Genomic DNA, 56,997 nt, shown 5'->3' with positions numbered 1-56,997 from the left:
GCCAGGTCGGGGGCGGTGACGTCACCGATGGCGACGACGATGGCCCGCAGCGGGGCGCCCGCGGGCAGCGCGGCCAGGGCCTCGCGGACGGCGTCGGCGGCGCGGGTGCGGGGCGTGTCCGCCTCGGCGAGCAGCGTGCCGTCCAGGGCGCAGCCGCGCACCCGGGTGTGGGCCGGGCCGAGGTCGACGGCGAGGACCGAGCCGGAGGCGGGCCCGAGGCCGTAGACGGCGGCGGAGCGGCCGGTGCCGCTGGACGCGGTGCCGGAGTGGGCGGCCAGCCGGGCCCCCTCCAGCTCCGCGACGGCGGCGGAGACCGTCGGCTTGGACAGGCCGGCGAGGCTCGCGAGCTGCGGCCGGGTGGCGCTGCCGGCCTGAGCCAGTACGGCGAAGACCGCACCGGCGCTCTCGGTGAGCCGGGGGGCCTCAGTCACGACGTGTTCCACAGTTCCCCCATGGGTCAGGGGCCGCGCTCCCCCGGGTGTCGCGGGATGCGGCGATGCGGTGCCCTTGTGCCGCGCGGTTCTGGCCTCGACAGCGTCCCGTTGATCGAGTCCGCGGCAACTCTTGACGCACTGTACTTCGTTAGTTAACTTCCTAACGAAGTACACGGTACTCGCCTGCCGTGCTCCGCAAGAAGCCCGTCCCGGGGCTTCCCGACTTCTTCAACTCCTGTCCGGCCAGGCACGGTTCGCCCGCCGTCGCAGCTAGGGCCTGGCCGGCGGATCAAGACGCAGGAAATCAGCGGCGGCTGTCAGCGCCGATGAGTGGGGCGTGGTGCGTGCAGCTGCAAGGCGGAGGAGGGAGTCGACGCGGTGGGGGCACCTCCCGGCCGAAGGCTGGGGGACGTCGACGACCGACGACAACGCCGCAGATGTGCGTGCCACGCCCCACGCCCGCGTCTGGATCCGCCGGCCAGGCCCTGAGCGCCAGGCTCTTCGGCGCTGTTCGCCCAGACGACGAAAGAGGATCCGTGCAGGACACACCTTCTCCTCCACTCGTGGTCGGCATCGACGTGGGCGGCACCAAGACCCAGCTCCGCGCCATCGCGGGCGCGGAGCGGGTCGCCGACCACGTCCGCCCGAGCAGCGGCTGGCGGCCGCACGACCCGGTCGCCGCGGCCCGCTGGCTGACCGCGCTCGTCCACGACGCCCTGCCTCCCGGCACCCGCCCGGCCGCCCTGGCCGTCGGCGGGCACGCCTGCGAGACCCCCCGCCAGTGCGCCGGCATCGCCGCCGCGCTGCGGGACCTCCTCGACGTGCCCGTCCAGGTGGTGGGCGACGCCGAGCTCCTCGTCCCCGCCGCCGGCCTGGACAAGGGTGTCGGCCTGGTCGCCGGCACCGGCTCGGTGGCCGTCGGCCGGCAGCCCGACGGCAGCCCCGTACAGGTGGGCGGCTGGGGCGCGGTCCTCGGTGACGAGGGCGGTGCCGCCGGACTGGTCCGGGAGGCCGCCCGCGCCGTCTGGGCCGCACACGACCGCGGCGAGGCCCCCGACGCCCTCGCGACCGGACTCGTCGCCGCCTTCGAGGTGGCCGAAGTACCCGCACTCGGCGCCGCGCTGGAGGGTGCCTGCGACGTCTCCGCCGAGTGGGGCCGACATGCCCCGGCGCTCTTCGCCGCGGCCGACGCGGGCTCCCGGCTCGCCGCCGACGTGATAGCCGACGGCGGCCGCGCCCTCGCCGGCCTCGTGGTCCGGCTCGCCGCCCGCGGTCTCGCCGTGGACGACGTGGTGGTCGCGGGCGGCACGATCCTCTCCCAGCCACGCCTGTACGACGCCTTCGCGGCCGCGCTCGCCGAGGCCGTACCCGGGGCGCGGCCGCAGCCGTTGCGACTCCCGCCGGTCGAGGGCGCGGTGGCGCTGGCACGTTCGATCCTGTGAGAAACCCGTCCGCGGCCCGTCCGGTTCCGTCTGCCGTGGACCACGGGCTGTTCGACGCTGCGAACGCGCAGGTCCCGGGCGCTTCTTCCGGTGAACCACAGGGCTGCCGTTCAACTCCGGGTCACGTGGCGGTCGTCGGGCGATGACCGACGGGACACGAACTCGCCCTAGAACTACGCTCGTTCAACACTTTCCCACGCGAACCCACACGCTCACGCGCATCTGGAGCCCCAGCCGTCCGCGTGAACTCCCGCAGAACTCAAGAGAGGCACACCCATGCCGTCACCTGCCGGGCACCGCACCTCCTCACCGGCCCGTGGACTCCCCGTCGGCCGACGGGGATTCCTCAAGACCTCGCTCGGCGCGTCGGCGGGTGTGCTGGCGGCCCCGACGTTCGCCGGTTGGCTCGCCGCCGCGGACGCCAAGGCCGCGACCGCTCTCGCGTTCGTCGACGACTACAAGACGAACATCAGCACCAACCAGACCGCCGACACCAACGCGGTGGTCCGCATCCTCGGCGGCTTCGCGCTGATATGGAAGACGGGTTCCGCCTGGAACACCGGTGCCGTGCTGCGCGCCGACATCCTGCGCGACAACATGCGTTACTGCGCCAAGATCACCGCCAAGCGCTCCGCGGCCGAGGCGAAGAAGGCGTTCCTCTACGACCGCCAGCACCAGAGCTACGCGATGATCGCCGGCCTCGGCCCACTGGCGGACCTGTACAAGGCCGGTTCCCTCGCGGTCACCTCGATCACCAGCGCACCCGACGGGACGCCCGCGACCACCGTCAACGACGCCGTCCCGGCCGACGCCCCGGCGGGCTCCGCGCTCGGCGCCGGCTCGCACGACTCGGCGCTGGGCAAGGTCGCCGAGCTGGTCGACACCCTGCGCGGCAACTACGCCTCCGGCAACCCCTCCAAGTACGCCTACCAGTACCCGCGTCCGTGGCGCATGAACGAGGACAGCGAGGTCGTCGACACCGGCAGGACCGACGCCTACGGCTTCCCGGTCTACGACTCCGAGGTGGTCGTCGCCCCGCAGCTGCTGCGTCAGCGCAGCACCTCCCCGGTCGACGACGGAGGCTTCCCGTCGGGCCACACCAACGCCTTCCACCTGGCGGGCCTCGCCTACGCCTACGCGGTGCCGGAGCGCTTCCAGGAGCTGGTGGCCCGCGCCCTGGAGCTGAGCGACACCCGCATCATCGCCGGTATGCACAACACGGTCGACGTGATCGGCGGCCGCGTCATGGCCACCGCCCTGGCCGCCGCCACCCTCGCCGACCCGGACAACGCCGCCCTCAAGGCGGCCGCCCGCGCCCAGGCCCTCGCCTACTTCGAGGCGCGGACCGGCGCCACCGCCGACACCCTGTACGCCTACGCCCACTCGGCCGGCACCGCCGCCGACCCGTACGCCGACCGCGCGGCCAACGAGCGCGCGGCCACTCCCCGGCTGACGTACATCCTGCGGCGGCAGGGCGCCGACCTGCCGCTCACCGTGCCCAAGGGCGCCGAGGTGCTCCTGGAGACCCGCCAGCCCTACCTCACCGCCGACCAGCGCCGCGAGGTGCTGCGCAGCACCGCCCTGCCCGCCGGCTATGTGCTGCTGGACGGCGCCGAGCAGTGGGGCCGCCTCAACCTGTTCGCCGCGGCGGACGGCTACGGCGCCTTCGACACGGACGTCACGGTCACCCTGGACGCGGCGGCCGGCGGTTTCTCGGCGGCCGACAGCTGGCGCAACGACATCGACGGCCACGGCGGCCTGACCAAGAAGGGCACCGGCACGCTGACCCTGACCGGCGGCAACGGCTACCGCGGCGGCACCGTGGTGGCCGGGGGCACCCTGGTCGCCGCCTCGGACGAGGCGCTGGGCCGCGGCGACGTCCGCGTCGAGGCCGGCACCCTGCGGGTGGCCGGGGACCTGTTCGTGCGGGGGAGCTACGCCCAGGACGCGGGCACCCTGGAGGTGACGCTCGGCAAGGGCAGCAAGGCGCCGCTCCAGGTCAAGCACCTGGCCGTGCTCGGCAAGGGCAGCACGCTGTCCCTGAAGCTCGACACCGAGCACCCGCCGGCCGCGGGCCACACCCTCCCGGTGATGGACGCGCCGCGGCTGCGCGGACAGTTCGACCACATCGAGCTGAACTCCGACAAGCTGCGGGCCGTACCCGTGTACACGGCAGACGGACTGTCGGTACGACTCGTGAAGCGGTGACGCGCCCGGTGGTGGGAGCGATGCGAGAGTGGGGCCCATGACCCTGCTCCTGATCGCTCCCGCCACCGCGGGCCCGGCGTCCCCGCGGGGCGGATGATGGCAAGCGAACAGCAGTCGGTCCTCGATCCCGGCCACCTCGACGATCCCGCACCCGCCCCACGGCCCGCCCCCGCGGCCCGGCTGACCGCCGCCCTGCGCGCCCGCCGGCGGTGGCTGGTGCCGGTCCTCGTGGCGGTGCTGCTCGCCCAGATGGCGGTCGCGATGGTGACCACCGCCGTCCAGCAGACGCCCACCATCGACGAGCCGGTCTACGTGGCCGCGGCCACCGACTACCTCCACGAGCACCGGCTGCGCTACAACCCCGAGCACCCGCCGCTCGGCAAGCTCATCGTCATGGCCGGGATCGCGGTCGCCGACCCGCACTACGACCCGTCGTACCGGGGCGACCAGGGGCAGGTGGGCCGGCATCTGCTGTACGCGTCGGGCAACGACCCCTGGCGGCTGATGCTGTGGGCCCGGCTGCCGGTGATCGCGCTGACGCTGCTGTTCGCCCTGGTGGTCCTCGCCTTCGCCCGCGAGGTCCTCGGTACGGCCGCCGGGCTCCTCGCGCTCGCCCTGTACTGCTTCTCCCCCGACCTGATCGCGCACGGTTCGCTGGCCACCCTGGACGTGCCGTCGGCCGGGTTCGTGCTGACGTCGGCCTGGCTGCTGTGGCGGGCGCGCGACCGCCCCCGGCTGTATCTGCCCCTCGCCGGGGCCGCTCTGGGCGCGGCGGTGGCGACGAAGATGAGCGTGCTGCCCGCGCTCCCGGTGCTGCCGGCACTGGCGGTGCTGTCGGTGTGGGGGGTGCGCCCGGGCCGGGTGCGGCGCGCGCTCACGGCCGCGGCGGTGGTGACGGCGACGGCGGTCGCCGTCGTGTGGCTCTCCTATCTGGCCGTCGATCCCCGGCTGCGCTCCGTGGCCGCGGTGCCGATCCCGGCGATCCACGGTCCACGCGGTCTGCTGGTGGATCTGATGCCCTTCCCGCACGCCTACCGGGACGGCATGCGCCTGCAGTTCGGGCTGGAGGACTATCCCTGGCAGGGCTATCTGTTCGGGCACCTCTACACCGGCTCCCGCTGGTACTACCTGCCGGCCGCCCTGCTGGTGAAGACGCCGCTGGGCATGCTGGCGCTGTGGGCGGCCGGCGCGGTCGCGGCGGTGGCGGTACGGCGGCTGCGGCCGGCCGCGCCGTACGTGCTGCTGCCGCCGGCCGTGCTGCTGGCCTCGGCGATGACCGGGTCGCGGGACTTCGGGACGCGGTACGCGCTGTTCATGCCGATGTTCCTGGCGGTGGGCGGCGCTTCGGTGCTGGCGGTGCGGTGGCGGTGGTCGCGGCCGGTGGGCGGGGCGCTGCTGCTGTTCGTGGCGGTGAGTTCGCTGCGGACGTTCCCGTTCTATCTGCCGTACTCCAACGAGGCGTTCGGCGGTCCGGCGAAGACGTATCTGCGGCTGCACGACTCCAACGTGGACTGGGGCCAGGACCTGGGCCGGCTCGCCGACCGGCTGCGGGAGCGCTACCCGGGCGAGCGGATCTGGCTGGTCTACAAGGGCAGTGGCGTCCCGTCGTACTACGGCATCCACGCCACCGACCCCCGCACGGTGCCGCCCCGCGAGGTGCACGGGCTGCTGGTCGTCTCGGACTCGTCGGTCGCCAAGGCGCGGGGCCGGCTGGCCGCGCTGATCGACAGCAGCCGTGCCGTCGACGACGTCGGGCATTCCATCACCGTCTACCGGCGGTGACCACCGGAACCCCGGCGCCCGCCTCGCGCGTTGTGCGTTCGGCCGCCGGGCGGTCAGGCTGTCGGCACAACCCCTGGTCACCACGGTCCGTGAGCTATGTTGAGTCCTCGTGGGAGACAAAGGAGGCGCTTCGGTGCCATCGCCGCAGCAGGCTCGCGCACAGGCATCAGCGATCACCTCGGGCAAGACGGTGCCGGAGGCGGAGGCCGCGCCCACCTCCCAGCTCCGCGAGCTCTTCGACGGCCCCCGGCTCTCCCCCGGCCAGCGGCGCATCGCCCAGTACCTGATCGACCACATCACCGAGGCGGCGTTTCTGTCGATCACCGACCTCGCCGAGCGGGTCGGGGTCAGCCAGCCGTCGGTGACCCGGTTCGCGGGCGCGGTCGGCTTCAACGGCTACCCGGCGCTGCGCGAGCGGCTCCAGTCGATCGCGCTGCGCACCCTGGCGGGCGGCACCGGGGCCGCCACCGAGCACCGCAGCAACGAACTCCAGGCGGCCGTCGACGCCGAGATCGAGAACCTGGAGAACCTGCGCCGGGACTTCGCCGACCCGGACCGGGTGATCTGGATCGGCCGCGAACTGTCCCAGTCCTCCCCGCTGACCGTGCTCGGCCTGCGCATCTCCGTCTCGCTTGCCGAGTACTTCGCCTACGCCGCCCGCCGTATCCACCCCGACGTCCGGCTGGTGACCCGGGGCGGCAGCGTGGCCTACGACGCGTTGCTGCAGTCGCGGGAGGCGGGCGGCACCTGGGTGCTGGCGTTCGGGATGCCGCGGCACGCGCAGGAGACGCTCACCGCGATCCAGGTGGCGCGCACCGCGGGTCTGCGGGTCGCGCTGGTGACCGACCTGGCGCTCGGCGCGCTGGCCGACGAGGCCGATGTCACCTTCAGCACCGGCATCGGGTCCCGCCTGGTCTTCGACACCTATGCGGCGCCCGGCCTGATGGCCGCCGCCCTGCTCCAGGCCATGACCGATGCCGATCCGGAGCGCACCCAGGCACGCCTGGAGGAGTACGAGCACGTCGCCGAGCAGCACCAGTTCTTCCTCAAGGACTGACCCGGGGCCCTGCGGCCATCTTTCCTGCGCGCAGCAGCAACCCGTAGAGGGATCATTCACCGCAATTCACGCATGAATGTTTTCATACGTCTTGCAAACCGGATGGCATATATAAATACTGCTCACGGATCACCCCGGCACACTCCGGGCACGTTCCGCACCCAGGACGCACCGCTCGCACCCGCCCCGAGAAAGCCGACGGACCGCCCATGCGCACGCAGCACCACCCGCAGCGCCGGCGGCCGACACCCGGGGCCCCTGCACGGACGCCCCCAGCCGCCGTCTCCTACCCGCGTCGGCGCCCGGGGTGTTCGAACGGGCATCGCCTGCGCGATTCGCCCGCGGCGGCTCCGGCCATCCCCTAGGCCGGAGCCGCCCAGACAACCATCGACCACCCTTCCCGAGCCGCACCCCGGAAGCGATGATCATGACCGTGACGACGACCACCCGCATCAGTCCCGACTGGCCCTGCCAGGTCAAGACGCCGGGCAGTTACGACTGGGAGCGCTCCGCCACCAAGTGGCTGCGCGAGCTGGTGCCGGCCCGCTACGCCAGCTACCCGGCGCTGATCCGGCACCCCGTGCTGCTCGCCCGGCACGCGCAGATCCAGGTCCAGCACGAGATCCGGGTGGCCCGCACGGCGCTGCAGACCGCGCGGGCCGAACTGCCCCTGCTGGGGCTGCCGGAGTCGGTCATCGAGCACACGATCAAGCTGTACGCGGCGGAGGTGCTGCAACTCCAGCACATCGCGCGCAGCGTCCGCGCCGTCACCGAGGCGCTCGTGGGGCACAGTACCGGCCGCTGACCGGCCGGTTCCGGCCCGAGGATGCCCAGATCCTTCACTGATCCGGTACGGGTGTGATCGAAGACGCCTTCCTGTGCCATGCTCGATCCGTGACGAGCGAGCAAGCGCCGCCTGTCGGCACCGGCGCCGTCGCCGAGCCGGCGGCTCTGGCCAAGGTGGTGTCCCGGCAGCGCGCCGAGCTGGACCGGCTGCGGGACCAGGTGGCCGCCTCCGCCGTGGTGGAGCGGGCCAAAGGCGCCCTGATGGCCACCACGGGCTGCTCCCCCGACGCCGCGCAGGAGGCGCTCGTGCGGCAGGCCCGGGCCGGCAGCCGCACGCTCCTGGAGGAGTGCTGGCTCACCCTCGGCGCCCTGATGCCCACCGTGCCCCCGGCCGTCGATCCCGTCACCGAACTGCCCGCCCCGGCGGAACCCCGCACGTCACCCGCCCCGCCCGGCACCGCCGAGACGCTCGGCCGCCTCGGCACGGCCCTGGTGCACGTCGGTTCCGCGCAGGAGCTGGCCGGTGCGCTGCTCGACCACCTGGCCCCCGGGGTCGGCGCCGACGCGGTGCTGATGTACCGGCGCCGGCCCGGCCACGGGCTCGAACTCATCGGGTACGCCGGTGTCGACGCGACGCTCGCCGCCCAGTGGCACCGGGTACCGCCGCTGAGCGGGTTCGCCCCGCTGGAGACCCTCAAGACCGGTGAGCCCCGCTGGCTGGAGGACTTCGCCCGGGACCGGCAGGATTACCGGCTCATCGACGAGCCGCCCGGGCGCTGGCTGTCCCGGGCCTGGCTGCCGGTCGCGACCGGGGACGCCACCGGGGAGACGACCGGTGTGGCCCTCGGTGTGCTGCGCGGGCAGGACGCGGTCTTCGGGCCGGCCGAACGCGAGCTGCTGCGGGCCGTCGCCCGGCTGTGCGCGGGCCGGCTGACCGCCCTCGGCGCCCCGGCCGAACCGCCGCCCTCGGGCTTCTCGCGAACAGTGCAGACGGTGCTGGACGCGCTGCCGGGAGCGGCGGTCCTGCTGACCCCGCTGCGCACCGCCATCGGGGAGGTGGAGGACTACCGCATCGAGGCGGCCAGCCCGAACGCCGTCGACATCCTCGGCCGCACCGGCCGCGAGCTGGTCGGCTCCCACATCCTGGAGAGCTATCCCTCCGTCGCCGGGGAGTCGCTGTGGCAGGGGTACCTCAAGGCGCTCGACGGAGAGCCGTACGAGGGTGAGCCGTACGTCCACGAGGAGGTCGTCGCGGGGGCGACCGTGCGTGCCGCCTACTCGGTGCGGGCCACCCGGCTCGGCGACGGGCTGCTGGTGACCTGGCTGCGGCACGACCTGCAGGAGCGGCAGGAACAGCGGCTGGCGGACATGCAGCGGCTGGGCAACCTCGGCTGGGCGAACTGGAACCTGATCACCCGTCAGGTCACCTGGTCGTCCCAGGTGTACACCATCCTGGGCCGCGACCCGGGCCGCGGTGCGGTCGCGCTGGACCTGCTGCCGGACCTGGTGCTGCCCGAGGACGCCCACGCGCTGGCCCGCGCGGTCTCCGAACTCGCCCGCACCGGCGGGTCGTTCGACGTCCCGTTCCGGATCAGGACCGGGAACACGGTGCGGCATCTGCGGGCAGTCGCGGAGGGGGTGACCGCCGCGGACGGCATGGTCGTCGAGGTGCACGGCTTCGTCCAGGACCTCACCGCGCAGCGCAGCGCCGAACTCGCCCTGGTGGACAGCGAGCGGGCGATCCTGATGCAGCGCGGCATCCTGGAGGCCGAGCGCGCGCTGGCCACCCGGCTCCAGCACGCGCTGCTCCCGCTGCCCAGCGGGCCGGTGCGGCTGTGCGGGCTGCGCGTCGAGGTCGCCTATCTGCCCGCGCAGGTGGAGGTGCACGTCGGCGGCGACTGGTTCAGCGCCATCGAACTTCCCGACGACTCGGCGCTGTTCGTCGTCGGCGACGTGGCGGGCCACGGGGTCGACGCCGTCGCGACGATGGCCCAGCTCCGGTTCACCGCCAAGGGCATGGTGACCACCGGCTCCTCGCTGACCGGCGCGCTCGCCCGGCTGAACTTCCTGCTTCTGCACTCGCGTGACAGCCAGTCCACCGCGACCCTCGTGCTCGCCCGGTACCTGCCCGCCGAACGCCGTCTCGTCTGGGCCCAGGCGGGTCACCTGCCGCCGCTGCTGGTGCGCGCGGGCGAGGTCCGGCGGCTCGACCGCCCCGACGGCATGCTGCTCGGCGCCTCGGCGGACCCGGTCTACGAGTCCGCCGAGTTCCGGCTGGAGCCCGGCGACCGGTTGCTGCTGTACACCGACGGCCTGGTGGAGCGGCCCGGCGAGGACATCGACATGGGCCTGGCCCGCCTGGCCGAGGCCGTCCGTACCGCCGAGCCCGGGACCCTGGACGCGCTGCTCGCCGCCATGCTGGAGGGCGAACGACGGGACGACGTGTGCGTGCTGGACATCCGGGTGCCGGTGACGGACACGGAGTAGCCCCAGCGCTCAGTCGTCGTCGCGGTGCCGCCAGTACCAGAACAGGCCCACCACCAGGGCCAGCAGGAACACGGCGGGCAGCAGCAGGCCCGGGATGCGGGAGCCGTTCATCGGCATGGCCTTCGGGGTCGTACGGTGGGAACACGGCGGCACGGGGCTGCCGGGTGGCTGCCCATGGTGACGCCCGTTCCTCGCACAGTCCCGCCGTTTTCCTGCTCCATTGCCCGGCGTTCGAAGGCGCTCGCCGGACCGGCCGAGGGGACCGGCCACCGGGCCGTTCGTCCCCGCTCAGCCGTCCGTCGTGGTGGTGCGCGCCTCCAGGGCGCGCCGGGTGTCGTCGCCGTAGACGCCGCGCTCGTCGCCGCTGATGCCGTACCAGATCTGGAAGCGCTCCACCGCCGCGGTGAGGGCGGTGTCGTACGTTCCGCCGGTGGAGCCGTCACGGTAGACGTCCGGGATGCGCAGGAGGCGCTGCTCCAGGTCGACGACCTCGGGGCCGGTGTCGCCCTCGCGAAGGGTGCCGGCGCCGTCGGGGTCGGTGGAGGTGTCCGAGGCCGGTGGCGTGGTGGCCGCCGCCGTGGTGGCGGACGGGGAGGGCTGGGCGGCCGCGGCGGTGCCCTCGCGGCCGGGCAGCAGCAGGGCGCAGCCGAAGCCGACCAGGGCGGCCGCGCCGACGGCCACCACGGCCGCGGCCCTGCGCAGTCCCGGGCCGAAGCCGAAGGCGCGCGACGAACGGGCGCCATGGCCGTGACCGTGGCCACGCGGGCCGTCGACGACCGGCGGCAGCTCCTGGGTCTCGTCCTCCGTGCCGGCACCGGGCCGGCGGTGCCCGTCGACGGCCTCGAAGTCCGCCGGACCCGGCCGTTTCCCGGCCTGTTTCCCCGTCTGCCTGCCGGTCTGTTTCCCGGCCTCTCTCGCCTTCTCGTCGGCCTCCGCCTCCTCCCGGATCTCGCGCATCAACTCCGCGAGAGCGTCGAGTCGGCGGGGGCGCAGGACCCGGACCGGTTCCAGGACCGGTCCTCGGTGCGGCTGCTCAGGGTCGGGCGGTGTCGACACACTGCTCTCCTTCTACGTCCCGTGCGCACGGGTGTCCGCGATCCCCGAGAACACATACGGCAGGACCGGTCCTCCGGTTCAGCCCGAGCCGGAGCAGCGGAAGGGGAGTGCACTCAGTTCCCCACCCGTTGTGCACTGAGTGCCATAAGCGCGGCGGAATGCTACGTTCGCGTCCATGAGCTCCAGCAGCACGGCGCCGTCCACGAAGCCGCCCATGCGGGACGCCCTGGTCGCGGCGGCCTTCCGGCTCTTCCTGGAGCGCGGCTACGAGCAGACGACCGTCGACGACATCGTTGCCCTGGCCGGGGTCGGGCGGCGCTCGTTCTTCCGTTACTTCCCGTCCAAGGAGGACGTGGTCTTCCCCGACCACGAGGGCTGCCTCGCCGACATGACCGCCTTCCTGGCGGCGAGCGAGCCCGCGTGCGAGCCGGTGCGGCGGGTGTGCGACGCGGCGCGGCTGGTGCTGCGGATGTACGCGGAGAACCCCACGTTCTCGGTGCAGCGCTACCGGCTCACCAAGAAGGTCCCGGGGCTGCGCGCGTACGAGCTGTCGGTGGTGTGGCGCTATGAGCGCGCGCTGGCCGAGTATCTGCGCGGCCGGTACGCCGGCCGCCCGGACGGGACGCTGCGGGCGGACGTGATCGCGGCGGCCGTGGTCGCGGCGCACAACAACGCCCTGCGTTCCTGGCTGCGTTCGGACGGCGAGGGCGACGCGGCGGCGACGGTCGACCACGCCCTCGGGTACGTACAGGGCGCGTTCGGCACCGAGGACGCCGGGCCCGCGCCGGACGGGGCGTCGGCCGCGCTGTTCGGCGGGCCGGTGGAACACCCGGACGACGTGGTCGTCCTGGTCTCCCGGCGGGACGCCCCGCTGTGGCGGGTGGTTCAGGAGATCGAGACCGCGTTCGGCCGCGCCTGACGGGCCTGGAATCCGGTGACCCTCCGCAGGATCCTCGCAATTTAGGGGTACCCAGTGCCTTTACGGCTGACACTCAGTGCCATACGCTGACGGCGTGCACGGTGGCACGGCGAACCGGGCACATGCGTGCGCGGCCGGGTCCGGGCACGCGGGATTCGGGTTTCCGGGCGAGCGCAGGGAGTTGACCAGCGTGTACCACCACTCAGCGGGCGCCGCGCAGTCGGCGGTCGGATTCGCGACGAGCGTTCTCGACCCCGTGCCCGCGGACCACCGCCAAGCGGACCACCACAAGGACGCCATCGTCTTCCAGCGCTGCACCTGGTGCGGTACCGCCACGTACCACCGGCTGCTGTGTCCGGTCTGCCAGGGCAGCGAACTGCGCACGGAGCGCAGCGAGGGCACCGGCACGGTCCGCCATTCCACGGTGGTGCACCGCAACACGCCCGCCGCGCGCAACGTGTCCCTGATCGAGATGGCCGAGGGATTCGTCGTACGGGGCCGGGTCATGGGTCCGCCGATCGGCATCCACAGCGGCGACCGGGTCAGGCTCTCCACGGCCAAGGACCCGGTGCGGGGCGAGCCGGTCTTCCAACTGCTCGACGAGCCGTACCGGGCCTGGAGCTGACGGACCGACCCCCCGGCGTCGAGTAGCGCGGCGGCACCTTCGCCGGGTGCCGTCCCTCCCGTACGTAACCAATCCCTCTTCCCGCACAGGCAACCCACAGAGTTTGCTCCCCGTCCTCCGGGGGGCGAGGGGCTCCTCGGAACGTCCGGGGCGCCCGTACTCGCCTTCCGAGGAGGGGACATTGGTCCGTACCCGGCACATATGGGTCACCGCGGCCGCGGTGCTCGCGCTCGTGGGAGGTGTGTCCGGCACCGCCGCGCACGCCCGGCCGGCCCCGGCGGCCGCCGAGTCCGGCGGGAAGCTGCCGCCGGGCTGGCGCATCGACGACGGGCGCTCGGCGCCCCAACTGGTGTGGCGGTCCGGCAGACAGGTGCCGATCGGCGACGCGCGGGTGGAATTCCGTTCCGAGGGACGGCTGTTGGGGGTGCCGAAGCCGGAGCGGGACGGGCACACCTTCGGGCTCGGCCTCGACGGAGCCCGCACCGGTGATCTGACAGACCTTCAGGTCTGGTCGGGCGGGCGGCGGTTGGACAGCCGGTCCGCGGCCACCAGGGCGCCCGCGTCGTCCGCCCGGCCGCCGGCCCCGCTGCCCGCAGGCCCGGTGGACCCGGGCAAGGCCGGCCGCTACCGCACGACCACCGGCGAGTACCACCTCAAGTCGGTGCGCCTGCCCGGGTTCTCCGTCCCGGTCGAGATGAGCGCCGTGGTGGTCGCGCCCACCGGGATCTCCGGCCCGCGCCCGCTCGCGCTGTTCCTGCACGGCCGCCACGCCACCTGTTATGCCCCGCACGGCGACGACGGGGAGGCCTCCGGCGCCTGGCCCTGTCCGGCCGGGACGCTCCCGATACCGAGTCACCGGGGCTACCTCCGCGACCAGCGACTGCTGGCGTCGCAGGGCTATGTGACCGTGTCGATCTCGGCGAACGGGATCAACGGCCAGGACTGGCAGGCCGAGGACGGCGGCGCCCAGGCCCGTTCCTCGCTGATCCGGCTGCACCTGGCGCACTGGGCCGACTGGGTGCACAACCCGCGGCAGGCACCCCGAATCGTCCGCGAGGCACCGCGCGCCGACCTGTCGCGGGTGCTGCTGATCGGCCACTCGCGGGGCGGCGAGGGCGTGAACCGGGCCGCGCTGGACAGCCTCTACCCGCCGTCGGCCGACCAGGACGGCTACCACGGCAGGGTCCGCTGGCACATCAACGGCACCGTGCTGATCGGCCCCACCGTCTTCGGACAGAACCCGGTGCCGGACGTGCCGTCGCTGACCGTCCTGCCCGGCTGTGACGGCGATGTCTCCGACCTCCAGGGCGAGGTGTACGTCGACGGCACCCGCGCGGTAGGCGCCGGCCAGGCCCTGCACAGCGCGGTCTATGTGATCGGCGCCAACCACAACTTCTTCAACACCGAGTGGACGCCGGGACGGGCCCAGGCCCCGGCGGAGGACGACTTCTACGACGACCCGGACCAGCGGGACCCGGTCTGCTCCAAGGGGACCGCGACCCGGCTGACCGCCGACCAGCAGCACCGGGCGGGCTCGACGTACATCGCCGCGGCGGCCCGGCTGTTCGTCGCGGGGGACGACAAGGTGCGGCCGCTGCTGGACGGTTCGGGGCGGCGGGCGCCCTCGGCGGATCCGGCGCGCGTGCTCAGCCACGCGGTCGGCGCGAACCGTGGCGCCGGGTTCCTGCCGGACGGCAAGGTGACCGTGACCGGTGGCCGGCTGTGCGCCGCGGCCGATCCCGACCCGGCGGTGGCCTGCCTGGGCGAGGGTACCGAGGGCGGCTCGCCGCACTTCGCGCGGTGGGAGACGGCACGGGAGACAGGGCGGAACGCCGTCGCGTTGCGCTGGACGTCCGCGGGAGCGGCGACCCGCGTCAAGGTGGCACGGCCGGTCTCCCTCCGGGGCGCCGACGCACTCGCGCTCCGGGTCTTCGTGCCCCCGAACACCAAGGGCACCCGACTCGACGTGGCCGTCACCGACACCCACGGACGTACGGCGACGCTGGGCCGGGTCCGGGTCGACGGGCTCCCCGGCAGCGAGCGCACCGCGTCCTACTGGGCGCGCGAACTGCGCGTACCGCTGACCGCCGCCCGCCGGGCCGGGGTCGACCTGCGCTCGGTCAAGTCCCTCGCACTGACCGGGCGTTCGGCTTCCGGCAAGGCCTGGCTGATGGACGCCTGGGGCTGGCGGCCGGGCACCCCGGCGGTCCGGGCGGCGGCGCTGCCGCGCGTCGACGTCGGCCGTCTCACGGTCGACGAGGGCGACTCGGGCGTACGTACCTACCACGTTCCGGTGCGGGTGTCCGGACGGGGCAGCGGCCAGGTCCGGATGTACGTCGTGGACCCGGCGACCGGTACCGCGAAGGACCGCCTGGTCACCGTGCGGCCCGGCGGCCACGCGGTCGACGTGCCGGTCGAGGTGCGGGGCAACACCCGCTACGGCGCCGACCTGCCGTACGACGTACTGGTCAAGGCCGTCCACGGGGCGGTCGTCGGCTCCTACCGGGGCGGGCTGACCGTGCACGACGACGACCCGGCGCCCACGGTCACCGTGACCCCGCTCGCGGACCGGGTGACGGAGGGCTCGGCGCTGAAGTGGCGGATCTCGCTGTCGGAGGCCGCGGACACGGACATCGGTTCGCTGTTCGTCCCGGTCCGGCCCGACGGCGGCGCTCCGGAGCTGTCCACCAAGGACGTCGACCCGCACTGGCTGGCCGACGCCTCCGGCGCCGAACCGGACCCGGAGCGGCCGCTGTCCACGGTGGAAGGCCTCTATCTGTGGCTGGACATCCCGGCCGGGCAGACCAGCCTCGACGTGGCCGTGCCCACCGTCGCGGACCGCGTCGGTGAGCCGGCCGAGTCGGTCAGCTTCCGGCAGACCGGCGACGACGGCGAGCCGGTGCCGGGTGGTCTGACGCTGAACGGCACGGTGCTGGACGCCTCGTAGCGCCCCGCACGCCGCCGGACGCCTCGTAGCGCTCGCTCCTCACGCTGCCGGACGCGTCTCTCGCTCCTCGCGCCCTGGGGAGATACGGCCTCCTCAGGGCGCGAGGGTCACCCGGATGCCGACGCTGCCCTCGCGGCCGCGCCGCAGCCTGCTGCCGAGCAGGGTGAGGCGGCCGGTGATGCCGTACTTGCGGGCGATGAGGTCGCGGTAGCGGGCGGTGGTGGCCTCGTCGGCGATCTCTGCGGTGGCCGGGACCGGGTCGCCGGTCGGGCGGCCGCGCAGGTCGCAGGGGGCGACCCGGACATCGGCGCGGCGGCGGATCCGCTTGACCTTCCAGGTGTCGGCGGCCGTCCAGACGCCGAGCGTGTCTCCGTCCCTCACCACCCAGACCGGGGTGGGGACAGGGCTGCCGTCCTTGCGGTAGCTGGTGACGAGCAGGTACTTGCCGGCGCCGAGCCGGTCGATGTCGGTGCCGGTGGTGTCGTCCATGCGGGAAGTGTAGGGGTCGCCGCCCGCCGCGCCGCGCCTCAGACCAGGGCCGTCGCCATCCGCCGTACCGCCTCCGCGAGCACCTCCGGCGAGGTGGCCAGGTTGAGCCGTACGTGCCCGGCGCCGCCCGTGCCGAAGGGGATCCCGGAGTTGACGGCGACCCGGCCGCGGGCCAGGAAGGCCTCGGCCGGGTCGTCGCCGAGTCCGAGGGCGCGGCAGTCGAGCCAGGCGAGGTAGGTGGCCTCGGCGGGCCGGTACCGGATCGCGGGCAGGTGGCGGTCGAGGAGGCCGGCGAGCAGGCGCCGGTTCTCGTCGAGGCCGGCCAGCAGGGCGTCCAGCCAGGCGGTGCCGTCGGTGAAGGCGGCCGTGTGCGCGATGACGCCGACATGACTGGGGCCGTGGCTCACCTCCTCCGGCATCCGGGCGAGGTCGGCGGCGGCCCCGGCTCCGGCGACGGCGAGCGCGGCCTTGAGACCCGCCAGGTTCCAGGCCTTCGAGGCCGACATCAGGGACAGGCCGCGCTCGGCGCCCGGCACACTCAGATACGGGACGAAGTCGACGCCGGGGGCGGTGAGCGGGGCGTGGATCTCGTCGGCGACGACCCGGACGCCGTACCGCTCGGCGAGTTCCGTCACGGCGGTGAGTTCCCCGGCGGTGTGGACGGTGCCGGTCGGGTTGTGCGGGCTGCACAGCAGGTGGGCGGCCCGCCCGCCGCCGAGCCCGCGGAACGCCTCCTCCAGGACGTCGGGGTCGATACGCCCGTCGGCACCGAGCGGCGCCTCCACCACCCGTCGGTCCATGTGCTCGATGAACTGGTAGAACGGCGGATACACCGGCGAGTTGACGACCACCGGATCGCCGGGCCCGGTGACCAGTCTCAGCATTTCGACCACGCCGAGCATCACGTCGGGGACGATCGCGGTGCGGGCCACGTCCAGCCCGTGCCAGCCCCAGCGTTTGGCGGCGAACGCCGCGAGCGCCTCGGCGTAGCCGGTGCCCGCCGGGTAGCCGGTGTCCCCGAGTTCCATCGCGTCCGTGACCGCACGGACGACCGGCCCGGCGAGCGGCACGTCCATCTCCGCCACCCACAGCGGGAGCACGTCCTGCGGATAGGTGCGCCATTTCATGCTGGTCCGGCGTCGCAGTCGGTCGAGGGTGAGAGCGCGCAGCGGGTTCGGTTCGTCCGGGTTCTCCTGCTGGATGCTGGCCATGGGGTCAAGATAGGCGGCCCCCGGGTGCCCGGAAACGCGCTCGGACGGCCATGTCGTGCCGCCATGGGATCGCAAAGATCACCGTCGTGGTGAACGCCCCCGCGCCCGGCCCCGTATGAAGAGCAGGGCGCTCGACGACCGGAGGGCCCCGCGGTGTTCCGCACCGCGCGTTCGGGGTTTCGGGAGCCATGGATGAGGCACGCACGACGACGGGTCGTCCGGCGAGGGACACAGCTGGCGGCGGTCGGCGGACTCCTTCTGGGAGGCGCGATGGTCACCACGGCCATGGCGAGCGAGACTCCCGGTACGTCCGCCGTTCCGTTCAGCTCCGCGACTCAGGCCGGTGGCACCGGCGCCGCACTGGTGGCCAAGCTCGGTACGGCCCGTACGGCGGGCAGTTGGATCGGCGCCGACGGCAAGCCGGTGGTCGCGGTCACCGATGAGCAGGCCGCGGCGATGGTGAAGCAGGCGGGTGCCGAGCCCAAGATGGTGTCGCACAGCATGAACGAGCTGAAGGCGGCCACCGCCACGCTCCGCGGGGCGCCGCGGGTGGCCGGCACCGCGTGGGCGGTGGACTACCGGACCAACCGGGTGATGGTGGAGGCCGACAGCACGGTCTCCGCCTCCGACTGGTCGGACCTGAGCCGGGTCGCCGCGGGCATCGGCAGTTTCGTGCAGATGCAGCGCTCTCAGGGCACGTTCACCACCCGGCTGGGCGGTGCGCAGCCGATCCTGTCGACGGGCGGCCGCTGTTCGGCGGGGTTCAACGTCACCAACGGGCAGACCGACTTCATTCTCACCGCCGGTCACTGCGGTCCCGCCAACACCATCTGGTTCGACGACAGCCAGGGCAACCAGCAGCTGGGCACCACGATCAACACGCAGTTCCCGGGCAACGACTTCTCGCTGATCCAGTACGCCGGCGGGAAGGCCGGTGACAACGCCGACGTGGTCGCCATCGGCAACGGCCAGGGCGTGCGGATCACGGGGTCGGCCGATCCGACGGTCGGCCAGAAGGTGTTCCGCAGCGGCTCCACCAGCGGGCTGCACGACGGCACGGTGACCGCCCTCAACGCCACCGTCAACTATCCGGAGGGCACGGTCACCGGGCTCATCCAGACGAACGTGTGCGCCGAACCGGGCGACAGCGGCGGTCCGTTGTTCTCGGAGGGCATCGCGCTGGGCGTGACCTCGGGCGGCAGCGGTGACTGCACCGCGGGCGGGGTGACGTTCTTCCAGCCGGTGACCCGGGCGATGGCGGCGCTGAACGTGCAGTTGATCGGGTCGACGCAGAACGCGGCCGGGGGTCAGGGTGCCTCGCCGGCGCCGTCGGCGGCCGCCACCCACAGTGCGATCGCGCCGAGCGCGGCCTCACCGGGCTCGGCGGCGCCGGTCGGCACCTCGGACGACACCAGCCTGGTCGCCCGGCTCACGGACACCCGCAATGTCGGCCCGGGTCTGCTGGTGATCGGCGGCAGCCTGGTCGCCCTGGTCGCGACCCGCTACTTCCGGGCGGAGCAGGACCGCAAGGCGTACCAGCGCTACTACTCGGCTACTTGGGGCTGACGGCGGGGACCCGGGGGGCTACGGAAGGACCCGCGGTGCTACGGAAGGGCCCACGGATCTACGAGAAGGGCGCCCGTCCCGACGGGTGCCCGGGACGGGCGGTCAGGCCGCCTGGTCCGGCTGGTGCGGGGAGGCGGCCGCCCATTCGAGGACGAGCCGCTGGTATTCCTCGCGCTGCTCGGTGCTCAGTGTCCCGCCCGACCGGAGCCACAGGGCCCGGATCTCCTCGTTGACCTCGTCGGCCGATCGCTCGGTGACGGCTTCAACACTGGTGGACATGGTGTGAAGCATATGCCGGTCGACGTGAAGGCGCCGTGAGTAAGTACGGCCGATAAGGACATATCGGACCGTGTTCATCATCACGTCAATGAGTCGGGGAGAAGCGGGAGTTCGCCACGGCTCGGCGGCGGACGTCCGGGCGGAAACGGCAGTTCAACGCCCGTCCCCGCCGAGCACCAGCACCTGGATCGCCAGCACGGCCGCCCCGCGCGCCCAGTCGTGGAAGTCGGAGACCTTGGTCTCCAGGCCGATCGGCGCCGCGAGCGGATGCCGGTGGGCGGTGACGGTGTCCCGCACCGTGTCCCCGGCCACCTCCATCAGGCCGACCCCTTCCCCGGCGAGCAGGATCTTCTGCGGCATGGCGAAGTTGGCGATGTGCGCGAGCAGGGTGCCCAGCGCCCGGCCTGCCTCGCCGATCACCCGCGCGGCCATCGGCTCGCCCTTCGCGGCGCGGGCGAGGATCTCCTCGTAGGACGCGTCGTGGCCGGTGGCGGCCCGGATCTGGTAGCGGATGCTGGGGATGGTGAGCAGCGACACGGCGCTGCCGCGCTCGCCCTGCGGGGTCAGCGGGCCCTGCGGGTCGATGATCCAGTGCCGGCCGAAGCCCCGGTCCTCCTCGGCGTACGGCACCCGCCGGCCGCCGAGCACCAGCCCGTAGCCGATACCGGCGCCGATGGTCAGGACCACGAACCGGTCGAGTCCCCGGCCGGCGCCGAACCAGGTCTCGGCCTCGACCAGGGCGGCCACGTCGTTCTCCACCACGACCGGCAGCCCGGTGCGCCGCCGCACCAGCTCGGCCAGCGGGACGTCACGCCAGCGCAGGTACGGCGACTCGCCGACCACCGCGTGCTCGCGCACGAACCCGCCGACGCCGATGCCGATGCCCGCGACGGCGGGGTGCCGGGCGGTCAGCTCCGCGGCCATCCGGGCCAGCAGATCGGCGACCTCCTCGGGGTCGTGGCTGGTGAGCGGCCGGTCGAGGCGGGCGACGATGTCGCTGCGCAGGGTGGTGACCACGCCGTAGACGGTCTCGTCGGTGACCTTGAAGCCGAGGAAGAAGCGGGACTCGGCGACCACGTCCAGCGGCTGCGAGGGGCGGCCCTGGCGCGCCTCGGCGGGGGCGCCCGCCCAGGGGGCCTCGACGAGCAGCCCGGCCTCGATGAGCGGCTTGCTGAGGCGGGTGAGGCTGCCCTGGGAGAGTTTCAGCCGACGGGCCAGCTCGGTGCGCGACAGCGGGCCGTGGACGAGCACCTCGATCGCCACGGAGCGCTCCGCGGGGCTCAGCGGCCGCCAGTCGGACACGGCATCCCTTTTCTTCCGGAACTAAAGTAACCCGGCCACCCTATCGTGCGCCGGGTGCGCCGCAGAAGCGCCCTCCTGACGTCCCTCCTACTTCCTTCCGCCCCTTGACGGCGAGATTCTTCCGAAGCAAAAGTAACCACCATGACTTTCTCACTCGGCATCGTCGGCGCCGGCCAGTTCTCCGGCCAGTTCGCCACGCTGTTCCAGGCCCATCCCGGCGTCGGCGACGTGTACGTCACCGATCTGCTGCCCGAGCGGGCGGAGCGGCTCGCCGCCGCCCAGAAGCTGGCGGGGACCTTCCCGTCGTACGAGGCGATGCTGGAGTCGGCGGACGTCGACGCGGTGGCGATCTTCACCCAGCGCTGGACGCACGGCCCGCTGGTCCTGGCGGGCCTGAACGCCGGCAAGCACGTGTACTCGGCGGTCCCCATGGCGATCACCACCGAGGAGATCGCGGCGATCATCGACGCGGTCAAGGCGACCGGCCTGACGTACATGATGGGCGAGACCAGCCAGTACAACCCGGCGACCGTGCACGCCCGCAACCAGATCGCCGAGGGCGCCTTCGGGCGGCTGTTCTACGCCGAGGGCGACTACGTCCACGACATGGACCTGGGCTTCTACGACGCGTACCGCTACAGCGGCGGCGAGAACTGGAAGGCGACCGCCAGCTATCCCCCGCTGCTCTACCCGACCCACGCGGTGGGCGGGGTGCTCGGCGCCTGGCAGACGCACGCGGTGAGCGTGTCGGCGATCGGGGTGGTGGACGACCGCGGCGACGGCGTCTTCGACAAGGACGTCAGTCAGTTCGGCAACGACGTGTCCAACGCCACCGCGCTGTTCGAGGTCGCGGGCGGCGGGTCGTTCCGTACGAACGAGTTCCGGCGGGTGGGCTATCCCTCGCACATCCGCGAATCGCGCTTCCGGTTCTTCGGGACCGAGGCCAGCATGGAACAGCTGGCGACGGTGGCGCTGTGGCAGGACAAGAAGGGCGTGAAGGACATCAGCGAGTTCCTCGAGCCCAAGCCCACCATGTCGCCCGACGACCCCTCGCTCCAGCACATCGCGCCGGAGCTGCGGGCCGCCTTCACCTCCGGGTCGGCGCCGGTGCACGACCGGGAGCGGCTGCCGCGGGAGTTCGACACGCTGCACAACGGGCACGAGGGCAGCCACCACTTCCTGGTCGACGACTTCGTGACGGCCGTCAACACGCGCGGCCTGCCGACGGTCAACGCATGGGTCGCCGCCCGCTACACCCTGCCGGGCATCATCGCGCACGAGTCGGCGCGGCAGGGCGGGGCCAGGCTGGAGATCCCGGACTTCGGGGACGCCCCGCAGAGCTGAGTGGGACGCCGGCCGCGGCCGGGTGCCGTCAGGTGCCCGGCTTGCGGCCGTACACGTAGACGTCGTCGCCGTTCTTCAGCAGGGACCAGTACTTCTTGGCGTCCTTCGTGGTCATGTTGACGCAGCCGTGCGAGCCCGGCGGGTTCCACATGCTGAGACCCACCGAGTGGAAGGCCTGGCCGCCGTCGAAGAACTGGCTGTAGGGCATCGGCACGTTGTAGACGGACGAGACGTGGTCGATGTCACGCCAGTAGATCTTCTTCAGACCGGTCCGGGTCTCGTACCCGTTGCGGCCGGTCCGGACCGGCACCGGGCCGTAGACCAGCTTGTTGCCGTCCTGGACCCAGCTCAGCTGGAGCGTGAGGTTCACGCAGGCGATGCGCCCCTTGTTGGTGGGGCACTTGCCGTCCTTGTTCGGCTTGTCGCCGACGGCCTTCTGCTTGTTCATCAGGTCCATCACGCCCCAGGTGACGGGACCGGCGTAGCCGATGTCGGGCGTGATGCCGTGCTTGTCCTGGAAGGCCTTGATCGCCTTGCAGTCGGCGGCGGACTGCTTGCCGTCCACCGGCCGGCCCAGGAACTTCTCCACCTGCTTCTGGTACGGCCCCGCCTGCGTGGTGCAGCCGGCGGCCTGTGCCGGGGCGGAGGTGAGGGCGAGCGTGAGCGGTGCCACGAGCCCGGTGACGCCGAGTACGACGGCACCTCGTCTGCGTATGTCCCCCATGTGAAGTCTGTCTCCTTCCTGTGTCCTGCGATCTCGTCGCCTTAGACCGGCCGATCGAGGGCATTGGTTGTAGCACCGGCCAGGCTGTGACGAAACGGTTAACTTCGGCGTCGGGGGCGCGGGCGGCCTAGGCTGCCGTCCATGCACCGCATGCTTGCCGACGATCTCGCCCGGTTCCCCGAACTCCTGCGGTCGGCCCGTGACGTGGCCGCGCGGGCGCTGGCCGGGCTGGACGAGCGGCCGGTGGCCGCGCTCGGCCCCGTACCCGCGCGGGCGGCGCTGCCCGAGCGGGGGGAGGGCGGGGAGGGCGCGCTGGCCCGGTTCACCGAGCGGTGGGCGCCGGGTCTGTCCGCCTCGGCCGGGCCACGCTACCTCGGTTTCGTCACCGGCGGTGTGACGCCCGCCTCCCTCACCGGCGACTGGCTGACCTCGGCCTACGACCAGAACGCGGCCGGGGCCGTGGGTTCCTGGGGTACCGCCATGGAGCGCGAGACGGTGGCCTGGCTGGCCGAGCTGTTCGGGCTCGGCGAGGCGCACAGCGGGGCGTTCGTGACCGGGGCGACGATGTCCAACACGGTCGGTCTGGCGATCGCCCGGGAGTGGCTCGGGGAGCGGCTGGGGGTGGACGTCTCCCGGGCGGGTTCGGCCGCCCTCGGCCCGGTCGACGTGCTCTCCGGCAGCCCGCACTCCAGCGTCGGCAAGGCGCTGTCGGTGCTCGGCATCGGGCGGGACCGGCTGCGGCCGGTGCCGCTGCTGCCCGGCAACCGGGAGGCGGTGGACGTGACCGCGCTCGACGCGGCGCTGGCCGCGCTGGACGGGCGGCCGGCGATCGTCGTCGCCAACGCCGGCACGGTGAACACCGTCGACTTCGACGACCTGCGGGCGATCGCCGCGCTGAAGGACCGGTACGACTTCTGGCTGCACGTCGACGCCGCGTTCGGCGCGTTCGCCGCCCTCTCCCCCGCCCACGCCCCGCTGGTCGCCGGTCTCGACGCGGCCGACTCGGTCTGCGTGGACCTGCACAAGTGGCTGAACGTCCCCTACGACGCGGCCGTGCAGTTCACCCGCCGCCGTGACCTCCAGGTGGCCGTCTTCCACAACGAGTCCCCCTATCTGGGCCCGCCCACCGGCGAACCGGACTTCCTGCACCTCACCCCGGAGACCTCCCGCCGGCTGCGGGCGCTGCCGGCCTGGTTCTCCCTGACGGCGTACGGCCGTGCCGGGTACCGCGAGATCGTCGAGCGCAACGTCGCCGAGGCCCGGCGCCTCGGCTCGGGCATCGACGCCCTCCCGGGCCTGTGCCTGCTGGCCCCGGTCCGGCTCAACGTGGTCTGTTTCACCCTCGCCGAGAACCCGACGCAGGAGCGGGTGGACGCCCTGGCCCGGGCCCTCTCCGCGTCCGGGGAGACGTTCCTCACCCCGACGGTGTACGGCGGGGTGCCCGCGCTGCGGGCCGCGTTCAGCAACTGGCGGACCACCGAGGACGACACCCGGCGGGTGCTGGCCGCGGTCGCGACTGCGTCAACGGCCCTGTGACGGCGCATGCCGGGCCTCCCGGTGCGGCCGCAGTGCCGCGTGGAAGCCGCTGTGGACGGCGGTGAGGCCGCCGTCGACGCGCAGGGTGGTGCCGGTGATCCAGGCGGCGTCACGGGAGGCGAGGAAGGCGACGGCCGCGGCGACGTCCTCCGGCTCCCCGACCCGGCCGAGGGGGTAGAGCGGCCGGAGGGCGTCGAGTTCGTCCTCGCGTCCCGCCCACGCCGAGGTGCGGACCGTGCCCGGCTCCACCAGGTTCACCCGGACCCCGCGCGCGGCCGCGTGCCCGGCCAGGGTGCGGGTCAGCGAGCCGAGGCCGGCCTTGGCCGCGCTGTAGGCGTGGTTGCCGAAGTCTGCCCCGGCGTTGACGGAGCCGATGCTGACGACGGCGCCCCGGCCGGAGTCCGCCAGGTGCGGCAGGGCGGCCCGGCAGCAGCGGTGCACGCCGGTGAGGGTGATGTCCAGGTCGAGGTCCCAGCCGTCGTCCGGCTGGTCCTCGAAGAGCGGGACGTCCGGGGTGCAGTGCGCCGCGCAGTTCACCAGCACGTCGAGTCCGCCGAAGGAGCCGACGGCACGGTCGACGGCGGCCGCCACGGAGTCCCCGTCGGCCACGTCGCAGCCGAACGCCTCGACGGCCAGCCCCTGTTCGCGCAGCGCGGCCGCCGTCCGCTCGGCCTCGGACAGGTCCCGGTCGGTCGCCAGCACCCGTGCGCCCTCCTCGGCCAGCCGCCGGGCGACGGCCGCGCCGATGCCGCGGGCCGCGCCCGTGACGAGAACCCCGTGTCCCGCAAAGCGATTGAGTCCGGTCATGGCACGACCGTACGGGCGGAAGGATCAACAGGACAGATAGCGTGCGGCCATGTCCGCGTTCTTGCAGCAACTCCCCGCTCTCATAGGCGTCGTGATCGGCGCGCTCGGCTCGTATCTCGCCGTGGTGCGGGGTGATCGGGCGCGGTTCCGGCGGGAGCAGGAGGCGCGCTGGGAGGAGCGGCGGCTGGCGGTGTACACCGACTACGCGCGGGCGCTGAAGAAATCGGTGAACCTCGCCTACCGCGTCGCCGCCCATCTCGGCAACGACCCGCATCCGCACCCGATCTCGCCGGCCGAGGCCGAGTCGCAGCTGGCGGCGGCCACCGACGGCCGCGACCCGGCCGGGGAGGCGCTGATCATGCTGGGCAGCCGGGAGGTGGTCGAGCGGGCACGGGAGTGGGTGACCACGGTGATGGCCATGGAGCGGTTCATGCGCGCGGGGACGGTCGACCCGGACGCCTGGCAGGACCTGCTGGCTCGGCAGCGGGCCTGCCGCGAGCGCTACTACACCGCCGTACGCGAGGATCTCGCGCTGCCTCCGGGGCACCCGGCGCTCTGGCCGACGCGGGCGGTGTCCGACGGGTGAGGGGCGTGCCGGTTCCGCGGTGGCCGGTGGCGGGATTTCCGCGGAAGCCTGACATCCCCTGTGGTCTTTTCCTGGCGGCTGCCGTCCGCCCGGACGGGTCAGTGCCCTCGGGTGATCCACTCCTCCAGATGGGGGGCCTCGGCGCCGATGGTGGTCGACTCGCCGTGTCCGGTCAGGACCTTCGTCTCCGGCGGGAGGGTGAGCAGCCTGTCCCGGACGGAGTCGATGATCGTCGGGAAGTGGGAGTACGACCGTCCGGTGGCGCCGGGGCCACCCTGGAAGAGGGTGTCACCGGTGAAGACGACGGCCAGGCCGGGCTCGTGGAGGCAGACGGCGCCGGGCGCGTGGCCGGGTGTGTGCAGCACGGTCAGGTCGGCGCCGGCCGCCTCGATGACGAGCCCGTCGGTCAGATGGTTGTCGGGGTCGCGGTCGGGGTGGGTGAGCTTCCACAGCGGCAGGTCGTCGGGGTGCAGCCAGATCTTGGCGCCGGTCAGGTCCGCGAGGGCGGGGGCGGCGTCGATGTGGTCGTTGTGGGCGTGGGTGCACACGATCGCCTTCAGTACGCGGTCGTCGACCGCCTCGGCGATGGCCTCGGCATCGTGGGCGGCGTCGATGACGATCACTTCGCGCTCGTCGCCGATGATCCATACGTTGTTCTCGACGTCCCAGGTGCCGCCGTCGAGGGTGAACTGTCCGGAGGTGACGAGGCGTTCGATGCGCGTGGTCATCAGAGCAGCACCACCGAACGCAGCACGTCGCCCTGGTGCATCCGGTCGAAGGCCTTCTCCACCTCGTCGAGCTGGATGGTCTCGGTGACGAAGGCGTCCAGCGGCAGCCGGCCCTGGAGGTGCAGGTCGATCAGCACGGGGAAGTCCCGGGAGGGCAGGCAGTCGCCGTACCAGCTGGACTTGAGCGCCCCACCGCGGCCGAAGACGTCGAGGAGCGGCAGTTCGAGTTTCATCTCGGGGGTCGGTACGCCGACGAGCACCACCGTGCCGGCGAGGTCGCGGGCGTAGAAGGCCTGCCGGTAGGTCTCCGGGCGGCCGACCGCCTCGATGACGACGTCGGCGCCGAAGCCGCCGGTCAGCTCGCGGATCGCCTCGACGGGGTCGCCTCCGCGCGAGTTGACCGTGTGGGTGGCGCCGAGAGTACGTGCCGTCTCCAGCTTCCGGTCGTCGATGTCGACGGCGATGATCTTCGCGGCGCCCGCCAGCCGGGCCCCGGCGATCGCCGCGTCGCCGACCCCGCCGCAGCCGATCACGGCGACCGAGTCACCCCGGCCGACGTTGCCCGTGTTGATCGCGGCGCCGATGCCGGCCATCACCCCGCAGCCGAGCAGTCCGGCGACGGCCGGGGAGACGGCCGGGTCGACCTTGGTGCACTGTCCGGCGGCGACCAGCGTCTTCTCCGCGAAGGCGCCGATACCCAGCGCCGGGGACAGCTCCTGTCCGGTCGAGGCGAGGGTCATCTTCTGCTCGGCGTTGTGGGTGTTGAAGCAGTACCAGGGGCGGCCGCGCAGACAGGCCCGGCAGTTCCCGCACACGGCACGCCAGTTGAGGATCACGAAGTCCCCGGGCGCCACCTCCGTGACACCCTCGCCGACCGACTCCACCACTCCGGCGGCCTCGTGACCGAGCAGGAACGGGAACTCGTCGTTGATTCCACCCTGTTTGTAGTGCAGGTCGGTGTGACAGACCCCGCAGGCCTGTACCTGTACGACGGCTTCGCCGGGCCCGGGGTCCGGCACCACGATCGTCTCGACCCGCACCGGCTCGTCCTTGCCCGGTGCGATCACGCCGCGTACTTCCTGCGCCATGGACCTGACCCTTTCGTCGCTCTGCTGACGTGCCTGTCTTCCGACCCTACGCGTGACCGATCGGTAACGGCACGGAGCACGTCGATCGTTGCGGATCTTTCCGATGCGGATACCCCCCGGGGGTGATGCGACCGGGATCGAGGACAGAGTGCCGGCGTATGGCCGACGCGGCCGGCCCTTCAGCTGCCCGGTGGCCCCGCCGTCCGCCCCGCCGGGCGCGCCCCGCGGGTGGTGGGCCGGGAAGGCCTGGTCCGCTGCACCGCCGGTGTGCCGGTCCTCGCCGGGCCGGGGCTCGGGCGGCGCACCCGGGCCGGCCGCTGCCGGCGGCCGGCCCGGCGGACCTGGCCGCGGCCCTGGCGAAGATCGGTTCCGCCCGTGGGTGACCGGGCCCGGGGCCGGGGTCGCCCGACGTAGCCTTGGTGCGCCGCCCACCGCCCGGACGAGGAGCACCGTGACCACCGCAGACGCAGTTCCGCCGCGACGGACGGGAGACCGGACCGGTCCGTCTGCGTTCCGGCTGCTCCTCTCCTATGTACGGCCGCACCGCTGGGCCCTGTTGACCGGTGCGGTGCTCTCGCTGCTGACCGGGGGGACCGGGCTGCTGCTGCCGCTGGTGGCACGGGGGTTGATCGACGACCTGTCCCACGACCGTTCCATCACCGGGAAGCTGCTCGCGATGGCGGGTCTGGTGGTCACCAACACCGTGGTCGGCGCCCTGGGTTCGTATGTGCTGCGGCGCACCGCCGAGTCGGTGGTGCTCGGGGCACGGCGCACCCTGTCGTCGTACCTGCTGCGGCTGCGGATCACCGCCGTGGACCGGACCGAACCCGGTGACCTGATGGCGCGGATCACCTCGGACACCACCCTGCTGCGCGAGGTCACCACCGACTCCCTGGTCGCGCTCGGCACCGGCGGGCTCACCCTGGTCGCCACCGTGGTGATGATGGGCGTGGTCGACCCAGTGCTCCTGGGCGTCACGCTCGCGGTGATCGCCGCGACCGGCATGGTGCTGGGCGCGATCGTGCCGCGCATCAACCGGGCGAGCCGGCGGGCGCAGGACGCGGTCGGGGTGATGGGGGCCTCGCTGGAGCGGGTGCTGGGCGCGCTGCGCACCGTGAAGGCGTCGGGCGCCGAGCACCGCGAGGAGCGGGCGCTGCACGAGGCCGCCGAGGAGTCCTGGCGGCAGAGCGTGCGGGCCGCCAAATGGTCGGCCGCGGCGGGCAACACGGCGGGGCTCGCGATGCAGCTGGCGTTCATCACGGTCCTCGCGGTGGGCGGAGCAAGGGTGGCGACGGGCGCGATCGGCGTCGGCACCCTGGTCGCCTTCCTCCTGTACGTCTTCTATCTGATGTCGCCGATCCAGCAGGTCGTCGGCGCGATCACGCAGTACCAGACCGGTGCCGGCGCGCTCGCCCGGATCCAGGAGGCGCTCCGGCTGCCCGCCGAACCCCCTTCCGCGCCCGCCGAGTTGCCGTCCGCCGGCGCCGAACCGGCCACCGTCACCTTCACCGACGTCCGCTTCCGCTACGCCGACGACCTGCCGTACGTCCACCACGGAGTGAGCTTCGCGATACCCGCCCGGGGCATGACGGCGTTCGTCGGTCCGTCCGGCGCGGGCAAGACCACCGTCTTCTCGCTGATCGAGCGGTTCTACGACCCGGAGTCCGGCACGATCACCCTCGACGGCCGCCCGCTCACCGACTGGGAACTGCCCCTGCTGCGCTCGGCCATCGGATACGTCGAGCAGGACGCGCCCGTGCTGTCGGGGTCGCTCAGGGACAACCTGCTCCTCGGCAATCCGGAGGCGGACGAGGACACGGTGACGCGGGTGCTCAAGACGACCCGGCTGGACGGTCTGGTGGCGCGGCTGCCGCAGGGCCTGCAGACGCTGGTCGGGCACCGCGGGACCAAGCTGTCCGGCGGGGAGCGGCAACGGGTCGCGATCGCGCGGGCGTTGCTGCGCCGGCCCCGGCTGTTGCTCCTGGACGAGGCGACCTCGCAGCTGGACGCGGTGAACGAGGCGGCTCTCAGGGACACGGTCGCCGATGTGGCGCGGTCGACGACGGTGCTGGTGGTCGCGCACCGCTTGTCGACGGTGACGATGGCCGACCGGATCGTGGTGATGGACGCGGGCCAGGTCCGCGCGGTGGGCACGCACCGGGAGCTGGTGGCGGCGGATCCGCTGTACGCGGAGCTGGCGGCGACGCAGTTCCTGGCCGCCGAACACTGAGCACCCGGCACCTGGCCGCCGAGCCACCGGATACGGCGGAGGGCCGCCCCTTTCCGGGACGGCCCTCGGAGAACGGCCGGGGGTCAGTACTCGATGCCCGGCACCAGCCCCATGGCGGGCGCGGCCAGATCGGTGATCTGGTGCAGTTCGCCCAGCTTGTGGAGTCCGTTCAATCCCTGGACCTGCTCCGAGACCGTGGGGATCTCGTCCTTGTACTCCGCCGGGATGTCACTGCGGGCCAGCGAGTCGAGCACGCCGAGCGGGCTGAGCTTCCCGGGGTGCTGCGCGCCCGCGTCGGCCGCGTTCGCCAGCGGCGCGGCGAGGCCGGTGACCCCGACCGCGAGGCCGACGGCGGCGACGATACGTCGTGTTGAGATCATGTCTCCAGCAACGGCCCGGGCGTCCGGCCGGACACGGGCAGCCGGTCCCCCTCACCCGTCAGGCGGAGCGCCCGGCCTGCGCTTGCCGAGCCCGGCGGGTCGGAGGAGGCTCGAAGGTGGGGCTCTGGCGGCCCGCTCCGCATCGGGTCGCGGGCTCCCGCAGGAGGTCACCATGGGCACCGCGACAGGCTCCACGTTCGACACCGAGACACTGCGCCGGGCCGTGGAGGGAAACACAGGGAACACCCTGCTGGCGCTCTACGCGGACGACGCGGAGATCCGTATCGTCGACCGCACCGCCCAGCCCAGCCATCCCAAGGTCCTGCACGGCCGCAGGGACATAGCCGCGATGCTGGACGACGTCTACAGCCGGGACATGACGCACAAGCTGGACCAGTGCATCGTGCAGGGCGACCGGGCCGCCTACAGCGAGTCCTGCGAGTACGCGGACGGCGCCCGGGTGCTCGCCGAGTCGATGATCACGCTGCGCGACGGAAAGATCACCGAACAGATCATGATCCAGGCATGGGACGAGTAGCCGGAAGGACCGCGAGGGTCCAGGTCAGCGCCCGGCTGACCTGGACCTTCTCGGCAGGGGCCGGGCTCGGGCAGCGCCGCCGCACGCGTCCGCGTACGTCCGTCATGCTGCTGCGGACGGCCCTGCGGGCGGCGCACCGCCGTGGGAAACGCTGAGTGTCTCGGTTACGCTGGGCGCGGGCCGTGACTGGCGCTGAGGTGGAGCACCACCGGGGAGCGGCCCGCACTGTCGATGCCGTGCGCCTGGGCGATCAAGGTCGAACCAGCTCAGGAGTGTGCCGCATGACCCCTGCCCGTCTCATGGACGGAACCGCCGTCGCCCGCCGGATCGTCGAGCAGACCGCACAGCGGGCCGCCGAGTTCACCGCACGCACCGGCACCACGCCGTGCCTGGCGACCGTGCTGGTCGGCGAGGACCCGGCCTCCGTCACCTACGTCCGGATGAAGCAGAACCGCAGCCGCAAGGCCGGTATCGCCTCCCGGCACGTGGCGCTGCCCGCCACCACGACCACCGAGGAACTCGTCGGCACCCTGCGGGAGTTGTCGGCCGACCCGGCGGTGCACGGCATCCTGTTGCAGCACCCGGTCGGCGAACACATCGACGAGCGGGCCGCGTTCGAGGCGATCGCGCCGGAGAAGGACGTGGACGGCGTGACCTTCGCGTCGTTCGCGACGATGAGCTTCGGCCTGCCGGGCTTCGTCTCCTGCACGCCCGGCGGCATCCTGCGCCTGCTCGACGCGTACGACGTGGACCCGGCCGGGAAGCGGGCGGTGGTCGTCGGCCGCAGCGCGATCCTGGGCAAGCCGGTCGGCATGCTGCTGCTCGCCCGCGACGCCACCGTCACCTACTGCCACTCTCGCACCGCCGACCTCTCGGCCGCCGTTCGCGAGGCCGACATCGTGGTCGCCGCCGTCGGCCGTCCCCGGCTGATCCGGGGCCAGGACATCAAGCCGGGGGCGGTCGTGCTCGACGCGGGCTACAACGAGGGGAACGTCGGTGACGTCGATTTCGACACCGCGATCGAACGGGCCTCGCTGATCACGCCGGTGCCGGGCGGGGTCGGCCCGATGACCATCGCCGTGCTGCTGGAGCAGACCGTCACCGCCGCCGCCCGGCAGTTCGGGGTGTGATCAGCGCATCCAGGCGCTGTAGTCCATGACGTCACCGGCCCGCACGCCGTACTCGGGATCGTCCCGGGTGAACGTGGTCTCCAGGCCGAGTACGGCACCGGTGGCCGGGTCCAGGATCAGCATCCGCCGGGCGCCCGAGGCCTCGTCGTGGACGTACGCCTGCCCGGTGCGGCCGAGCCGGTCGGTGACCTGGCCGAGCGGGCGCAGCCCCTTGGCGTCGGCGAGGAGTTCGGCCAGGGCCGCCGACTCCCGCGCGCCGAGCGTCCAGTTGTCGAGCAACTCGTCGGTGGCCTCCAGGAGCTCCGATGTCGTGAGGGTGTGGCCGTAGATCAGCTCGGTCAGGTAGGTGCGCAGTTTCGCCGGGTCGTGCGGGGGTGTGGCGAGCGGCGGGGCGTCGCCCCACATCGGCGGGAAGGTGCGCCGGCTGAGCACATGGCCGTCCTCGACCAGCCGCGGCCGGTCGCCGTCGTCGGTGAGGACCGGGCGGCCGGGGTGGGCCGGATCGGTCGCCACGACCAGCTCGGTGTGGCTGCCGTCGGCCGCCCAGCGCACCACCCTCTCCTCGGGCAGCGTGACCGGCGGCCTGCCGTCGCTCATGCCGAGGCTCCAGGACTGCACGTGGGTGCCCTGGCGCAGCGCCGGGGACCCGTCCTGGGCCGCCACGGCGGCCAGTTTCGCGACCTCGGCGAGCGGTACGGGGGTGGAGTGGACGCGGACGGCCAGCGGCCGGGGTGCGGCGACCGCGGGAGTGCCCGCGGAACCGCCGAGCAGCAGGGTCAGGGCGGTGGCGACGACGAGGGCCGCGGCGAGCGACCACAGCAGCCGCGGCCGGGTCCGGCGCCCGGGGTGGGGGGCGCCGTGCAGCAACCGGGAGAGGTGGCGTTCGGCGATGTGGTCCAGCGGGCCGTCGCCGAAGTGCGGGCCGGCGGCGGGCACGGGGTCGGCGGCGCGCAGCAGTTCGAGTTCGTCAGCCATGGCGGTGTCCCTCGGGAAGAGCCTCGGCGGCAGGGGGGCGCAGTCGGTCTATCTCGGCTCTTAGCCGACGGCGGGCGCGGTGCAGCCGCATCGCCGCCGCCCGGCTGCCGCAGCCCAGGGCGACCGCGACCTCGTCGACGCCGAGTTCCTCCCACGCGGTCAGCCGCAGTACCTCCTGGTCGGCCGGGGAGAGCCGGCCCAGTGCCTCGTGCACCCAGGAGCCGGGCCGCTCGCTGTCCGGGCCGGCCACGGTCTGCCGTCCGTGCGCGGTCTCGTCGTTGCCCAGCCGGTCCACCAGCCGGCGCCGGCGCCCGTATCCGCGTACCGCGTTGGCGAGGCAGTTGCGCGCCACGCCGTACAGCCAGGGCAGCGGGACCGCCGGCAGGTCGGCGCGGCGGCGCCAGGCCACCGTGAACACCTCCGCCACCACTTCCTCCACCTCGCTGGTCCGCCCGTCCAGTCGCCGCGCGACATAACGGCTGACCGCCCAGTAGTGCTCGCGATAGGCAGCGGCGAAGATCTCGTCGTTGCTCATGTTCGGTTCTTGTCCGGCACCTTCCCGATCGTCACACCCTTCTCGGTGACGCTCGTCGCACCAGTGAAGTGTGACCGGCTCGCCCGGCCCGGACACAGGCGGGGCATGAGGAACCTCAAGTGGCTCACGACCACGGATCACAAGACGATCGGCACGCTGTACCTGGTCACAGCGTTCTCGTTCTTCTGCGTCGGTGGCGTGATGGCCCTGTTCATGCGCGCCGAACTGGCCCGGCCAGGTCTGCAGATCATGTCGAACGAGCAGTTCAACCAGGCGTTCACGATGCACGGAACGATCATGCTGCTGATGTTCGCGACCCCGTTGTTCGCGGGCTTCGCGAACTGGATCATGCCGCTTCAGATCGGTGCGCCCGACGTCGCCTTCCCGCGCCTGAACATGCTGGCCTACTGGCTCTATCTGCTCGGCTCGACGATCGCGGTGGGCGGTTTCCTCACCCCGCAGGGCGCGGCCGACTTCGGCTGGTTCGCCTACGCCCCGCTGTCGGACGCGGTGCGCACGCCGGGCGTCGGCGCCGACATGTGGATCATGGGTCTGGCCTTCTCCGGCTTCGGCACCATCCTCGGCGCGGTCAACTTCATCACCACGATCATCTGCATGCGCGCCCCCGGCATGACCATGTTCCGGATGCCGATCTTCGTGTGGAACGTGCTGCTGACCGCCGTCCTGGTCCTGCTCGCCTTCCCGGTCCTGGCAGCGGCCCTGTTCGCGCTGGAGGCGGATCGGAAATTCGGGGCACATGTCTTCGACGCGGCCAACGGCGGAGCCCTGCTCTGGCAACACCTCTTCTGGTTCTTCGGCCATCCAGAGGTGTACATCATCGCCCTGCCGTTCTTCGGCATCATCTCCGAGGTCATCCCGGTCTTCTCCCGCAAGCCGATGTTCGGCTACCTGGGCCTGGTGGCCGCGACCATCGCGATCGCCGGCCTGTCGGTGACCGTGTGGGCGCACCACATGTACGTCACCGGCGGGGTGCTCCTCCCCTTCTTCTCCTTCATGACCTTCCTCATCGCGGTCCCGACCGGAGTGAAGTTCTTCAACTGGATCGGCACGATGTGGCAGGGCTCGCTGTCGTTCGAGACGCCCATGTTGTGGACACTGGGATTCCTGGTGACGTTCGTCTTCGGCGGTCTGACCGGCGTGATGCTCGCGTCGCCCCCGATCGACTTCCATGTCTCCGACACGTACTTCGTGGTGGCCCACTTCCACTACGTGGTCTTCGGCACGGTCGTCTTCGCGATGTTCGCCGGCTTCCACTTCTGGTGGCCCAAGTTCACCGGCAAGATGCTCGACGAGCGACTCGGCAAGATCACCTTCTGGACGCTGTTCATCGGCTTCCACGGCACGTTCCTGGTCCAGCACTGGCTGGGCGCGGAGGGCATGCAGCGCCGGATCCCCGACTACCTGGGGGTGGAGGGCTTCGCCACACTCAACACGGTCTCGACGATCTTCTCGTTCCTGCTGGGCTCGTCACTGCTCCCGTTCTTCTACAACGTGTGGAAGACGGCGAAGTACGGCGAGAAGGTCGAGGTGGACGACCCGTGGGGGTACGGGCGTTCCCTGGAGTGGGCGACGTCGTGCCCTCCCCCGCGCCACAACTTCGTGTCACTCCCCCAGATACGGAGCGAGTCACCGGCGTTCGACCTGCATCATCCCGGGGAGCCGCTGAAGGAAAGGGAGTTGAGCACGCGATGACCGCGCGGGAGGAGGAACGGGCGCTGATCGGCCAGATCGAGGGGCACCTGCTGCTGGCGGCGACTCGCGAAGAGGGCCGGAGGGCGGCGGCACGGCTCGCAGACCGCGTCGGCTGGCTCACGGATACCCAACGGGCCGACCTTGAGCGACATTACGAGACCGAGTACCTGGAACTGACGCGATCGTCCTGGCTCCGCACGACAGAACGCGGCGAGCAGCTGAGGCGTGAGTACGAGACGAGATATCAGTCCCTGCGCCAACGCCTCCTGGCCTGCTTCCTGCTGACCTGCGCCCTGCTGACGGCGACAACTCTGCTGACGCTGTCCGCATAGCGCCCGAAGGGGCGCGGGGCTGTGTCTGACATGCGGCTACCGCCGCGTGTGCGCGACCAGCCACAGTCCACCCGCGCCCGACGAACTACCGGCTCAACTCTGGCTCCACTGCTGGTTGGTCCCCCCAGTGCAGGCCCACAGCACCAGCGACGTCCCGTTACTGGTCGCCGCGTTGTACGCGTCCAGGCACAACCCGGCGTTGACGTTCGTGATCGTCCCGTCCGAGTTGACGTTCCACTTCTGGTTGTTCTGCCCGTTGCAGTCCCAGATCACGACCTTGGTGCCGTTGGTGGTGCCCTGGTTGTACGCGTCCAGGCACTTGTTGCCGTACACCACCAGCTCCTTGCGGGAGGTGTACGTCCAGGCCTGGTTCTGGCCGCCGTTGCAGTCCCAGATCTCGGCCTGGGTGCCGTTGGTGATGGTGTTGTTGTAGACGTCGGCACAGCGGCTGGACGCCTTGCCCACGAGGAGCGTGCCGTTGGTTCCGGGGATCGGGCTCACCGCGATCGAACCGAGTGTCGGAAGCGAACTCCCGGTGAAGGTCAGCGAGTTGCTCGATCCCTTGCTCAGGTCGACCTGCACGGACACGGTGCCCTGCGAGGACCCGGTCGGCGGGAAGGAGACCGTGGTGGCGGTCTGGCCGTTGACCTGGAGGGTGCCGGTGACGGCGGTGGAGCCGGTGTTGGTGTAGGCGACGTCGGCCACGTCCAGGCCGGTGCTCGCGGCGCTGACGCCGGTGTACTTGCCGGTGGAGGACGCGCTGTAACTCGTACTCGACGCCTCGGTGCCGCCGCTCACCTTCAGCATCACCGAGCCGCCGGCCGGGACGCTGGCCGTGTAACTCGTGGCGTACGAACCGAGGTTCGACTGCGCCCACAGGTCGCGGACCGTCGCGGAGGCGCCGGTCAGGCCGAGGTCGGACCAGCGGGCGGTGATGTTCGCGGCGGACGAGGTGCGGTTGAGCAGCACGACCGCCCGGTTGCCGGTGCCGGAGAGGACCTTGCCGTAGACCTGGAGGCCGGTGGTGTCCTCGGCGACCTTGACGCCCTGCAGGCCGCGCGGGTCCTGGTCGACGGCGACGACGTCGGAGTTCTTGAGGATGGCGGCCGTCTCACTGGTCATCGTGGTGAGGTCGTTGCCGGCCAGCAGCGGGGCGCCGGAGATCGCCCAGAGGGCCATGTGGGTGCGGTTCTGGGCCGCCGTGAGGCCGGTCATGCCGACCGTCAGCATGTCGGGGTCGTTGTAGTAGCCGGTGTGCTGGGCCGCCGGGTGCAGCGTCTGGTCGAAGTTGGACAGCACGCTCGCCTGCGACGCCGTGCCGCCGTAGTAGTAGATGTCGGTGCTGGTCCGCCACATGGTGCCGACGCCCGGTGCCCAGTTCCACGGGTTCTGGTAGCCCCAGTTGCAGATCGACAGGGTGAGCGGGCGGCCGGTGGCGGCGGTGGCCTTGGTGACCGCCGAGCTCAGCGACTTGTAGGCGGTCGCCGCGTCCAGGCCCTCGGCGTCGCCACCGCACCAGTCGACCTTCACGAAGTCGAAGCCCCACTCGGAGAACTGGAGCATGTCCTGGTCGTAGTGGCCCTCGCTGCCGGTGTTCGCGGCGGCGGGGCGGCCGGTCGGGTAGTAGTAGCCGCAGCCGTTGTAGCCCGCGTCGGTGTAGATGCCGGCCTTCAGGCCCTTGCTGTGGATGTAGTCGGCGATGGCGCTCATCCCGCCGGGCCACTCACCGGTGTCGACGGTGATGTTGCCGGCGCTGTCCCGGGTGCCCTGCCACCAGCCCTCGTCGATGTTGATGTACTGGTATCCGGCGGCCGGCAGTCCGGCCGCGACGAACGCGTCGACCTGCTGCTTGATGACGTCGTAGTCGATCTTCGCGGCGAAGCTGTTCCAGGAGGCCCAGCCCATCGGGGCGGTGGGCACGGAGATCTGCCGGGTCGTCGCCGCCTGGGCCGGTCCGGGGGCGGCGAAGAGGAGCGCGGCGGCAGCCGTCAGGGCCAGGGCGAGGGCGCGTACGGCGGTGGCCCACAGGTGACGTACGAGACCGCTGCCGGTCGAACGGGGCGGGGGATACATGCGGCTCCTCACGGGGGTGCACGAGGGTCTACGACTCCGTCATGTTCGAAATCACGGACAGAGATCGACCTTCCGAACATGTCGCGCCGACCGTAGAGCCGGTGGAGGGTGAAGTCAACGGATGTGACAGGGGTGAACTCGCCGTGCGCCACGGGCCGTTCACCTCATGTCGACCGCGCGCGCACCCGCCCTCGACCGGCTACCGGGCGCCGCCGGACGTCCAGTCCTCCGGCCGCAACATCCCCACCAGCAACCGCACCAGTTCCTCCACAACGTCATCCAGCGTCGCGTCCACCCACCCGGCACTCCAGTCGTGCAGCAACCCGTTCACGCTGCCGATGAAGGCCGTCGCCGCCAGCCGGTAGTCCCGCGGCGCCGCATCACCGCGCGCCACCGCCGCGTTCGCCTCGCCGCATATCAGCTCCACCCACCGCGCCCGCCGTGCGAGGCGCTGCTCCTCCAGCCGCGGACTGACGCCGATGATCTCGACGAAGGCGACCCGGATACGGCGCGGGTCCGAGGTGACGTCACGGGCGTACGCCCGGAAGAGCACCGTCACCCGCTCCACCAGCGGCCGCGGCTTCGCCTCCGGGAACGCGTCCCGCACCGCCGCCTCGGCCCACCCGTTGACCTCCAGGTGCAGCGCGGCGAGCACGTCCTCCAGCGCGTGGAACTCCTCGTAGAACTGCCGGGTCGACAGGCCGGCCGCCTGGCTGAGCGCGGCGACGGTCGTGGCGCGGTATCCCGGTGCGTCGCCGAAGAGCTGGAGCGCCGCGTCCAGGAAGCGCCGACGCCGCTCGGCCTTGCGTTCCTCGGCGGACCGGCCGCCGTAGCGTCCCGTCGGTGCCTTGAGCCTGCCCGGCAAGATTGCCCCCTCTGTCATCCGCCCGATGACCAATTTTGTCGTGTACGCCTCTTGTTCGGCGAACCGCCCCCTTCTTGCTTTCCGGTAAGCCCTCCGTGAACGCGGCTGTGTCGCACCTGAGGCCTCCGGGCCCGCATCGCACCCGGAGGCCTGGGCATGACTCAGAACTTCGCCGCCACCCAGGCGGCCAGCTCGGACTTGGCCGCGTTCAGCAGGGTGGAACCGGGCGAGGTCGCCCCGTTCGTCACCAGCGCGAAGTGCAGTACGCCGGAGTCCGAGTCGCTGAGCAGCAGTCGGCGGCTGCCCGTGCCACCCGGTTCGGCCGCCACGCCGACCGGAGTCGAGGACGTGTACGACGGGGGTGCGTAGACGGTTCCCAGGTCGGAGACGACCGTGGTGGACGCCGTCGAGAAGGACGCCGGGAGGTGGAGTTCGGTGGGCGCGGTGGCACTGCCGGAGCGCCAGACCTGGACGGCGTACTGGCCGGAGCCGACCAGCGCGGCCACGTTCGGCAGCGAACTGGGCACCGGGTTCCAGGTCAGGGTGGTGGAGCCGTCCCGGGAGCGGTCCTCGTAGGTGAAGGCGAGGGTGGAGCCGGAGGTGGCGCCCGGGTAGATCCGGTCGAGGAGCCTGGCGTCCTGACGGAGGGTCACCGTGCCGGAGTCGGTCATGGCGACGGCCGAGAGATCCTCGTCGTTCCAGGCGTCACCGGAGGTGAGGACCTTGTCGGGGTTGTCGTTCATCACCTCGTGATGGCGGCCGTTGTAGATGTCCCACTGCCACTGGGTGCCGGAGAGCACCGGGCCGGAGGACGCCGGGGTGGACCACCAGGTGGACCCGGCCAGGCGGGAGTCGAGGGCCTGGTACATGGCCTTGTCGACGGTCGGCGCCTTGCCCGCGGTCGTACCCGACAGCGGATGCCCGAACTCGCTGACGATCGCCGTGGTTCCGGCGGCCGAGGCGCGGTCACGGACGGTGCCGAAGTCGGTCTTGTACTGCCCGTCGGAGGCGTTGCCCCACATCAGGATGCCGGAGATCGCCTTCTGATCGTAGAAGTGGGTGTTGAACACATAGCGGGAGCCGAGCGTGCCCGCGTCCAGCAGGCCGCCCTCCTGTTTCTGGGTGTCGATGTTGGCGTTCCAGAAGAGGTTGGGCTCGACCAGGGCGGGCTTGGCGCTCCAGCCGGCCGCGTCCATCCGGGCCCGGAACTTCTGGTAGAAGGGCCACAGCAGGTTCTGCTCCCAGGTGCGGGAGGTCTGGCCGGAGTCGTAGGAGCCGGCGTACGGCTCGTTGTAGGGGTCGAAACCGACGACGCCGGCGAACTGGTCGGACGTCAGATGCTGGGCCAGGTAGGTCATGGTGGTCTGGGCGGTGGCCAGGAACGCGTCCTGGAGGCCGTAGTTGTTGTGCCAGAAGTCGTACTGGCCCTCCTGGACGGCCGCGTTCTGGGTGATGTTCTGGCCCCAGAACAGGCAGATGCCACAGGACTCGGCCGGGTAGTCGCCCAGCGCCACGGCCCACTCGGGGGCGCCGTCGCCCGTGTACCAGCTGCCCGAGTTGAACAGGTAGCGGGAGTACAGGTCCTGGTGGAAGTCGGGGAAGACGCGGATGCCGGCGTCGAGGAACGCCTGCATCTGCGCGGTGACGGCGGCCAGGTAGGCAGTGTCCACCTGGCCTTTGGCGGGTTCGGCGTGCGCCCAGGAGAGCAGGAAGCGCACGGCGTTGCCGCCGCCGAGGGCACGCAGTGCGGTGGCGGACTTCTTCGCGTCGGCGACGGAGGCGAACGGCAGGCCGCTGTTCTCCTCCAGCTTGGTCTCGCCGGAGACGTTGTAGCCGCGCAGCACCACCTCACGGCCCTGGCCGTCGACGAAACGGCCGTTCTGCACGGTGAGCGAGGTGCCGTCGAACCATAGGGAGTCGGACGGGGTGGCCGCGGTGGCGGACGGGGCGCCCGCCACCGCGAGGAATCCACAGAGGACAACCAGGACAACGATCAAACGCGCCCGGATAGTAGTCATGTCCACTACAGTCTGGTGGTTTCCGGACACCGTCAATACTTCTGACTCATGAGTAAGTTGAATACCTGCCCGGCACTTGTGGCTCAACCGCTGACCCGACCCGTCACGTTCAACAGGTACTCCTTCCGGCTGAGCGGATTGTGATCGGTCCGTGCGCGTTCGGGGACCGTTCCGTGCGAGGCGGGCGCGTAGTGGTCGAACGCGCTCTCCAGCTCGCCCTCGCCCCGGGTCAGCCCCGGCAGCAGCTGCTCCAGCCGGTGCACCCGGCCGGCGGGCACCGCACCCTCCAGAAGGCAGAGCGACCCCTGCGTCCCGGTCTGCCGGGGCAGCGCGCCGAGCCGGGTGAGCACCGGCAGCAGCGCGCCCAGGGTGTCCGCCGGGGCCTCCAGCCGGAACCGGTGCATCGGCTCGTGCACCCGGGTACCGGCCCGCCGCAGCGCCTCGGTCAGCACCAGCGGGGTCAGTCCGCGGAAGTCGGCGCCGGTGCTCGACATGCTCTTGTCGAAACCCTGGTGGGCATGGCTCTGCCGGGGCGAGTAACCGGAGTGGGTCATGGTGACCGTGCAGTCGGGGATCCGCCAGCCGTGCAGCCCCTGCCCGAGGGTTTCGCGCACGGTGTCCTCGACGGCCTTGAAGAAGGCGTACGGCATCGAGCCGAGCTCCACCTCCAGTCGGAAGCCGAAGCCGGTACCGGGCGGGGCCGGCTCCACCCGCAGGCCGACCGTCGCCAGGAAGGGGTTGCCGTCCTTCTTGTTGAACTCGACGGCGGCTCCGATGCCGGTGACGCGTTCGACGCAGATGGTGGTCGTCTCCCGGAAGGTGACGTCGAGGCCGTACTCGTCGGCGAGGGTCGCCTGGACGACCTCCTTCTGCACCTCGCCGTAGAGGGAGACGGAGGTCTCCTGCCGCACCTCGTCGTGCCGGACGTCGATCAGCGGGTCCTGCTCGGCGAGCTGGGTCAGCGCGATGTGCAGGGCGCGGCGGTCGGTGGCCGGTCCGGGGGCGACGACGGTCTCCAGGGTCGGGGGCGCGAAGTGGTGCTCGTACCCCCGTCCGGGCACGCCGAGCGCATCGCCGATGCGGATGCCTCCGAGCCCCCACACCTTGACGATGCGCCCGGCACCGGCGCTGTCCTGCCGCAGCTCCACACCCCGCTCGGCAACGCTCAGCGCGGTGACCCGCCCCTCGGGCACCCCCTGGCTCTCCGTCGCCTCACGGGCGCCGTCCCCGAAGGGGATCCGGTCGCGGACCCGCAGGACGCCGGAGAAGATGCGCGCATAGGCGATCTTCTCGCCCGCCGGGCCGCGTTCGACCTTGAAGACCGAGGCCGACAGCGGTCCGGCCGGGTCGCCGTCGGCGGCGGGGAGCAGCCGTTCGACGCCCGCGATCAGGTCGGGTACCCCGGATCCCGTGACGGCGGAGCCGAAGTAGACCGGGTGGACCAGGGTCCGCCGGGTCTGGTCGGCGAGCGCGGCGAGCAGCCGGCCGTCGGGGACCTCGCCGTCCAGGTAGGCGGCGAGCAGCGCGTCGTCGTGGTCGGCGAGCACATCCGCCGCACCCGGGCCGAGGCCGGGCTCGAAGCGGGCGGCGCGGGTGCCGAGAGCGACCGGCCGCCCCATCGGGACGAGCGGGACGGCGAGCCTGCGGGCGAGCTGGGCGAGTACGGCCTCGTGCCGGGCGCCGCGCCGGTCGATCTTGTTGACGAAGATCAGCGTGGGGATGCGCAGCCGCCGCAGGGTCCGCATCAGCACGCGGGTCTGCGCCTGGACGCCCTCCACGGCCGAGACGACCAGGACTGCGCCGTCCAGCACCCCGAGGACGCGTTCCACCTCGGCGATGAAGTCCGGGTGGCCCGGTGTGTCGATGAGGTTGACGGTCACCCCGTCGAGGGGGAACGACACGACCGCGGACTTGATGGTGATACCGCGCTGCCGCTCCAGGGCGAGGGTGTCGGTCCGGGTGCTGCCGTCGTCGACACTGCCGACCTCGTCGATGACCCCGGCCGCGTGCAGCAGCCGTTCGGTCAGACTGGTCTTACCCGCGTCGACATGCGCGAGAATTCCGAGATTGAGCAGATGCACTGGGTGTGATGTCCTTCGGCATGGGTGGGATTCCTTCCTGGGCGGACATGCACGCAGTGCGCATCGGTGGTCCTCTCGGCGAGCCGTCGGGTCATCAGGTCAGAGGGAAGTGCAGCAGGGCGCCGCACCCGACGGCAATGGATTAACGCTCAACCAAATCCCCGCCGTAGCGCTCGCCGCCTCCAGGACCCGGTCATAGAGTGATCTACATCACATCCTTCTGAGGCATTTGCGCCATTTTCTCCCTCGCTCCTGACGCACGGCCTGAGCGGTCTGGAGGGCACATGACCCACATCAAGGTGAACGTGGACGGCACGCCCTACGAGGACGAGGTGGAACCCCGTCTGCTGCTCGCCCACTACCTGCGCGACCGTCTCGGCCTGACCGGCACCCCGATCGGCTGCGACACCTCGAACTGCGGCGCCTGCACGGTCGACCTGGACGGAGCCACCGTGAAGAGCTGCTCCGTCCTGGCCGTCCAGGCGGACGGCGGCACGGTGACCACCGTGCAGGGGCTGGCCAGGGACGGGGAGTGGACGACGCTTCAGCACGCGTTCCACGAGCGGCACGGGCTGCAGTGCGGCTACTGCACCCCCGGGATGATCATGGCGGCCCGCGATCTGCTGAGCGAGAACCCGCACCCCACCTCCGACGAGGTCCGCCAGGCACTGGAGGGCAATCTGTGCCGGTGCACCGGCTACCAGAACATCGTCCGCGCGGTGCTCGCCGCCGCCGGGCAACCGGTATCCGAGGAGGCCACGGCATGACCGGTCAGACCGTCGAACACGAGGTCGGCCGCGCCCGGCTGCGCAAGGAGGACGCCCGGCTGATCACCGGCCAGACCAACTGGACCGACAACATCCAGGTCGCCGGACTGCTCCACCTGGCCATCCTGCGCAGCCCGATGGCCCACGCCCGCCTCACCCGCGTCGACGTCTCTCCCGCCCGCGAACGCCCCGGTGTGATCGCCGCGTTCGCCGGCGCCGACCTCGCCGAGGGGCTGGGCTCGCTGCCCTGCGCCTGGCCGGTGACCGAGGACATCGTGCTCCCCGACCACCCGCCGATCGCCGTCGACGAGGTGCGCTACGCGGGTGACCCGGTGGCCGTGGTCGTCGCCCGCGACCGGTACGCGGCGGCCGACGCGCTGGAGGCGATCGAGGTCGACTACGACCCGCTGCCCCCGGTCCTCGACCTGGAGGCCGCGCTGGCGGAGGACGCCCCGCTGGTCCACGCCGACAAGGGCACCAACCGCTGCTACACCTGGCCGCTGGCCACCGGCGAGAGCTACGACGCCGTGCGGCAGCGTGCCGAGGTGGTCCTCAAGCGCCGCTACCACCAGCAGCGGCTGATCCCCAACGCCATGGAGCCGCGCGCGGTCGTCGTCACCCCGATCGCCGCCTCCGGCGAGTACACGGTCTACTCGGCGACCCAGATCCCGCACATCCTGCGGATCATGCTGGCCGTGGTCACCGGGATCCCCGAACAGAAGCTCCGGGTGATCGCGCCGGACGTGGGCGGCGGCTTCGGCTCCAAGCTCCAGGTGTACGGCGAGGAGGCCCTGGCGCTCGCGATCGCGCGCAAGCTCGGCCGCCCGGTCAAGTGGACCGAGTCCCGCTCCGAGGGCTACCTGGCCACCCACCACGGCCGCGGCATGATCCAGGACATCGAGGTGGCCGCCACCCGTGCGGGCAGGCTGCTCGGCCTGAAGGTGGACCTGATCGCCGACATGGGCGCCTACCTGATGCTGGTCACCCCGGGCATCCCGATCCTCGGCGCCTTCATGTACCCGGCGATCTACAAGATGGACGCCTACGAGTTCCATTGCACCGGCGTCTTCACCACCCGTACCCCCACCGACGCCTACCGCGGTGCCGGACGCCCCGAGGCGACCTACGCCATCGAGCGGATCATGACCGAGCTGGCGGCCGAACTGGGCCTGGATCCCGTGGAGTTGCGGCGCCGGAACTGGATCCGGCACGAGGAGTTCCCGTACACCTCGATCGCCGGGCTGACCTACGACAGCGGCAACTACGAGGCCGCCACCGAGAAGGCCCTCGCCCTGTTCGGATACGACGGCCTGCGCGCCGAGCAGCGTGAGCGCGCCGGGCGCGGCGACCCGGTGCGCCTCGGCATCGGGGTGTCGACGTACACCGAGATGTGCGGGCTGGCCCCGAGCCGGGTGCTGCGCGACCTCCGGTACGCGGCCGGCGGCTGGGAGGCGGCGAGCATCCGGATGCTGCCCACCGGCAAGGTCGAGGTCGTCACCGGCACCAGCCCGCACGGGCAGGGCCACGAGACCTGCTGGAGCCAGATCGCGGCCGACGTGCTCGGGGTGCCGTTCGAGGACGTCGAGGTGGTGCACGGCGACACCAGGTCGGCCCCGCAGGGCATGGACACCTACGGCTCACGGTCGCTGTCCGTGGGCGGCGAGGCGGTGCACCGGGCGGCCGCGAAGGTGGTCGACAAGGCCCGGAAGGTCGCCGCCCACCTGCTGGAGGCGAGCGAGCAGGACCTGGAGTTCACCGACGGCGTGTTCTCCGTGAAGGGCTCCCCGGAGGCGCGCAAGACCATCCAGGAGGTCGCCTTCGAGACGTTCACCTCGCACGACCTGCCCGACGGCGTCGAACCGACCATCAACGCCGAGACCGTGGTCGACCCGGAGAACTTCTCCTACCCGCACGGCACCCACCTGTGCGCGGTCGAGGTCGACACGGAGACCGGGCAGACCCGGATCAGGTCGTACGTCTGCGTCGACGACGTCGGCCGGGTCGTCAACCCGATGATCGTCGAGGGCCAGGTGCACGGCGGTCTCGCCCAGGGCATCGCGCAGGCGCTGTACGAGGAGGCCGTCTACGACGACGACGGCAACCTCGTCTCCGGGACCATGGCCGACTACCTGGTGCCGTCGGCGGCGGATCTGCCGGACTTCGTCACCGACCGGACGGAGACCCCGGCGGCCTCGAACTCCATGGGGGTCAAGGGAGTCGGCGAGGCCGGGACGATCGCGTCGACGCCCGCCGTGGTCAACGCCGTGGTGGACGCGCTGCGGCCGCTGGGCGTGACGGACGTACGGATGCCGTGCTCGCCGCACCGGGTGTGGCAGGCCCTCCGGGCCGCCCGCGCCGGCCGCAGCGGTGCGGGCGAGGAGGCCGGCGGGACCGGTCCGGCGCAGTCCGGTCAGTCCGGGCAGGCCGCCCGGTCCGGCGACCTCGGCCAGTACGAGGAGGGTTCCCCATGATTCCCCCCGCGTTCGAGTACACCCGCCCGACCAGCGTCGACGAGGCGGTACGCGCGCTCGCCGACGCGGGCGAGGAGGCGAAGGTGCTGGCCGGCGGGCAGAGCCTGCTGCCGCTGCTGCGCCTGCGGCTCGCCTTCCCGGAGCTGGTCGTGGACGTCGGCCGGATCCCCGGGCTGCGCGGGGTCCGCGAGGACGGCGACACCCTCGCCATCGGCGCGCTCACCACGCACCACGACGTCGTCCACGATCCCCTGGTGCGCCGGCACGCCGGGCTGCTGGCGGAGGCGACGGCGACCGTCGCCGACCCCGCCGTACGGCACCGCGGTACCCTCGGCGGCTCCCTGGCGCACGCCGACCCGGCCGGGGACCTGCCCGCCGTCGCCCTGGCCCTCGACGCCGCACTGGTCGTCGCCGGACCGGGCGGGCGGCGCACCGTCCCGGCCCGGGAGTTCTTCGTGGACTACCTCCAGTCGGCCCTGGCGCCCGACGAACTGCTGGTGGAGGTGCGCATCCCGAAGACGGACGGCTGGGGCTTCCACTACGAGAAGTTCCACGCGGTCGCCCAGTCCTGGGCCATCGTCGCGGTCGCCGCGCTGGTCCGGCGCGACGACGGGCACATCGCCGAGGCCCGTGTCGGACTCACCAACATGGGCTCGACGCCGCTGCGGGCCACGGCGGCCGAGGCCGCGCTGTCCGGCGCCGACGGCCCGGAGGCCGTGGCGCGGGCCGCCGCGGCCGCGGCCGAGAGCACCCGCCCGGCACAGGATCTGTCGGCCTCGCCCGAGTACCGGGAGCACCTCGCACGGGTGCTGACCCGGCGGGCGGTGCTGACCGCCGGCGGAATGGGGTGAGCGCCGATCACCGGGAAGGACGACCCGGAGCAGGTGCGGGCCTGTCTGGAGGAGACGGGGTATCTCGTCGACGAAGGGCTGGCCGTCACCTGCTTCCTGGCACTGAGGCTGCACCGGCCGCTGTTCTGCGAGGGCGACGCGGGCGTGGGCAAGACCGCGCTCGCGTCCGCCCTGGCCGAGGGGCTCGGCGCGCCGCTGATCCGGCTGCAGTGCCATGAGGGCATCGACGCCTCGCAGGCCCTGTACGACTGGGACTTCCCCCGGCAGCTGCTGCATCTGCGGGCCGCCGAGGCCGCCGGGGTCAGCGACGCGGACCGTCTGGAGAGCGAGCTGTACGACCGGCGGTTCCTGATCGCCCGGCCGCTGCTGCTGGCCCTGCAGACGCGTCCGTCGGTCCTGCTGGTCGACGAGATCGACCGGGCCGACGACGAGTTCGAGGCGTTCCTGCTGGAGCTGCTGTCCGAGTACTCCGTGACGATCCCCGAGCTCGGCACGCTGCGGGCCGAGGAACCACCGGTGGTCGTGCTGACCTCGAACCGGACCCGGGAGGTGCACGACGCGTTGAAACGGCGGTGCCTGTACCACTGGTTCGACCATCCCTCCTTCGCCCGTGAACTCGCCATCGTGCGCCGCCGGTTGCCGCGGGTGTCGGCGCGGCTGGCCGAGCAGGTCACGGCGCTGGTGCAGGCGCTGCGCGGCGCCGACCTGGTCAAACCGCCGGGTGTGGCCGAGACGCTGGACTGGGCGGAGGCGCTGGACGCACTGGGGGCGAGCGAGGTGGACACGGAACTGGCGGTGCAGACCCTGGGTTCGGTGCTGAAGTACCGGGAGGACACGGAACGGGCACGGGGGCTGGATCTCGCGGCGGTCCTCGCGGCCCGGGGCAGGTGAGGTGGGATGGACACGACGGTACCGAGACCGGCCGGGCTGCCGGCGGACGCCGTACTGCTCGGCTTCGTGAGGGCGTTGCGGGCGGCCGGCGTGGACGCGAGCGCAGAGCGCGGGTACGCGTTCCTGCGCGCGGTGGCCGCCCTGCGGCCACAGATGCGCTCGGACGTGTACTGGGCGGGGCGGGCGACACTGTGCGGCGGCCACGACGACCTGGAGCGCTACGACCGGGTGTTCGCCGCCTACTTCGGACCCACCGGCGCCCCCGCCGCACAGTCCGTGCGCACCGCAACCCCGCCCCGGCTGCGGCTCGTCGCCCGGGAGGCGGCCGCGGCTCCCCGGGCCGGCGACGCGGGCGAGCCGTCGGGGCCGCCGACCGCCGCCCTCGCCAGCTCCGCCGAGGTGCTGCGGCACCGCGACGTCACCGAACTGGACGCCGCCGAGCGGGCCCAACTGCGGCGGCTGCTGACCGTGTTCACGCTGGAGGGGCAGACCCGGCGCTCGGCGCGGCGGCGGCCCGCCCGGCGCGGGCAGGTCGATCCGCGCCGTACGGTACGGGAGTTGCTGCGGCGCGGTGGAGAGCCCGCCCTGCTGCGGCGGCACGCGCGCGTGGTGCGGCCCCGCCGGGTGGTGCTGCTCGTCGACGTGAGCGGTTCGATGGGGCCGTACGCCGACGCGCTGCTGCGGTTCGCGCACGCGGCGGCGCGCGCAGGCCGTACGGAGGTGTTCACCGTCGGCACCCGGCTGACCCGGGTGACCCGTGAACTCTCGCACCGGGACCCCGACCTGGCGATGGCGGCCGTCGCGGCGGCGGTGCCCGACTGGCGCGGCGGCACCCGGCTCGGCGAGTTGCTGCGGGAGTTCCTGAACCGGTGGGGGCAGCGCGGGATGGCACGCGGCGCGATCGTCGTACTGCTCTCGGACGGCTGGGAGCGCGGCGATCCCGAGCTGCTCGGACAGCAGATGCGCCGGCTGCACGGCCTGGCCCACCAGGTGGTGTGGGCGAACCCCCGTAAGGCACGGCCCGGTTACGCGCCGCTGGCGGCCGGGATGGCGGCGGCACTGCCCAGCGTCGACGCCTTCGTCGAGGGGCACAGCCTGGCGGCGCTGGAGCAGTTGGCGGCCGTGGTGCGCGGGGCGCGGGCGGCGAGAGGAGCGGATCGTGCGTGAGATTCTGCCGGCGCTGGCCGACTGGCACGCGGCCGGGATGCCGTTCGGGCTGGCCACCGTGGTCGAGATCAGCCGCAGCGCGCCGCGCGGGCCCGGCGCGGCCATGGCGGTGGGGCCGGACGGCGAGGTGGTGGGCAGCGTCTCCGGGGGCTGTGTGGAGGGTGCCGTGTTCGACCTGGCACAGGAGGTCGTGGCGAGCGGCGAGCCGCGGCTGCAGACCTTCGGGTACAGCGACGAGGACGCGTTCGCGGTGGGGCTGACCTGCGGCGGTGAGATCACCGTACTGGTGCGGCCGGTGACCGCCGCGTCGGACCCGGCGTTCGGGGCGGTCGCCGCGTCGGTCGCCGCGGGCGAGCCGGTGACCGTGGCCACGGTGGTGGACGGACCGGCGCCGCGCGGTGCCACGCTCACCGTCTGGCCCGGCCGGGCGGCGGGCACGCTCGGCGCGACCGGCCTCGATGTCGCGGTCACCGCGGACGCACGCGGTGAACTCGCGCTCGGCGCCTCGGTCCTGCGGCACTACGGCCCGCACGGGGAGCGCCGCGAGGACGCGGTGACGGTGTTCCTGGAGTCGTTCGCGCCGCCGCCGCGGATGCTGGTGTTCGGCGCGATCGACTACGCGGCGGCGGTGGCCCGCGTCGGTGACTTCCTCGGCTACCGGGTCACCGTCTGCGACGCCCGCCCGGTCTTCGCCACGCCCAAGCGGTTCCCGGCCGCCGTCGAGGTGGTCGTGGACTGGCCGCACCGCTATCTGCGCGGCACCGCGACCGACGACCGCACGGTGATCTGTGTCCTCACCCACGACCCGAAGTTCGATGTGCCGCTGCTGGAGGAGGCGTTGCGTCGGCCGGCCGCCTACATCGGGGCGATGGGCAGCCGCAGGACCCACGAGGAGCGGCGTGCCCGGCTGTCCGAGGCCGGGCTCGCCGAGGCCGAGCTGTCCCGGCTGCGCTCGCCGCTCGGCCTCGATCTGGGCGCCCGTACACCCGAGGAGGTCGCCGTGTCCGTCGCCGCCGAGATCGTCGCCCTGCGCTGGGGCGGCAGCGGTGCGCCGCTGACGACGACCACCGGGGCCATCCACACGGCCGCCGTGCACTGACCGCCAGGAGGAGTGAGTCATGGAACTGCACCACGAGTTCACCGTCCCCGTCCCGGTCGAGGACGCCTGGCACGCGCTCCTCGACATCGAACGGGTAGCGCCCTGCCTGCCCGGCGCGGTCGTGGAGGACTACGACGGCAGGACCGTCACCGGCTCGGTGAAGGTCAAGGTCGGCCCGGTCGGCGTGACCTACCGGGGCACCGCGGTCTTCGAGGAACAGGACGAGACGGCTCACCGGATGGTGCTGGCGGCGGCCGGCCGGGAGACCCGGGGGCAGGGCACGGCCAGGGCCACGGTCACCGGCACGCTCACCGAACACGCCGGCGGTACGGCGGTGTCGGTGCACACCGACCTGACGGTGACGGGACGTCCGGCGCAGTTCGGGCGCGGGGTGCTGTCGGAGGTGGGCGACCGGCTGGTGGGGCAGTTCGCGGCATGCCTGGCGGAACGGCTGGCCGAACGGCCGCCCGGCCCCGGCGTGGAGCCGGAGCCGATGGGCGAGGAGGTCGGGGAGGCCGTACCGGCACAGCCGCTCGACCTGCTGCGTACGGCCGGGGTACCGGTGGCCAAACGGGCCGCCGCGCCGGCTGCCGTGATCGCCGTGCTCACGGTGGCGGCGGTGCGCCTGCGCCGGCGACGCCGGCGGCGCCGGCAGGCGCGTCGGACACCGATGACGTGTCCCGTCCGTCGAACACTATGAACACAACGCCCGAGCCATGGTTCCGGTCCCGGCCCGCTCCCTAGCATCGCCGCGGGCGGCGCGAAGGAGCGCCGACGAGGACAGGTAGCCGCGCCTTGGACAGGTCGAGAACACCCGCACGGACCCGCCGGACGAGCCCCCGGCGTACCGGACTTCTCGCCTCGCTGGCGGCGGCCCTCACCGCCGCCTTCGCCGGCGCCCCTCCCGCACAGGCGGCGACAGCACCGCCGGCCGCCGTCTCGTGCCCGACGGAACTCGACGGCAAGGCCACCTGTTACACCGGCCAGGACGCCCACGGCGCCTACTACGCCATCGCCGTCCCCGAGCACTGGAACGGCTCCCTGGTCGTGCACGCCCACGGCGGCCCCGACCTCGGCACCGGCTCGGACCCGGCGCGCAGCGTCGACGACCTGGCCCGCTGGTCGGTGATGGTGAAGGAGGGGTACGCCTGGGCGGGTTCGTCCTACCGCAGGGGCGGCTACGGCACCCGCATGGCCGCCGAGGACACCGAGAACGTGCGCCGGCTGTTCGTCGAGAACTTCGGGAAGCCGCGGCGGACGTATGTGCACGGCCAGTCCTGGGGCGGAGACGTCGCCGCCAAGGTCGTCGAGGTGTACGGCAGGCGGGGCGGACCGTACGACGGGGCGCTGCTCACCAGCGGTGTCCTCGGCGGCGGGTCCCGGGGTTACGACTACCGCGTCGACCTCCGCGTCGTCTACCAGTACTACTGCCACAACATGCCACGGCCCACCGAACCCCAGTACCCGCTGTGGCAGGGGCTGCGCGCGGACTCGACGCTGACGACGGCCGGACTGCGCGCCCGGCTCCAGGAGTGCACCGGCTTCGCCTCGGCCCCACAGGAACGCACCGCCCTCCAGCAGCGCAACCTCGACGACATCCTCGCCGTCACCGGCGTTCCCGAGCGCACCCTGGAGTCGCATCTGCGGTTCGCGGTCTTCACGTTCCGGGACATCGTGCGCGACCGGCTCGGCGGCCGGAATCCGTTCTCCAACCGGGGCGTCCGCTACTCGGGGTCGCACGACGACAAGGCGCTCAACGCCGGGGTCGAGCGGTTCACCGCCGATCCGACGGCGGTACGCGACCTGTCCTACGACAGCGATCTCACCGGCAAGGTGTCGATCCCGGTGCTCACGATGCACGCGATCGACGATCCGACGGCGTTCGTGGAGCACGAGGCGGCGTACCGGGCCACCCTGCGCGGCGCGCACCGGGACCACTACCTCGTGCAGACGTTCACCCACGAGTCCGAGCACAGTGCGCTCAGCGACGCCGAGTACGCCAACTCGATCGCGGCGCTGGACGGTTGGGTGCGCACGGGCTGGAAGCCGACGCCCGGGACGATCGCGGGATCGTGCGCCGCGTTCGACCGGGTCTACGCCACCGGCTGCTTCTACGACCCGGACTTCCGCCCGGCCTCCTACGCCTCCCGGGTCCGCCCGCGGCCGGGCGGACTGCGGTGGCCCGCCATGACGGCGGCGCAGGAGAAGCGGTGGAGCAGGATCGACGGGGTCGGGATCGCACCCTGACGGGTCCTGGGTCGCCCTCCGGCACCGGCGTACTCCTCGGACCGGTCTGCTCCTTGGACAGGAGGCCGGGTGGGGCGACCGGCCGGCACAGCCGCAGCCGGTACAGGCCCTGATCGTCCAGGGCCCGGCGGCTGAGCCGGCGGACCGCCTCGACGGCCATCCCGGCGCCGCGCGCCTCGGGCAGGACCTGGTGGACGATCTCGGCGCTGCCCTCGGCGAGGTACACCTCGTTCCGGCCGCGCGCTCGACACCCGCGACGGCCTCGGCCGGGTCGGCGACGGAGAAGATCCCACCGCCGAGATCGCGGGATCTCGCCCGGCGGTCACCCGTGCGTCGGCGTCGCCGGTCTCCCGGAGCCGCGGTTCGAGGCGCCGGATGTCACGGCGCCGGCCGGCGTGGCGGCAGCCGGTGGAGGGTCACCTCCGTCAACGCGCCGTCGGCGACGGTCGCGGTGAGGTACGTGCAGTGCGGCTGGCGGCGGCGGTCGGTGGGCGAGCCGGGGTTGAGGAGGCGCAGGCCGCCCGGGGCCGTGGTGTCCCAGGGGATGTGGCTGTGCCCGAAGACCAGGACGTCCAGGTCCGGGAAGCGGGCGGCACAGCGGGCCTCGCGGCCCTGGGCGGGACCGGTCTCGTGGATCACGCCGAAGCGCAGGCCGCCCAGGTCGGCGTAGGCGACCTCGGGGAGCCGGGCGCGCAGGCCGGGGCCGTCGTTGTTGCCGTACACCGCGATCAGCCGGCGGCTCTGGCTCTCCAGCAGGTCGAGGGTGGCCTCGTCGACCCAGTCGCCGGCGTGGACGACGACGTCCGCGCGCGGGAGTTCGGCGAGGAGCCGGTCCGGGAGCCGCTTGGCGCGCACCGGGAGGTGCGTGTCGGAGGTGAGGAGCAGGCGCACGGGGCCAGCCTAACGATCGCGCGGGATCTTCAGCTTGAACTTAACAGTTCCAGCTGGACAGTTTTCCCTGCCGGTCCTAGGGTGGCCCGCATGGTTCAGATCTCGGACTCCGCGACCCGCACGGCGCGCGACCTGCGCGTGGTGTTCAGCAGACTGCGCCGCCGTATCCGGGAGGTCGCCCAGGACGCGGACCTCACTCCGTCCCAGGAGTCGGCGCTCACCCTGGTCTCCAAGCACGGCGCCGCCACGGCCAGCGCGCTGGCCTCCGCGGAGGGGGTGCGGCCGCAGTCGATGGCGACCACGCTGGCCGCCCTCGACCAGCAGGGGCTGATCCGCCGCAGCCCCGACCCCACCGACGGCCGTCGCCAGCTGGTCACCCTCACCGAGGCCGGGCAGGCCCGCGTCGAGGGCAACCGGCAGGTGCGCGACGAGTGGCTGGCCCGCGCCTTCGAGGAGCGGTACACCGAGGAGGAACGCCAGACCATGCTCACCGCGTTCGAACTGCTGGAACGGCTCTCGCGGCCGTGATACCGAAGCTCACCGGACGCGCCCCGCAGAACACCCGCCCCGCCCCCGACGGCTTCGACCGGCGGCTGATCGCGCCGATGATCCTGGGTTCCGTACTGAACCCGATCAACTCCTCGATGATCGCCGTGGCCCTGGTGCCGATCGGCATCGCCTTCGGGGCCCCGCCCGCCGAGACGGTGTGGCTGGTCTCCGCGCTCTACCTGGCGACGGCCGTGGGCCAGCCGGTGATCGGGCGGCTGGTGGACATGTACGGGCCGCGCCGGCTCTACCTCGCCGCCACGGCCCTGGTGGGCGTCGCCGGACTGATGGGCGCGCTGGCGCCCTCGCTGGGCATGCTGATCGCCTCCCGGGTGCTGCTCGGCTTCGGCACGTCGGCGGCGTTCCCGGCGGCGATGCGGCTGACCCGGAGCGAGGCCGAACGCACCGGGCGGGACAGCCCGGCCGGGGTGCTCACCGCGCTCGCCGTGTCCGCGCAGACCGTGGCCGTGATCGGCCCGACGCTGGGCGGGCTGCTGATCGGCGCCGGCGGCTGGCACCTGGTGTTCACCGTGAACGTGCCGCTCTCGGCGGCCTGTCTGGTCCTGGGCGTGCTGTGGCTGCCGAAGGCCGAGCCCGCCGAACGGCGCCAGCGCATGGACCTTCCCGGCATGGCCCTCTTCGCCGTCCTGCTGGTCTCCCTGATGCTCTTCCTGATGGACCCGCGGCCGGAGCGCTGGTACCTGCCGGCCCTGACCCTTCTCGCGGCCACCGCCTTCGCGGCCCGGGAACTGCGCGTCCCTGACCCGTTCGTCGACCTGCGCGTCCTCGGCGGCAACGGCCCGCTCATCGCCACCTACGTACGGCAGTTCCTCGGCAACGTCACCTCCTACGCCTTCCTGTACGGCTACACGCAGTGGCTGGAGGAGGGCCGCGGGCTCAGCGCCTCGACCGCGGGACTCGTGCTGCTGCCGCTGTCGGGCGCCGCGCTGGTCGTCGCCACGCTCACCGGCCGCCGCGAGGCGATCCGCGCCAAGCTGCTGACCGGCTCCGTGCTGCAGATCGCGGGCTGCGCGGCGCTGCTGCTGTTCGACGCCCACAGCCCGGTCTGGGTGCTGCTCGCCACCGGAGTGCTGCTGGGCATACCGCAGGGCCTCCTCGGCCTCGCCGCGCAGAACGCGCTCTACCGGCAGGCCGACCCCGAGCAGATCGGATCCGCCGCCGGGCTGCTGCGCACCTTCATGTACCTCGGCGCGCTGGGTGCCTCCGCCGCCACCGCGGCGTTCTTCCCGCACCGCGCCGACACGGGCGGGCTGCACGGCCTGGCCCTGTTCATGCTCGTCGGCTCCGCACTGCTGCTGGCGATCACCCTGCCGGACCGTTCCCTGGCCCGGCTCACCCCCCAACCCCGTCAAACCCCCCGAAAGGCCTGATCCACCCCATGTCTTTGAGCACCCTCGACCCGCGTACCGCCCTCGTCGTCATCGACCTCCAGCAGGGCATCGTGGGCATGCCCACCCAGCCGTACTCCGGAGCCGAGGTCGTGGCCCGCAGCGTCGAGCTGGCCGACGCCTTCCGCGCCCAGAACCTGCCCGTGGTCCTGGTCCGGGTGTCCTTCGCCGCCGACGGCGCCGACGCCGTCCCGGGCCGCACCGAGCGCCAGCCGCGCGGTCTCGCCTTCCCGGAGGGCTGGGACATCGTCGTCGACGAACTCTCCGGCCACGACGGCGACATCCACATCACCAAGCACAACTGGAGCGCCTTCCACGGCACCGCCCTGGACGTCCAGCTGCGCCGCCGCGGCGTCACCCAGATCGTCCTGACCGGCATCGCCACCAGCATCGGCGTGGAGTCCACCGCCCGCGACGCCTATGCCCACGGCTACCACGTGACGCTCGCCACGGACGCCATGGCCGACGCCGACCCGGAGGCGCACCGCGGCAGCGTGGAGCGGATCTTCCCGCGGCTCGGCGAGTCCGGCAGCACGGCCGAGGTCCTGGAGCTGCTCGCCAAGACACACGGCTGAGCAGACATTTTGACGTGCGGCTGACCTTTCACGACCCGGTCTTGACCAAGGCGTGAGACACATTCGAGGCCAGGACCGGGTTAGCATGCGGCCACGTGTACGTGCCGTCCAGGAATACGGACGGCTTATCCAGGGGGCTAGGAAACCGGATGCCGGTCAAGGTCAGCGTTGTCGTCCCTGTCTACAATCCTGGGCCCTATATCGAGGACTGCATCGCCTCGGTGCTGCGGCAGTCGCTGCCGCGCGACGAGTACGAAGTGATCTTCGTGAACGACGGCTCCAGTGACGGCACCCCGGCCCGGCTCGACGCGCTCGCCGCCGAGCACCCGCACGTCCACGTCATCCACCAGGAGCCCTCCGGCTGGTCCGGCAAGCCCCGCAACGTCGGCATCGCCGCCTCCAAGGGCGAGTTCGTGATGTTCGTCGACAACGACGACTTCCTCGGCGACGAAGCCCTGGAGCGGATGTACGACTACGGCGTCGAGAACGAGGCCGACCTGATCATCGGCAAGATGGCGGGCAAGGGCCGCCCGGTGCCGGTGGAGCTGTTCCGCCACAACCGCCCGCGGGCCACCATCGAGAACGCCCCGCTGATGGACAGCCTGACCCCGCACAAGATGCTGCGCCGGTCCTTCCTGGACCGGATCGGGCTGCGTTTCCCCGAGGGCCGCAGGCGGCTGGAGGACCATGTCTTCGTCGCCGAGGCGTACCTGCGCGCTTCGAACATCTCCGTGCTCGGCGACTACGTCTGCTACTACCACATCAAGCGCGACGACGCCTCCAACGCCGGCTTCCAGCGCTTCGACCCGGTGGGCTACTTCGCGAACCTCCGTGAGGCTCTCGATGTCGTCGAGCGCTACACCGAGCCCGGCCCCAGGCGCGACCGGATGTTCCGCCGCTGGCTGCGCAACGAGATGGGCGAGCGGCTGCGCGGCCAGCGGTTCCTCAAACTGCCGGACGACTACCGCAGGGAGCTCTTCGAGGAGATCCACAAGGTGATCGCCGAGCGCATGGGCCCCTCCGTGTTCGCCCTGCTGGAGCCGGCCCACCGGGTGGTCACCGAGCTGGCCGGCGCCGGCCGCTACGAGGACGTGCTGGCCGTCGCCGAGTGGGAGGCGTCCTTCACCCCCTCGGCGACGCTGGAGAGCGTCGCCTGGGACGGCGGCGCCCTGAAGATCGGCTTCAGCGCCGAGTACAGCGCCGACGGCGCGCCCAGGACCTACCCGGCCGACACCACCGCCGTCCCGCTCGACGGCCCGCCGGAGACCGCCGCCGACGCCATCGCATGGCTTGAGCGCAGCGTCACCGCCCGCTTCGGCAAGGCCAAAGCCGACCTGGTGATGCGCGAGCGCGAGACCTCCGCACAGTTCTTCCAGCCGATCGAGATCACCCGCGAGACCGTCCCCGTCGAGGGCGAACCCGGCCGCGTCCGCCTGGTCGTGAAGGCCACCGCCACCGTGGACCCGGCCACCGCCGCCGGCGGCGCCCCGCTGCCGTCCGGGCTGTGGGACGCGGTCACCCGGCTGACCATCGGCGGCTGGACCCGGGAGTGCCGCCTGTTCCCGGTGTCCGCGGAGCCCCTCCCCGCGATGCCGCTCCCAGGTGTCGTCGGGGGCCACCGGGTGCTGCCGTACTGGACGGTGAAGGACACCTTCGCCCTGGACGTCGACCTCGCCGCCAAGCGGCTCGGCTTCGGCGCGCTCACGCCCGCGGACTTCACGGTCACCGGTGACCGGCTGGGCGCGGTGCTGCCGTTCCACGTCGCCGGCGACGTCAAGGCGTCGGTGCAGCTGACCGGCCCCAACCGCGC

49 protein-coding genes and 1 riboswitch (2 of these 50 running past the window's edge) are annotated in these 56,997 nt (G+C 72.4%); of the genes, 31 read left to right on the top strand and 18 right to left on the bottom strand.

Annotated elements, in window-relative coordinates; translation table 11 throughout:
• A protein-coding gene (locus tag AB0D59_RS11555) for an ROK family transcriptional regulator (protein WP_362563793.1) crosses the window boundary here: on the bottom strand, positions 1–431 show its beginning. Its footprint begins 703 nt before the window's first position; only the first 431 of its 1,134 coding nucleotides appear in the window; its start codon is at positions 429–431; the stop codon falls past the left edge of the window.
• A gap of 539 nt (positions 432–970) precedes the next feature.
• On the opposite strand from AB0D59_RS11555, the gene AB0D59_RS11550 reads away from it, so the two are divergent.
• The 6 genes from AB0D59_RS11550 to AB0D59_RS11525 all read left to right on the top strand — a co-directional run bounded on the left by AB0D59_RS11550 (position 971) and on the right by AB0D59_RS11525 (position 10,196).
• Complete coding sequence (locus AB0D59_RS11550) at positions 971–1,876, top strand: BadF/BadG/BcrA/BcrD ATPase family protein (protein WP_362563790.1); 906 nt, start codon at positions 971–973, stop codon at positions 1,874–1,876.
• Positions 1,877–2,152: 276 nt separating this feature from the next.
• Entirely contained in the window at positions 2,153–4,084 is a 1,932-nt protein-coding gene (locus AB0D59_RS11545) for a phosphatase PAP2 family protein (RefSeq protein WP_362563788.1), read from the top strand.
• 93 nt (positions 4,085–4,177) lie between these two features.
• Positions 4,178–5,866, top strand: coding sequence for a glycosyltransferase family 39 protein (locus AB0D59_RS11540; RefSeq protein WP_362563785.1), 1,689 nt, complete (start codon positions 4,178–4,180; stop codon positions 5,864–5,866).
• A 133-nt stretch (positions 5,867–5,999) separates the two neighbouring features.
• Positions 6,000–6,923: a MurR/RpiR family transcriptional regulator gene (locus AB0D59_RS11535; RefSeq protein WP_351744960.1), complete on the top strand. Its 924-nt coding sequence runs from the start codon at positions 6,000–6,002 to the stop codon at positions 6,921–6,923.
• A 421-nt stretch (positions 6,924–7,344) separates the two neighbouring features.
• Entirely contained in the window at positions 7,345–7,728 is a 384-nt protein-coding gene (locus AB0D59_RS11530; protein ID WP_362563782.1) for a hypothetical protein, read from the top strand.
• An 89-nt stretch (positions 7,729–7,817) separates the two neighbouring features.
• Positions 7,818–10,196 (top strand): SpoIIE family protein phosphatase, encoded by a 2,379-nt coding sequence (locus tag AB0D59_RS11525; protein ID WP_362563779.1) that lies wholly within the window; start codon positions 7,818–7,820, stop codon positions 10,194–10,196.
• A gap of 288 nt (positions 10,197–10,484) precedes the next feature.
• Here the strand turns inward: AB0D59_RS11525 and AB0D59_RS11520 are convergent, their stop codons facing one another.
• The gene (locus tag AB0D59_RS11520; RefSeq protein WP_362563776.1) at positions 10,485–11,252 is read right to left on the bottom strand and encodes a peptidoglycan-binding protein; all 768 of its coding nucleotides are present in this window, start codon (positions 11,250–11,252) and stop codon (positions 10,485–10,487) included.
• A 175-nt stretch (positions 11,253–11,427) separates the two neighbouring features.
• Here AB0D59_RS11520 and AB0D59_RS11515 point away from each other — a divergent pair, with 175 nt between their 5' ends.
• The 3 genes from AB0D59_RS11515 to AB0D59_RS11505 all read left to right on the top strand — a co-directional run bounded on the left by AB0D59_RS11515 (position 11,428) and on the right by AB0D59_RS11505 (position 15,743).
• A complete protein-coding gene (locus tag AB0D59_RS11515) occupies positions 11,428–12,171 on the top strand; it encodes a TetR family transcriptional regulator (protein ID WP_362563774.1) in 744 nt (247 codons plus the stop codon).
• Positions 12,172–12,361: 190 nt separating this feature from the next.
• On the top strand, positions 12,362–12,796 hold the full coding sequence (locus tag AB0D59_RS11510; protein ID WP_362563771.1) for a hypothetical protein: 435 nt from the start codon (positions 12,362–12,364) through the stop codon (positions 12,794–12,796).
• A 181-nt stretch (positions 12,797–12,977) separates the two neighbouring features.
• Positions 12,978–15,743 (top strand): hypothetical protein, encoded by a 2,766-nt coding sequence (locus AB0D59_RS11505; RefSeq protein ID WP_362563768.1) that lies wholly within the window; start codon positions 12,978–12,980, stop codon positions 15,741–15,743.
• A 93-nt stretch (positions 15,744–15,836) separates the two neighbouring features.
• Here the strand turns inward: AB0D59_RS11505 and AB0D59_RS11500 are convergent, their stop codons facing one another.
• The gene (locus AB0D59_RS11500) at positions 15,837–16,232 is read right to left on the bottom strand and encodes a PPOX class F420-dependent oxidoreductase (protein ID WP_362563765.1); all 396 of its coding nucleotides are present in this window, start codon (positions 16,230–16,232) and stop codon (positions 15,837–15,839) included.
• 38 nt (positions 16,233–16,270) lie between these two features.
• Positions 16,271–17,443, bottom strand: a complete 1,173-nt coding sequence (locus tag AB0D59_RS11495) for an aminotransferase class I/II-fold pyridoxal phosphate-dependent enzyme (RefSeq protein WP_362563762.1) — start codon at positions 17,441–17,443, stop codon at positions 16,271–16,273.
• A gap of 192 nt (positions 17,444–17,635) precedes the next feature.
• On the opposite strand from AB0D59_RS11495, the gene AB0D59_RS11490 reads away from it, so the two are divergent.
• Positions 17,636–19,009 (top strand): S1 family peptidase, encoded by a 1,374-nt coding sequence (locus tag AB0D59_RS11490; RefSeq protein WP_362563759.1) that lies wholly within the window; start codon positions 17,636–17,638, stop codon positions 19,007–19,009.
• A gap of 102 nt (positions 19,010–19,111) precedes the next feature.
• Here the strand turns inward: AB0D59_RS11490 and AB0D59_RS11485 are convergent, their stop codons facing one another.
• Positions 19,112–19,300 carry a hypothetical protein gene (locus AB0D59_RS11485; RefSeq protein WP_362563756.1) on the bottom strand — a complete coding sequence of 63 codons (189 nt, stop codon included), beginning with the start codon at positions 19,298–19,300 and terminating at the stop codon, positions 19,112–19,114.
• Between the two features lie 141 nt (positions 19,301–19,441).
• Entirely contained in the window at positions 19,442–20,590 is a 1,149-nt protein-coding gene (locus tag AB0D59_RS11480) for an ROK family transcriptional regulator (protein WP_362563753.1), read from the bottom strand.
• 141 nt (positions 20,591–20,731) lie between these two features.
• Between AB0D59_RS11480 and AB0D59_RS11475 the strand changes: the two genes are divergently transcribed.
• Complete coding sequence (locus AB0D59_RS11475) at positions 20,732–21,934, top strand: Gfo/Idh/MocA family oxidoreductase (protein WP_362563750.1); 1,203 nt, start codon at positions 20,732–20,734, stop codon at positions 21,932–21,934.
• Positions 21,935–21,962: 28 nt separating this feature from the next.
• Here AB0D59_RS11475 and AB0D59_RS11470 read toward each other — a convergent pair whose 3' ends face one another.
• On the bottom strand, positions 21,963–22,658 hold the full coding sequence (locus AB0D59_RS11470) for a L,D-transpeptidase family protein (RefSeq protein ID WP_362563747.1): 696 nt from the start codon (positions 22,656–22,658) through the stop codon (positions 21,963–21,965).
• A gap of 141 nt (positions 22,659–22,799) precedes the next feature.
• Here AB0D59_RS11470 and AB0D59_RS11465 point away from each other — a divergent pair, with 141 nt between their 5' ends.
• A complete protein-coding gene (locus AB0D59_RS11465) occupies positions 22,800–24,194 on the top strand; it encodes a pyridoxal-dependent decarboxylase (protein WP_362563744.1) in 1,395 nt (464 codons plus the stop codon).
• Here the strand turns inward: AB0D59_RS11465 and AB0D59_RS11460 are convergent.
• Complete coding sequence (locus AB0D59_RS11460; RefSeq protein ID WP_362563741.1) at positions 24,180–25,001, bottom strand: SDR family NAD(P)-dependent oxidoreductase; 822 nt, start codon at positions 24,999–25,001, stop codon at positions 24,180–24,182. The genes AB0D59_RS11465 and AB0D59_RS11460 overlap by 15 nt on opposite strands.
• A gap of 49 nt (positions 25,002–25,050) precedes the next feature.
• On the opposite strand from AB0D59_RS11460, the gene AB0D59_RS11455 reads away from it, so the two are divergent.
• Positions 25,051–25,587 (top strand): hypothetical protein, encoded by a 537-nt coding sequence (locus AB0D59_RS11455; RefSeq protein WP_362563738.1) that lies wholly within the window; start codon positions 25,051–25,053, stop codon positions 25,585–25,587.
• A gap of 98 nt (positions 25,588–25,685) precedes the next feature.
• Here AB0D59_RS11455 and AB0D59_RS11450 read toward each other — a convergent pair whose 3' ends face one another.
• The gene (locus tag AB0D59_RS11450; protein ID WP_362563736.1) at positions 25,686–26,315 is read right to left on the bottom strand and encodes an MBL fold metallo-hydrolase; all 630 of its coding nucleotides are present in this window, start codon (positions 26,313–26,315) and stop codon (positions 25,686–25,688) included.
• Positions 26,315–27,403 carry an S-(hydroxymethyl)mycothiol dehydrogenase gene (locus AB0D59_RS11445; RefSeq protein WP_362563733.1) on the bottom strand — a complete coding sequence of 363 codons (1,089 nt, stop codon included), beginning with the start codon at positions 27,401–27,403 and terminating at the stop codon, positions 26,315–26,317. The genes AB0D59_RS11450 and AB0D59_RS11445 overlap by 1 nt, the downstream gene beginning before the upstream one ends.
• Positions 27,404–27,854: 451 nt before the next feature.
• On the opposite strand from AB0D59_RS11445, the gene AB0D59_RS11440 reads away from it, so the two are divergent.
• Positions 27,855–29,633 (top strand): ABC transporter ATP-binding protein, encoded by a 1,779-nt coding sequence (locus AB0D59_RS11440; protein WP_362563731.1) that lies wholly within the window; start codon positions 27,855–27,857, stop codon positions 29,631–29,633.
• A gap of 83 nt (positions 29,634–29,716) precedes the next feature.
• Here the strand turns inward: AB0D59_RS11440 and AB0D59_RS11435 are convergent, their stop codons facing one another.
• Complete coding sequence (locus AB0D59_RS11435; protein ID WP_362563728.1) at positions 29,717–30,013, bottom strand: hypothetical protein; 297 nt, start codon at positions 30,011–30,013, stop codon at positions 29,717–29,719.
• 172 nt (positions 30,014–30,185) lie between these two features.
• Between AB0D59_RS11435 and AB0D59_RS11430 the strand changes: the two genes are divergently transcribed.
• The 3 genes from AB0D59_RS11430 (at position 30,186) to AB0D59_RS11420 (ending at position 31,681) form a co-directional block, all read left to right on the top strand.
• Complete coding sequence (locus AB0D59_RS11430; protein ID WP_362563726.1) at positions 30,186–30,551, top strand: nuclear transport factor 2 family protein; 366 nt, start codon at positions 30,186–30,188, stop codon at positions 30,549–30,551.
• The gene (locus tag AB0D59_RS11425) at positions 30,539–30,706 is read left to right on the top strand and encodes a hypothetical protein (protein WP_362563723.1); all 168 of its coding nucleotides are present in this window, start codon (positions 30,539–30,541) and stop codon (positions 30,704–30,706) included. The genes AB0D59_RS11430 and AB0D59_RS11425 overlap by 13 nt, the downstream gene beginning before the upstream one ends.
• 17 nt (positions 30,707–30,723) lie before the next feature.
• Positions 30,724–30,806, top strand: a riboswitch (ZMP/ZTP riboswitch).
• A gap of 26 nt (positions 30,807–30,832) precedes the next feature.
• Positions 30,833–31,681: a bifunctional 5,10-methylenetetrahydrofolate dehydrogenase/5,10-methenyltetrahydrofolate cyclohydrolase gene (locus AB0D59_RS11420; protein ID WP_362563721.1), complete on the top strand. Its 849-nt coding sequence runs from the start codon at positions 30,833–30,835 to the stop codon at positions 31,679–31,681.
• On the opposite strand, the gene AB0D59_RS11415 is transcribed toward AB0D59_RS11420, so the two are convergent.
• Together AB0D59_RS11415 and AB0D59_RS11410 are read right to left on the bottom strand one after the other, a co-directional pair.
• Complete coding sequence (locus tag AB0D59_RS11415; protein ID WP_362563718.1) at positions 31,682–32,656, bottom strand: CU044_5270 family protein; 975 nt, start codon at positions 32,654–32,656, stop codon at positions 31,682–31,684.
• The gene (locus AB0D59_RS11410; protein WP_362563715.1) at positions 32,649–33,191 is read right to left on the bottom strand and encodes a sigma-70 family RNA polymerase sigma factor; all 543 of its coding nucleotides are present in this window, start codon (positions 33,189–33,191) and stop codon (positions 32,649–32,651) included. Before AB0D59_RS11410 ends, AB0D59_RS11415 begins: the two co-directional genes overlap by 8 nt.
• Before the next feature lie 105 nt (positions 33,192–33,296).
• Here AB0D59_RS11410 and ctaD point away from each other — a divergent pair, with 105 nt between their 5' ends.
• Positions 33,297–34,904 carry a cytochrome c oxidase subunit I gene (gene ctaD, locus AB0D59_RS11405; RefSeq protein ID WP_362563712.1) on the top strand — a complete coding sequence of 536 codons (1,608 nt, stop codon included), beginning with the start codon at positions 33,297–33,299 and terminating at the stop codon, positions 34,902–34,904.
• Entirely contained in the window at positions 34,901–35,236 is a 336-nt protein-coding gene (locus tag AB0D59_RS11400) for a hypothetical protein (RefSeq protein WP_362563709.1), read from the top strand. The genes ctaD and AB0D59_RS11400 overlap by 4 nt, the downstream gene beginning before the upstream one ends.
• Positions 35,237–35,329: 93 nt before the next feature.
• Here the strand turns inward: AB0D59_RS11400 and AB0D59_RS11395 are convergent, their stop codons facing one another.
• From AB0D59_RS11395 to AB0D59_RS11380, 4 genes are all read right to left on the bottom strand, one after another.
• Entirely contained in the window at positions 35,330–37,309 is a 1,980-nt protein-coding gene (locus AB0D59_RS11395) for a ricin-type beta-trefoil lectin domain protein (protein WP_362563706.1), read from the bottom strand.
• Positions 37,310–37,508: 199 nt separating this feature from the next.
• Entirely contained in the window at positions 37,509–38,174 is a 666-nt protein-coding gene (locus tag AB0D59_RS11390; protein WP_362563703.1) for a TetR/AcrR family transcriptional regulator, read from the bottom strand.
• A gap of 161 nt (positions 38,175–38,335) precedes the next feature.
• A complete protein-coding gene (locus tag AB0D59_RS11385) occupies positions 38,336–40,192 on the bottom strand; it encodes a cellulase family glycosylhydrolase (RefSeq protein WP_362563700.1) in 1,857 nt (618 codons plus the stop codon).
• Positions 40,193–40,275: 83 nt separating this feature from the next.
• On the bottom strand, positions 40,276–42,273 hold the full coding sequence (locus AB0D59_RS11380; protein ID WP_362563697.1) for a translation factor GTPase family protein: 1,998 nt from the start codon (positions 42,271–42,273) through the stop codon (positions 40,276–40,278).
• A 284-nt stretch (positions 42,274–42,557) separates the two neighbouring features.
• On the opposite strand from AB0D59_RS11380, the gene AB0D59_RS11375 reads away from it, so the two are divergent.
• The 8 genes from AB0D59_RS11375 (at position 42,558) to AB0D59_RS11340 (ending at position 51,766) form a co-directional block, all read left to right on the top strand.
• Entirely contained in the window at positions 42,558–43,040 is a 483-nt protein-coding gene (locus AB0D59_RS11375; RefSeq protein ID WP_362563694.1) for a (2Fe-2S)-binding protein, read from the top strand.
• On the top strand, positions 43,037–45,511 hold the full coding sequence (locus AB0D59_RS11370; RefSeq protein WP_362563692.1) for a xanthine dehydrogenase family protein molybdopterin-binding subunit: 2,475 nt from the start codon (positions 43,037–43,039) through the stop codon (positions 45,509–45,511). Before AB0D59_RS11375 ends, AB0D59_RS11370 begins: the two co-directional genes overlap by 4 nt.
• Positions 45,508–46,362 carry a xanthine dehydrogenase family protein subunit M gene (locus tag AB0D59_RS11365; RefSeq protein ID WP_362563689.1) on the top strand — a complete coding sequence of 285 codons (855 nt, stop codon included), beginning with the start codon at positions 45,508–45,510 and terminating at the stop codon, positions 46,360–46,362. The genes AB0D59_RS11370 and AB0D59_RS11365 overlap by 4 nt, the downstream gene beginning before the upstream one ends.
• A 33-nt stretch (positions 46,363–46,395) precedes the next feature.
• The gene (locus AB0D59_RS11360) at positions 46,396–47,253 is read left to right on the top strand and encodes a MoxR family ATPase (RefSeq protein WP_362563686.1); all 858 of its coding nucleotides are present in this window, start codon (positions 46,396–46,398) and stop codon (positions 47,251–47,253) included.
• A 6-nt stretch (positions 47,254–47,259) separates the two neighbouring features.
• A complete protein-coding gene (locus AB0D59_RS11355; RefSeq protein WP_362563684.1) occupies positions 47,260–48,420 on the top strand; it encodes a VWA domain-containing protein in 1,161 nt (386 codons plus the stop codon).
• Positions 48,413–49,519, top strand: coding sequence for an XdhC family protein (locus AB0D59_RS11350; RefSeq protein ID WP_362563681.1), 1,107 nt, complete (start codon positions 48,413–48,415; stop codon positions 49,517–49,519). Before AB0D59_RS11355 ends, AB0D59_RS11350 begins: the two co-directional genes overlap by 8 nt.
• 19 nt (positions 49,520–49,538) lie before the next feature.
• Positions 49,539–50,219 carry an SRPBCC family protein gene (locus tag AB0D59_RS11345; RefSeq protein ID WP_362563678.1) on the top strand — a complete coding sequence of 227 codons (681 nt, stop codon included), beginning with the start codon at positions 49,539–49,541 and terminating at the stop codon, positions 50,217–50,219.
• Positions 50,220–50,314: 95 nt separating this feature from the next.
• The gene (locus AB0D59_RS11340) at positions 50,315–51,766 is read left to right on the top strand and encodes a DUF6351 family protein (protein WP_362563677.1); all 1,452 of its coding nucleotides are present in this window, start codon (positions 50,315–50,317) and stop codon (positions 51,764–51,766) included.
• A gap of 378 nt (positions 51,767–52,144) precedes the next feature.
• Here the strand turns inward: AB0D59_RS11340 and AB0D59_RS11335 are convergent, their stop codons facing one another.
• Positions 52,145–52,657 (bottom strand): metallophosphoesterase, encoded by a 513-nt coding sequence (locus AB0D59_RS11335; protein ID WP_362563674.1) that lies wholly within the window; start codon positions 52,655–52,657, stop codon positions 52,145–52,147.
• Between the two features lie 90 nt (positions 52,658–52,747).
• Between AB0D59_RS11335 and AB0D59_RS11330 the strand changes: the two genes are divergently transcribed.
• The 4 genes from AB0D59_RS11330 to AB0D59_RS11315 all read left to right on the top strand — a co-directional run.
• A complete protein-coding gene (locus AB0D59_RS11330; RefSeq protein WP_351696941.1) occupies positions 52,748–53,185 on the top strand; it encodes a MarR family transcriptional regulator in 438 nt (145 codons plus the stop codon).
• Positions 53,182–54,594 carry an MFS transporter gene (locus AB0D59_RS11325; RefSeq protein WP_362563671.1) on the top strand — a complete coding sequence of 471 codons (1,413 nt, stop codon included), beginning with the start codon at positions 53,182–53,184 and terminating at the stop codon, positions 54,592–54,594. The genes AB0D59_RS11330 and AB0D59_RS11325 overlap by 4 nt, the downstream gene beginning before the upstream one ends.
• An 8-nt stretch (positions 54,595–54,602) precedes the next feature.
• Positions 54,603–55,187, top strand: coding sequence for a hydrolase (locus AB0D59_RS11320; protein ID WP_362563669.1), 585 nt, complete (start codon positions 54,603–54,605; stop codon positions 55,185–55,187).
• A gap of 149 nt (positions 55,188–55,336) precedes the next feature.
• Positions 55,337–56,997, top strand: the 5' portion of a protein-coding gene (locus AB0D59_RS11315; RefSeq protein WP_362563666.1) for a glycosyltransferase family A protein. It continues 364 nt past the right edge of the window; only the first 1,661 of its 2,025 coding nucleotides appear in the window; the start codon lies at positions 55,337–55,339; the stop codon falls past the right edge of the window.

The organism is Streptomyces sp. NPDC048417, from assembly GCF_040651615.1.
In the GTDB taxonomy this organism is placed as follows: Bacteria; Actinomycetota; Actinomycetes; order Streptomycetales; family Streptomycetaceae; genus Streptomyces.
Note: the sequence above shows the minus strand (reverse complement) of the source record. Positions and strands in the feature narration are given on the sequence as shown.

What these genes read in the sequence shown, in the direction of transcription:
- AB0D59_RS11545 (WP_362563788.1), top strand. Translation starts at nt 2,153, where the DNA reads ATGCCGTCACCTGCCGGGCACCGCACCTCCTCACCGGCCCGTGGACTC.
- AB0D59_RS11540 (WP_362563785.1), top strand. Translation starts at nt 4,178, where the DNA reads ATGATGGCAAGCGAACAGCAGTCGGTCCTCGATCCCGGCCACCTCGAC.
- AB0D59_RS11530 (WP_362563782.1), top strand. Translation starts at nt 7,345, where the DNA reads ATGATCATGACCGTGACGACGACCACCCGCATCAGTCCCGACTGGCCC.
- AB0D59_RS11515 (WP_362563774.1), top strand. Translation starts at nt 11,428, where the DNA reads ATGAGCTCCAGCAGCACGGCGCCGTCCACGAAGCCGCCCATGCGGGAC.
- AB0D59_RS11500 (WP_362563765.1), bottom strand. Translation starts at nt 16,232, where the DNA reads ATGGACGACACCACCGGCACCGACATCGACCGGCTCGGCGCCGGCAAG.
- AB0D59_RS11495 (WP_362563762.1), bottom strand. Translation starts at nt 17,443, where the DNA reads ATGGCCAGCATCCAGCAGGAGAACCCGGACGAACCGAACCCGCTGCGC.
- AB0D59_RS11490 (WP_362563759.1), top strand. Translation starts at nt 17,636, where the DNA reads ATGAGGCACGCACGACGACGGGTCGTCCGGCGAGGGACACAGCTGGCG.
- AB0D59_RS11485 (WP_362563756.1), bottom strand. Translation starts at nt 19,300, where the DNA reads ATGCTTCACACCATGTCCACCAGTGTTGAAGCCGTCACCGAGCGATCG.
- AB0D59_RS11475 (WP_362563750.1), top strand. Translation starts at nt 20,732, where the DNA reads ATGACTTTCTCACTCGGCATCGTCGGCGCCGGCCAGTTCTCCGGCCAG.
- AB0D59_RS11470 (WP_362563747.1), bottom strand. Translation starts at nt 22,658, where the DNA reads ATGGGGGACATACGCAGACGAGGTGCCGTCGTACTCGGCGTCACCGGG.
- AB0D59_RS11465 (WP_362563744.1), top strand. Translation starts at nt 22,800, where the DNA reads ATGCACCGCATGCTTGCCGACGATCTCGCCCGGTTCCCCGAACTCCTG.
- AB0D59_RS11460 (WP_362563741.1), bottom strand. Translation starts at nt 25,001, where the DNA reads ATGACCGGACTCAATCGCTTTGCGGGACACGGGGTTCTCGTCACGGGC.
- AB0D59_RS11455 (WP_362563738.1), top strand. Translation starts at nt 25,051, where the DNA reads ATGTCCGCGTTCTTGCAGCAACTCCCCGCTCTCATAGGCGTCGTGATC.
- AB0D59_RS11450 (WP_362563736.1), bottom strand. Translation starts at nt 26,315, where the DNA reads ATGACCACGCGCATCGAACGCCTCGTCACCTCCGGACAGTTCACCCTC.
- AB0D59_RS11445 (WP_362563733.1), bottom strand. Translation starts at nt 27,403, where the DNA reads ATGGCGCAGGAAGTACGCGGCGTGATCGCACCGGGCAAGGACGAGCCG.
- AB0D59_RS11435 (WP_362563728.1), bottom strand. Translation starts at nt 30,013, where the DNA reads ATGATCTCAACACGACGTATCGTCGCCGCCGTCGGCCTCGCGGTCGGG.
- AB0D59_RS11430 (WP_362563726.1), top strand. Translation starts at nt 30,186, where the DNA reads ATGGGCACCGCGACAGGCTCCACGTTCGACACCGAGACACTGCGCCGG.
- AB0D59_RS11425 (WP_362563723.1), top strand. Translation starts at nt 30,539, where the DNA reads ATGGGACGAGTAGCCGGAAGGACCGCGAGGGTCCAGGTCAGCGCCCGG.
- AB0D59_RS11420 (WP_362563721.1), top strand. Translation starts at nt 30,833, where the DNA reads ATGACCCCTGCCCGTCTCATGGACGGAACCGCCGTCGCCCGCCGGATC.
- AB0D59_RS11415 (WP_362563718.1), bottom strand. Translation starts at nt 32,656, where the DNA reads ATGGCTGACGAACTCGAACTGCTGCGCGCCGCCGACCCCGTGCCCGCC.
- AB0D59_RS11410 (WP_362563715.1), bottom strand. Translation starts at nt 33,191, where the DNA reads ATGAGCAACGACGAGATCTTCGCCGCTGCCTATCGCGAGCACTACTGG.
- ctaD (WP_362563712.1), top strand. Translation starts at nt 33,297, where the DNA reads ATGAGGAACCTCAAGTGGCTCACGACCACGGATCACAAGACGATCGGC.
- AB0D59_RS11400 (WP_362563709.1), top strand. Translation starts at nt 34,901, where the DNA reads ATGACCGCGCGGGAGGAGGAACGGGCGCTGATCGGCCAGATCGAGGGG.
- AB0D59_RS11395 (WP_362563706.1), bottom strand. Translation starts at nt 37,309, where the DNA reads ATGTATCCCCCGCCCCGTTCGACCGGCAGCGGTCTCGTACGTCACCTG.
- AB0D59_RS11385 (WP_362563700.1), bottom strand. Translation starts at nt 40,192, where the DNA reads ATGACTACTATCCGGGCGCGTTTGATCGTTGTCCTGGTTGTCCTCTGT.
- AB0D59_RS11375 (WP_362563694.1), top strand. Translation starts at nt 42,558, where the DNA reads ATGACCCACATCAAGGTGAACGTGGACGGCACGCCCTACGAGGACGAG.
- AB0D59_RS11370 (WP_362563692.1), top strand. Translation starts at nt 43,037, where the DNA reads ATGACCGGTCAGACCGTCGAACACGAGGTCGGCCGCGCCCGGCTGCGC.
- AB0D59_RS11365 (WP_362563689.1), top strand. Translation starts at nt 45,508, where the DNA reads ATGATTCCCCCCGCGTTCGAGTACACCCGCCCGACCAGCGTCGACGAG.
- AB0D59_RS11355 (WP_362563684.1), top strand. Translation starts at nt 47,260, where the DNA reads ATGGACACGACGGTACCGAGACCGGCCGGGCTGCCGGCGGACGCCGTA.
- AB0D59_RS11345 (WP_362563678.1), top strand. Translation starts at nt 49,539, where the DNA reads ATGGAACTGCACCACGAGTTCACCGTCCCCGTCCCGGTCGAGGACGCC.
- AB0D59_RS11330 (WP_351696941.1), top strand. Translation starts at nt 52,748, where the DNA reads ATGGTTCAGATCTCGGACTCCGCGACCCGCACGGCGCGCGACCTGCGC.
- AB0D59_RS11320 (WP_362563669.1), top strand. Translation starts at nt 54,603, where the DNA reads ATGTCTTTGAGCACCCTCGACCCGCGTACCGCCCTCGTCGTCATCGAC.